The organism is Cytobacillus sp. OWB-43, from assembly GCF_034651445.1.
Lineage (GTDB): Bacteria > Bacillota > Bacilli > Bacillales > Cytobacillaceae > Cytobacillus > Cytobacillus kochii.
Window position 1 is genome coordinate 1 of record NZ_JAYEFF010000001.1, and the last position, 57,671, is coordinate 57,671.

49 protein-coding genes, 17 tRNA genes, 2 rRNA genes and 2 riboswitches are annotated in these 57,671 nt (G+C 36.3%); of the genes, 54 read left to right on the forward strand and 14 right to left on the reverse strand.

What is annotated here, in order from left to right; translation table 11 throughout:
- The 23 genes from U9M49_RS00005 to U9M49_RS00115 form a co-directional block, all read left to right on the forward strand.
- A 23S ribosomal RNA gene (locus tag U9M49_RS00005) occupies window positions 1-154 on the forward strand; the annotation flags it as partial.
- Window positions 155-383: 229 nt separating this feature from the next.
- Window positions 384-501 (forward strand): 5S ribosomal RNA (gene rrf, locus U9M49_RS00010).
- A 19-nt stretch (window positions 502-520) separates the two neighbouring features.
- Window positions 521-595, forward strand: a tRNA-Asn gene (locus tag U9M49_RS00015).
- A 2-nt stretch (window positions 596-597) separates the two neighbouring features.
- Window positions 598-691 (forward strand) — tRNA-Ser (locus U9M49_RS00020).
- A gap of 15 nt (window positions 692-706) precedes the next feature.
- Window positions 707-781 (forward strand) — tRNA-Glu (locus tag U9M49_RS00025).
- A 4-nt stretch (window positions 782-785) separates the two neighbouring features.
- Window positions 786-861: transfer RNA gene (locus tag U9M49_RS00030), tRNA-Val, on the forward strand.
- A 10-nt stretch (window positions 862-871) separates the two neighbouring features.
- A tRNA-Met gene (locus U9M49_RS00035) sits at window positions 872-945 on the forward strand.
- A gap of 3 nt (window positions 946-948) precedes the next feature.
- A tRNA-Asp gene (locus tag U9M49_RS00040) sits at window positions 949-1,025 on the forward strand.
- Between the two features lie 66 nt (window positions 1,026-1,091).
- Window positions 1,092-1,167 (forward strand) — tRNA-Phe (locus U9M49_RS00045).
- A gap of 3 nt (window positions 1,168-1,170) precedes the next feature.
- Window positions 1,171-1,243: transfer RNA gene (locus U9M49_RS00050), tRNA-Thr, on the forward strand.
- Window positions 1,244-1,254: 11 nt separating this feature from the next.
- A tRNA-Tyr gene (locus U9M49_RS00055) sits at window positions 1,255-1,338 on the forward strand.
- A 3-nt stretch (window positions 1,339-1,341) separates the two neighbouring features.
- Window positions 1,342-1,415 (forward strand) — tRNA-Trp (locus tag U9M49_RS00060).
- Window positions 1,416-1,421: 6 nt separating this feature from the next.
- Window positions 1,422-1,497, forward strand: a tRNA-His gene (locus U9M49_RS00065).
- A 46-nt stretch (window positions 1,498-1,543) separates the two neighbouring features.
- A tRNA-Gln gene (locus tag U9M49_RS00070) sits at window positions 1,544-1,618 on the forward strand.
- A gap of 5 nt (window positions 1,619-1,623) precedes the next feature.
- Window positions 1,624-1,698: transfer RNA gene (locus U9M49_RS00075), tRNA-Gly, on the forward strand.
- Between the two features lie 19 nt (window positions 1,699-1,717).
- Window positions 1,718-1,791: transfer RNA gene (locus U9M49_RS00080), tRNA-Cys, on the forward strand.
- A 31-nt stretch (window positions 1,792-1,822) separates the two neighbouring features.
- Window positions 1,823-1,911, forward strand: a tRNA-Leu gene (locus tag U9M49_RS00085).
- A gap of 21 nt (window positions 1,912-1,932) precedes the next feature.
- Window positions 1,933-2,015: transfer RNA gene (locus U9M49_RS00090), tRNA-Leu, on the forward strand.
- A gap of 3 nt (window positions 2,016-2,018) precedes the next feature.
- Window positions 2,019-2,089, forward strand: a tRNA-Gly gene (locus tag U9M49_RS00095).
- 337 nt (window positions 2,090-2,426) lie between these two features.
- Window positions 2,427-3,242, forward strand: coding sequence for an ABC transporter ATP-binding protein (locus tag U9M49_RS00100; protein WP_095369988.1), 816 nt, complete (start codon window positions 2,427-2,429; stop codon window positions 3,240-3,242).
- Between the two features lie 63 nt (window positions 3,243-3,305).
- On the forward strand, window positions 3,306-4,226 hold the full coding sequence (locus U9M49_RS00105) for an iron-hydroxamate ABC transporter substrate-binding protein (RefSeq protein ID WP_307318270.1): 921 nt from the start codon (window positions 3,306-3,308) through the stop codon (window positions 4,224-4,226).
- Window positions 4,227-4,230: 4 nt separating this feature from the next.
- Window positions 4,231-5,271: an iron ABC transporter permease gene (locus U9M49_RS00110; RefSeq protein WP_322909115.1), complete on the forward strand. Its 1,041-nt coding sequence runs from the start codon at window positions 4,231-4,233 to the stop codon at window positions 5,269-5,271.
- The gene (locus U9M49_RS00115; RefSeq protein WP_095369985.1) at window positions 5,268-6,275 is read left to right on the forward strand and encodes a FecCD family ABC transporter permease; all 1,008 of its coding nucleotides are present in this window, start codon (window positions 5,268-5,270) and stop codon (window positions 6,273-6,275) included. Before U9M49_RS00110 ends, U9M49_RS00115 begins: the two co-directional genes overlap by 4 nt.
- A 124-nt stretch (window positions 6,276-6,399) precedes the next feature.
- On the opposite strand, the gene U9M49_RS00120 is transcribed toward U9M49_RS00115, so the two are convergent.
- Entirely contained in the window at window positions 6,400-7,065 is a 666-nt protein-coding gene (locus U9M49_RS00120) for a B3/4 domain-containing protein (RefSeq protein WP_095369984.1), read from the reverse strand.
- 87 nt (window positions 7,066-7,152) lie between these two features.
- On the opposite strand from U9M49_RS00120, the gene queG reads away from it, so the two are divergent.
- From queG to U9M49_RS00195, 15 genes are all read left to right on the forward strand, one after another.
- Window positions 7,153-8,292, forward strand: coding sequence for a tRNA epoxyqueuosine(34) reductase QueG (gene queG, locus U9M49_RS00125; protein WP_095369983.1), 1,140 nt, complete (start codon window positions 7,153-7,155; stop codon window positions 8,290-8,292).
- A gap of 89 nt (window positions 8,293-8,381) precedes the next feature.
- Complete coding sequence (locus U9M49_RS00130) at window positions 8,382-9,248, forward strand: amidase domain-containing protein (protein ID WP_095369982.1); 867 nt, start codon at window positions 8,382-8,384, stop codon at window positions 9,246-9,248.
- 71 nt (window positions 9,249-9,319) lie between these two features.
- Complete coding sequence (gene trmL / locus U9M49_RS00135) at window positions 9,320-9,793, forward strand: tRNA (uridine(34)/cytosine(34)/5-carboxymethylaminomethyluridine(34)-2'-O)-methyltransferase TrmL (protein ID WP_095369981.1); 474 nt, start codon at window positions 9,320-9,322, stop codon at window positions 9,791-9,793.
- Between the two features lie 82 nt (window positions 9,794-9,875).
- Window positions 9,876-10,625: an oxygen-insensitive NADPH nitroreductase gene (gene nfsA, locus U9M49_RS00140; protein ID WP_095373493.1), complete on the forward strand. Its 750-nt coding sequence runs from the start codon at window positions 9,876-9,878 to the stop codon at window positions 10,623-10,625.
- Window positions 10,626-11,085: 460 nt separating this feature from the next.
- Window positions 11,086-12,981 (forward strand): PrkA family serine protein kinase, encoded by a 1,896-nt coding sequence (locus U9M49_RS00145; protein WP_307318272.1) that lies wholly within the window; start codon window positions 11,086-11,088, stop codon window positions 12,979-12,981.
- Between the two features lie 63 nt (window positions 12,982-13,044).
- Window positions 13,045-13,209 (forward strand): hypothetical protein, encoded by a 165-nt coding sequence (locus U9M49_RS00150; RefSeq protein WP_180316988.1) that lies wholly within the window; start codon window positions 13,045-13,047, stop codon window positions 13,207-13,209.
- Between the two features lie 307 nt (window positions 13,210-13,516).
- Window positions 13,517-14,689: a sporulation protein YhbH gene (gene yhbH, locus U9M49_RS00155; RefSeq protein ID WP_095369979.1), complete on the forward strand. Its 1,173-nt coding sequence runs from the start codon at window positions 13,517-13,519 to the stop codon at window positions 14,687-14,689.
- Window positions 14,690-14,955: 266 nt separating this feature from the next.
- On the forward strand, window positions 14,956-15,906 hold the full coding sequence (locus tag U9M49_RS00160) for an MBL fold metallo-hydrolase (protein WP_322909116.1): 951 nt from the start codon (window positions 14,956-14,958) through the stop codon (window positions 15,904-15,906).
- A gap of 33 nt (window positions 15,907-15,939) precedes the next feature.
- Window positions 15,940-16,566 (forward strand): NUDIX hydrolase, encoded by a 627-nt coding sequence (locus U9M49_RS00165; protein ID WP_095369977.1) that lies wholly within the window; start codon window positions 15,940-15,942, stop codon window positions 16,564-16,566.
- Window positions 16,567-16,632: 66 nt separating this feature from the next.
- Window positions 16,633-16,733, forward strand: a riboswitch (SAM riboswitch).
- Between the two features lie 181 nt (window positions 16,734-16,914).
- A riboswitch (SAM riboswitch) is annotated at window positions 16,915-17,025 on the forward strand.
- Between the two features lie 76 nt (window positions 17,026-17,101).
- Window positions 17,102-18,901 (forward strand): PLP-dependent aspartate aminotransferase family protein, encoded by a 1,800-nt coding sequence (locus U9M49_RS00170; protein WP_095369976.1) that lies wholly within the window; start codon window positions 17,102-17,104, stop codon window positions 18,899-18,901.
- Between the two features lie 24 nt (window positions 18,902-18,925).
- Window positions 18,926-19,918 carry an aliphatic sulfonate ABC transporter substrate-binding protein gene (locus U9M49_RS00175; protein ID WP_322909117.1) on the forward strand — a complete coding sequence of 331 codons (993 nt, stop codon included), beginning with the start codon at window positions 18,926-18,928 and terminating at the stop codon, window positions 19,916-19,918.
- A gap of 21 nt (window positions 19,919-19,939) precedes the next feature.
- Entirely contained in the window at window positions 19,940-20,767 is an 828-nt protein-coding gene (locus U9M49_RS00180) for an ABC transporter permease (RefSeq protein WP_233435275.1), read from the forward strand.
- 12 nt (window positions 20,768-20,779) lie between these two features.
- Window positions 20,780-21,508, forward strand: a complete 729-nt coding sequence (locus U9M49_RS00185; RefSeq protein ID WP_095369973.1) for an ABC transporter ATP-binding protein — start codon at window positions 20,780-20,782, stop codon at window positions 21,506-21,508.
- A gap of 21 nt (window positions 21,509-21,529) precedes the next feature.
- Window positions 21,530-23,254, forward strand: coding sequence for an acetate--CoA ligase (gene acsA, locus U9M49_RS00190; protein WP_322909118.1), 1,725 nt, complete (start codon window positions 21,530-21,532; stop codon window positions 23,252-23,254).
- 26 nt (window positions 23,255-23,280) lie between these two features.
- Entirely contained in the window at window positions 23,281-24,477 is a 1,197-nt protein-coding gene (locus U9M49_RS00195; RefSeq protein WP_307318285.1) for a homoserine dehydrogenase, read from the forward strand.
- Window positions 24,478-24,994: 517 nt separating this feature from the next.
- Here the strand turns inward: U9M49_RS00195 and U9M49_RS00200 are convergent.
- The gene (locus U9M49_RS00200; RefSeq protein ID WP_095369970.1) at window positions 24,995-25,219 is read right to left on the reverse strand and encodes a hypothetical protein; all 225 of its coding nucleotides are present in this window, start codon (window positions 25,217-25,219) and stop codon (window positions 24,995-24,997) included.
- A gap of 157 nt (window positions 25,220-25,376) precedes the next feature.
- Window positions 25,377-26,222: a TetR/AcrR family transcriptional regulator gene (locus U9M49_RS00205; RefSeq protein ID WP_095369969.1), complete on the reverse strand. Its 846-nt coding sequence runs from the start codon at window positions 26,220-26,222 to the stop codon at window positions 25,377-25,379.
- 308 nt (window positions 26,223-26,530) lie between these two features.
- On the opposite strand from U9M49_RS00205, the gene U9M49_RS00210 reads away from it, so the two are divergent.
- From U9M49_RS00210 to U9M49_RS00220, 3 genes are all read left to right on the forward strand, one after another.
- Window positions 26,531-29,620, forward strand: a complete 3,090-nt coding sequence (locus tag U9M49_RS00210) for an efflux RND transporter permease subunit (protein WP_307318288.1) — start codon at window positions 26,531-26,533, stop codon at window positions 29,618-29,620.
- 196 nt (window positions 29,621-29,816) lie between these two features.
- Window positions 29,817-30,617 carry a pyrroline-5-carboxylate reductase gene (proC, locus tag U9M49_RS00215; protein ID WP_307318289.1) on the forward strand — a complete coding sequence of 267 codons (801 nt, stop codon included), beginning with the start codon at window positions 29,817-29,819 and terminating at the stop codon, window positions 30,615-30,617.
- 264 nt (window positions 30,618-30,881) lie between these two features.
- Window positions 30,882-32,273, forward strand: coding sequence for an L-cystine transporter (locus U9M49_RS00220; protein WP_322909119.1), 1,392 nt, complete (start codon window positions 30,882-30,884; stop codon window positions 32,271-32,273).
- 128 nt (window positions 32,274-32,401) lie between these two features.
- Here U9M49_RS00220 and U9M49_RS00225 read toward each other — a convergent pair whose 3' ends face one another.
- The 3 genes from U9M49_RS00225 to U9M49_RS00235 all read right to left on the reverse strand — a co-directional run bounded on the left by U9M49_RS00225 (window position 32,402) and on the right by U9M49_RS00235 (window position 35,513).
- A complete protein-coding gene (locus U9M49_RS00225; protein ID WP_095369965.1) occupies window positions 32,402-33,697 on the reverse strand; it encodes an NCS2 family permease in 1,296 nt (431 codons plus the stop codon).
- Between the two features lie 186 nt (window positions 33,698-33,883).
- Entirely contained in the window at window positions 33,884-34,882 is a 999-nt protein-coding gene (locus tag U9M49_RS00230; RefSeq protein WP_095369964.1) for an inorganic phosphate transporter, read from the reverse strand.
- A 13-nt stretch (window positions 34,883-34,895) separates the two neighbouring features.
- Window positions 34,896-35,513 (reverse strand): DUF47 domain-containing protein, encoded by a 618-nt coding sequence (locus U9M49_RS00235; protein ID WP_095369963.1) that lies wholly within the window; start codon window positions 35,511-35,513, stop codon window positions 34,896-34,898.
- 452 nt (window positions 35,514-35,965) lie between these two features.
- On the opposite strand from U9M49_RS00235, the gene U9M49_RS00240 reads away from it, so the two are divergent.
- The 3 genes from U9M49_RS00240 to U9M49_RS00250 all read left to right on the forward strand — a co-directional run bounded on the left by U9M49_RS00240 (window position 35,966) and on the right by U9M49_RS00250 (window position 39,426).
- On the forward strand, window positions 35,966-38,242 hold the full coding sequence (locus tag U9M49_RS00240) for a HelD family protein (protein ID WP_322909120.1): 2,277 nt from the start codon (window positions 35,966-35,968) through the stop codon (window positions 38,240-38,242).
- On the forward strand, window positions 38,236-39,054 hold the full coding sequence (locus tag U9M49_RS00245; RefSeq protein ID WP_095369961.1) for an aldo/keto reductase: 819 nt from the start codon (window positions 38,236-38,238) through the stop codon (window positions 39,052-39,054). The genes U9M49_RS00240 and U9M49_RS00245 overlap by 7 nt, the downstream gene beginning before the upstream one ends.
- A gap of 111 nt (window positions 39,055-39,165) precedes the next feature.
- Entirely contained in the window at window positions 39,166-39,426 is a 261-nt protein-coding gene (locus U9M49_RS00250) for a GlsB/YeaQ/YmgE family stress response membrane protein (RefSeq protein WP_095369960.1), read from the forward strand.
- A gap of 189 nt (window positions 39,427-39,615) precedes the next feature.
- Here U9M49_RS00250 and U9M49_RS00255 read toward each other — a convergent pair whose 3' ends face one another.
- Window positions 39,616-40,527: an RluA family pseudouridine synthase gene (locus tag U9M49_RS00255; RefSeq protein WP_322909121.1), complete on the reverse strand. Its 912-nt coding sequence runs from the start codon at window positions 40,525-40,527 to the stop codon at window positions 39,616-39,618.
- A gap of 212 nt (window positions 40,528-40,739) precedes the next feature.
- On the opposite strand from U9M49_RS00255, the gene U9M49_RS00260 reads away from it, so the two are divergent.
- A complete protein-coding gene (locus tag U9M49_RS00260; protein WP_095369958.1) occupies window positions 40,740-41,111 on the forward strand; it encodes a DUF5365 family protein in 372 nt (123 codons plus the stop codon).
- Between the two features lie 79 nt (window positions 41,112-41,190).
- On the opposite strand, the gene U9M49_RS00265 is transcribed toward U9M49_RS00260, so the two are convergent.
- Together U9M49_RS00265 and U9M49_RS00270 are read right to left on the reverse strand one after the other, a co-directional pair.
- Window positions 41,191-41,664, reverse strand: a complete 474-nt coding sequence (locus U9M49_RS00265) for a thioredoxin family protein (RefSeq protein WP_095369957.1) — start codon at window positions 41,662-41,664, stop codon at window positions 41,191-41,193.
- The gene (locus U9M49_RS00270; RefSeq protein ID WP_095369956.1) at window positions 41,661-42,107 is read right to left on the reverse strand and encodes a disulfide oxidoreductase; all 447 of its coding nucleotides are present in this window, start codon (window positions 42,105-42,107) and stop codon (window positions 41,661-41,663) included. The genes U9M49_RS00265 and U9M49_RS00270 overlap by 4 nt, the downstream gene beginning before the upstream one ends.
- 263 nt (window positions 42,108-42,370) lie before the next feature.
- Here U9M49_RS00270 and U9M49_RS00275 point away from each other — a divergent pair, with 263 nt between their 5' ends.
- The 4 genes from U9M49_RS00275 (at window position 42,371) to U9M49_RS00290 (ending at window position 48,000) form a co-directional block, all read left to right on the forward strand.
- Window positions 42,371-43,915: a bifunctional GNAT family N-acetyltransferase/carbon-nitrogen hydrolase family protein gene (locus tag U9M49_RS00275; protein WP_095369955.1), complete on the forward strand. Its 1,545-nt coding sequence runs from the start codon at window positions 42,371-42,373 to the stop codon at window positions 43,913-43,915.
- 231 nt (window positions 43,916-44,146) lie between these two features.
- Window positions 44,147-45,889 carry a phospho-sugar mutase gene (locus U9M49_RS00280; protein ID WP_322909122.1) on the forward strand — a complete coding sequence of 581 codons (1,743 nt, stop codon included), beginning with the start codon at window positions 44,147-44,149 and terminating at the stop codon, window positions 45,887-45,889.
- 343 nt (window positions 45,890-46,232) lie between these two features.
- Window positions 46,233-47,351 carry a GAF domain-containing sensor histidine kinase gene (locus tag U9M49_RS00285; RefSeq protein ID WP_322909123.1) on the forward strand — a complete coding sequence of 373 codons (1,119 nt, stop codon included), beginning with the start codon at window positions 46,233-46,235 and terminating at the stop codon, window positions 47,349-47,351.
- A gap of 16 nt (window positions 47,352-47,367) precedes the next feature.
- Window positions 47,368-48,000, forward strand: coding sequence for a response regulator (locus U9M49_RS00290; protein WP_095369952.1), 633 nt, complete (start codon window positions 47,368-47,370; stop codon window positions 47,998-48,000).
- 49 nt (window positions 48,001-48,049) lie between these two features.
- Here U9M49_RS00290 and U9M49_RS00295 read toward each other — a convergent pair whose 3' ends face one another.
- On the reverse strand, window positions 48,050-48,301 hold the full coding sequence (locus tag U9M49_RS00295; RefSeq protein WP_095369951.1) for a YhdB family protein: 252 nt from the start codon (window positions 48,299-48,301) through the stop codon (window positions 48,050-48,052).
- A gap of 199 nt (window positions 48,302-48,500) precedes the next feature.
- Between U9M49_RS00295 and U9M49_RS00300 the strand changes: the two genes are divergently transcribed.
- Complete coding sequence (locus tag U9M49_RS00300; protein WP_095369950.1) at window positions 48,501-48,845, forward strand: DUF3889 domain-containing protein; 345 nt, start codon at window positions 48,501-48,503, stop codon at window positions 48,843-48,845.
- A gap of 202 nt (window positions 48,846-49,047) precedes the next feature.
- The gene (locus U9M49_RS00305) at window positions 49,048-50,454 is read left to right on the forward strand and encodes a SpoVR family protein (protein ID WP_095369949.1); all 1,407 of its coding nucleotides are present in this window, start codon (window positions 49,048-49,050) and stop codon (window positions 50,452-50,454) included.
- 117 nt (window positions 50,455-50,571) lie between these two features.
- Here the strand turns inward: U9M49_RS00305 and U9M49_RS00310 are convergent, their stop codons facing one another.
- Window positions 50,572-51,435 (reverse strand): YitT family protein, encoded by an 864-nt coding sequence (locus U9M49_RS00310; RefSeq protein WP_095369948.1) that lies wholly within the window; start codon window positions 51,433-51,435, stop codon window positions 50,572-50,574.
- Window positions 51,436-51,637: 202 nt separating this feature from the next.
- Here U9M49_RS00310 and U9M49_RS00315 point away from each other — a divergent pair, with 202 nt between their 5' ends.
- Window positions 51,638-52,549 carry a cation diffusion facilitator family transporter gene (locus U9M49_RS00315; protein ID WP_095369947.1) on the forward strand — a complete coding sequence of 304 codons (912 nt, stop codon included), beginning with the start codon at window positions 51,638-51,640 and terminating at the stop codon, window positions 52,547-52,549.
- Here the strand turns inward: U9M49_RS00315 and U9M49_RS00320 are convergent.
- A complete protein-coding gene (locus U9M49_RS00320) occupies window positions 52,546-52,857 on the reverse strand; it encodes an ArsR/SmtB family transcription factor (protein ID WP_095369946.1) in 312 nt (103 codons plus the stop codon). The genes U9M49_RS00315 and U9M49_RS00320 overlap by 4 nt on opposite strands.
- A 217-nt stretch (window positions 52,858-53,074) precedes the next feature.
- On the opposite strand from U9M49_RS00320, the gene U9M49_RS00325 reads away from it, so the two are divergent.
- Both U9M49_RS00325 and U9M49_RS00330 read left to right on the forward strand, forming a co-directional pair.
- Window positions 53,075-53,773, forward strand: a complete 699-nt coding sequence (locus U9M49_RS00325; protein WP_095369945.1) for a response regulator transcription factor — start codon at window positions 53,075-53,077, stop codon at window positions 53,771-53,773.
- A gap of 58 nt (window positions 53,774-53,831) precedes the next feature.
- Complete coding sequence (locus U9M49_RS00330) at window positions 53,832-55,169, forward strand: HAMP domain-containing sensor histidine kinase (protein WP_322909124.1); 1,338 nt, start codon at window positions 53,832-53,834, stop codon at window positions 55,167-55,169.
- Between the two features lie 47 nt (window positions 55,170-55,216).
- Here the strand turns inward: U9M49_RS00330 and U9M49_RS00335 are convergent, their stop codons facing one another.
- Both U9M49_RS00335 and U9M49_RS00340 read right to left on the reverse strand, forming a co-directional pair.
- A complete protein-coding gene (locus U9M49_RS00335) occupies window positions 55,217-56,575 on the reverse strand; it encodes a hemolysin family protein (protein ID WP_307318311.1) in 1,359 nt (452 codons plus the stop codon).
- A 501-nt stretch (window positions 56,576-57,076) separates the two neighbouring features.
- Window positions 57,077-57,625 (reverse strand): GNAT family N-acetyltransferase, encoded by a 549-nt coding sequence (locus U9M49_RS00340; protein ID WP_095369942.1) that lies wholly within the window; start codon window positions 57,623-57,625, stop codon window positions 57,077-57,079.
- Window positions 57,626-57,671 lie beyond the last annotated feature (46 nt).

A 57,671-nucleotide genomic window follows, 5' to 3' on the forward strand; every position in this document is an offset into this window, starting at 1 on the left:
TGAAAGCATCTAAGCATGAAGCCCCCCTCGAGATGAGATTTCCCATAGCGCAAGCTAGTAAGATCCCTGAAAGATGATCAGGTTGATAGGTTAGAGGTGGAAGTGTGGCGACACATGCAGCTGACTAATACTAATCGATCGAGGACTTAACCAAAAACGAAAAGCGAAAGCGCCTACCTAGGCGCTGTAGCTGGACAATACGAAATGCGGGCGGCTTCAAGCCGCCGCAGCTAGACAGCACTACGTAAGTAGTCGCGTCAGCACGCATTCAGGCGATTACTCAAAACAATCTTCTTCAACATTACCTAGTTTTCAGAGAATGATTTAAAATTTCTCTTGAAAATTTTATTAAAGACGTTATAATAATATATGTCTTTAAAAAGTCCGGTGGCGATAGCGAGAAGGTCACACCCGTTCCCATACCGAACACGGAAGTTAAGCTTCTAAAGCGCCGATGGTAGTTAGGGGCTGTCCCCTTGTGAGAGTAGGAAGTTGCCGGGCATACATACTATTAAATTATTCCGCAGTAGCTCAGTGGTAGAGCATTCGGCTGTTAACCGAACGGTCGTAGGTTCGAATCCTACCTGCGGAGCCAATGGAGAGCTGTCCGAGCTGGCCGAAGGAGCACGATTGGAAATCGTGTAGGCGGTTTATAGCCGTCTCAAGGGTTCAAATCCCTTGCTCTCCGCCATTAAACATATAAATTGGCCCCTTGGTCAAGCGGTTAAGACACCGCCCTTTCACGGCGGTAACACGGGTTCGAATCCCGTAGGGGTCACCATTTTGGAGGATTAGCTCAGCTGGGAGAGCATCTGCCTTACAAGCAGAGGGTCGGCGGTTCGATCCCGTCATCCTCCACCATTCATATTATCGCGGGGTGGAGCAGTCCGGTAGCTCGTCGGGCTCATAACCCGAAGGTCGCAGGTTCAAATCCTGCCCCCGCAATTTGGTCCGGTAGTTCAGTTGGTTAGAATGCCTGCCTGTCACGCAGGAGGTCGCGGGTTCGAGTCCCGTCCGGACCGCCACTACATAAATTCACACAAATTAATTTAAAACATATTGTAAAACGTATTGCAAAACGTATAAGTTTTGGCTCAGTAGCTCAGTCGGTAGAGCAAAGGACTGAAAATCCTTGTGTCGGCGGTTCGATTCCGTCCTGAGCCACCATTTGCCGGCCTAGCTCAATTGGTAGAGCAACTGACTTGTAATCAGTAGGTTGGGGGTTCAAGTCCTCTGGCCGGCATTGTTTTTTATGGAGGGGTAGCGAAGTGGCTAAACGCGGCGGACTGTAAATCCGCTCCTTCGGGTTCGGCAGTTCGAATCTGCCCCCCTCCACCATCTAGGGGTATAGTTTAATGGTAAAACGAAGGTCTCCAAAACCTTTGATGTGGGTTCGATTCCTACTACCCCTGCCAATTATGGCGGTTGTGGCGAAGTGGTTAACGCATCGGATTGTGGTTCCGACATTCGTGGGTTCGATTCCCATCAGCCGCCCCATTATTTTAAATTCACATTTTTTGCTTTCATGCATAGAATATACAAATGGGCTATAGCCAAGTGGTAAGGCAACGGATTTTGATTCCGTCATTCGCAGGTTCGAACCCTGCTAGCCCAGCCAGATCTGCGGAAGTAGTTCAGTGGTAGAACATCACCTTGCCAAGGTGAGGGTCGCGGGTTCGAATCCCGTCTTCCGCTCCAAGTAGTTATTTATATTGATGGCGGCATAGCCAAGTGGTAAGGCAGAGGTCTGCAAAACCTTCACCACCGGTTCAAATCCGGTTGCCGCCTCCAATACATATTCACTCATTTTTATACACCTCATGCCGGGGTGGCGGAACTGGCAGACGCACAGGACTTAAAATCCTGCGGTAGGTGACTACCGTACCGGTTCGATTCCGGTCCTCGGCACCATAATTAAATAAAAGAATATTTGCCGGTGTGGCGGAATTGGCAGACGCGCACGACTCAAAATCGTGTTCCATCACGGAGTGTCGGTTCGACCCCGACCACCGGTATTTGCGGGTGTAGTTTAGTGGTAAAACCTCAGCCTTCCAAGCTGATGATGAGGGTTCGATTCCCTTCACCCGCTTATATGGAAGTAAAGGACTGTAGACAATCTCTATTTATTAGCAGATTGTCTACAGTTTTTTTAGTTGAAGTGATTAGTTTTGTTGTTTTTTACTAACCTTAACGAAGTGCATAATGAGTGAAGAGAATGGATGAAAGGCTTCAGTAACGAGAAATGCATTCTCCTTAAAAAATATATGCAGAATACAGGTTGGTTAACAAGAAATATGGTGGAAATGAAAACTTTTCGTATTGATGGTTGACAGGATAGCTTTTATTAGATAAAATTTTCTTTGAAGTTGATAATCATTATCAATGACATGATGATGATCTAAAATGTTCGGATGGAGTGAATGACCTTGTCTAGATTATTTACTGAAGACTTAAGAATTGCATACGGTGATAGAGAGATTGTGAAGAACTTAAACATGATGATACCAGACGGTGAGATTACGGCTATTATTGGGCCGAATGGTTGTGGTAAATCGACTGTCTTAAAGACGATTGCAAGAATTATCCAAGCCAAAGCTGGGTCTGTATATCTTGATGGTAAGCAAATCAGTAAGGAATCGACAAAAGCGATTGCACAAAAAATGGCCATTCTTCCTCAATCTCCTGATGCTCCTGAAGGCTTAACGGTTTCAGAGCTAGTATCTTATGGAAGATTTCCATATCAAAAGGGTATGGGGAGATTAACAGCAAAAGATCGCCAGGTGATAGATTGGGCACTCCAAGTAACAGGAATTGCAGAATTTAAAGATAGAGAAGTAGATGCATTGTCTGGTGGACAGCGGCAAAGAGTATGGATCGCGATGGCTTTGGCTCAAGAGACTGATATAATCTTATTAGATGAGCCGACTACATATTTAGATATGTGTCATCAATTGGAAGTATTAGAACTGTTAAAAGAGCTTAATCAATTAGAAAATAGAACAATTGTTATGGTTATTCATGATTTAAACCATGCAGCAAGGTTTGCTGATTATTTAATTGCTATGAGAGCAGGCAAAATTATTAAAAATGGTGCTGCGAAGGAAGTTATGAATAAGCAGATTTTAAGAGAAGTATTTAATATTGATGCAGAAATTGGTATTGATCCACGTACACAAAAACCAATCTGCTTAACTTATGATTTAATTGATAGTAGGATGGTAGTTCAAGAGCAAGTCGTTTAATGATTTGCTTCTTTTTTTGACTATAATTGAGAATGATTATTATTTTAAAGGTGGATGGAGAACTTGAAAAAGCAATTGGTATTTTTATTTTTTATTCTATTATTAGTTTTAACAGCTTGCGGAAATGGTGGGAATGAATCGTCAGGTGAAGGCAGTAAGGAAACGGAAAAAGAAACATTTACATATAAATCAGAAAATGGAGAAATGGAGTTACCAGCTAATCCTGAAAGAGTAGCATCTATGGCTTACACTGGTAATGTTCTATCATTAGGGATTACGCCAGTAGCAATAGATGAGTGGTCTAAAGCGAACAAATTTTATGGTGATAAACTGAAAGATTCTGAAGTCATTACAGCAGATAATGTAGAGAAATTATTAGAATTAGAACCAGATTTAATTATTGCATATTCAACTGACGAAAATTTAGATAAATACAAAGAAATCGCGCCAACCGTCACATTAACTTATGAAAAATATGGCTATTTAGATCAACACCTTGAAATAGGTAAGGTGTTAGGAAAAGAGCAGGAAGCACAAGCATGGGTGGAAGAGTGGAAAGAAAAGACAGCTGCTGAAGGTGAGAAAGTAAAAGAGGCAATTGGTGATGATGCGACTATTATGGTATTTGAGACATTTGGTAAAGACATGTATGTGTATGGTGAGAACTGGGGACGCGGAACAGAAATCATTTATCAAGCACTTGGTTTAAAAGCACCTAAAGCGGTAGAAGAAGAAGTATTTGGACCAGGGTACTTAGCTATATCTTCAGAAGTCATACCAAAATATGCTGGAGATTATATTTTCCTAGGAGATGGACAAGGAGCCGATAATTCCTTTACTGAAACAGATGTTTGGAAAGGCATCCCAGCAGTGGAAAATGACCGCGTGTTTACATTTGACTCTTCTTCTTTCTATTTCAATGATCCCATTTCATTGGAAGAAGAATTAGCATTTATCGTTGAAAATTTACTTGGGGCTAAGTAATATAATGAAAAATAATACTTTTAATGAAGCAAAGGAAAAGAAAATATATGCACGTCCTGCAATTGCTTCTATTATTCTAGTACTAAGCTGCCTACTTTTAGTAGGTAGCTTAGTTTTGGCTATTTCGGTTGGAGCAGCGAGTATTTCATTTGCAGATGTTTGGCAAGCTGTATTTGCTTATGAACAAGGAAACGAAGACCACCAAATTATAAGAAGTATACGATTACCTCGTGAGCTAGGAGCTGCTGTTGTCGGCGCGGCTTTTGCTGTTAGTGGTGCCATTATGCAAGGAATGACAAAAAACCCTTTAGCAGATCCGGGTTTACTAGGTTTAAATGCAGGTGCAAGTTTAGGACTAGCGATTGCCTTCTCGTATGTAGGCAATACAAATTATATGATTATTATGTTATTCTCATTTATTGGAGCAGGGATTGCTGCTTGCTTAGTATTTGGATTTAGCGCAATGAAAAGAGGTGGGATGAGTCCACTAAAAATAACGTTAGCTGGTGCGGCAGTTACTGCATTTCTTTCATCGATTGGAGAAGGGATAGCACTTATAAATAAATTATCACAAAGTATTGCCTTTTGGACTGCTGGTGGCGTTTCAGGAACAACATGGGCACAGTTGCAAATTGTTACACCTACAGTACTTTTCGGTATTATAATTGCCATCATGCTCTCAAGAAGTTTGACTGTATTAAGCTTTGGAGAAGATGTGGCTAAAGGCTTAGGGCAAAGAACTTTTATTGTTAAGGCTGTGCTCATGACGGTTGTTCTTATATTAGCAGGTGCCGCGGTTTCTCTTGTTGGGGCGATTGCTTTTGTTGGTTTATTAATTCCTCATATCGTGAGATTTTTAGTCGGTACGGATTATAGATGGATTATTCCGTGTTCAGCCGTAATAGGTAGTGTGTTTTTAGTTTTAGCCGATACGGCAGCAAGAATGGTTAATCCTCCTTTTGAAACACCAATGGGAGCAATTGTAGCAATACTTGGCCTACCTTTCTTCTTGTACCTTGCAAGAAAGGGGAGATCATTAATATGATTAGTGCCCGCCACTTTAAACGTTCAATTATTATCATTATCTCGACGTTTGTGTTACTATTGCTTATCTTTACAATTAGTGTAGCAACAGGATTTGCCTCTTTAAGTCCCGATCGTCTTTTGCCAACATTACTTGGTAATGGAACGGCGAAGGAAAACCTGATTTTATTTACCTTTAGATTGCCGAGGATACTGATTGCGGTGCTCGCAGGCATGGGTTTAGCTTTGTCGGGGGCAATATTACAGAGTATTACGAGGAACCCGTTAGCAGATCCGGGAATACTAGGAATTAATTCAGGTGCCGGTTTGTTTGTCGTTTTCTTTGTTTTGTTATTTGGAAATAGTACAGGCAATCATTTATATTTGTTGCCACTATTCGCTTTAATTGGAGGATTAATTACCGCTATATTCATTTACCTTCTCTCTTACAAGAGAGGGGAGGGCATTCAACCTGGTAGAATGCTTTTAGTTGGTGTAGGATTAGCTGCTGCTATAAATGGTGCATTGTTAACTCTTGCTTCTAAAATGGCTAGAGAAGAGTATGATTTCTTCGCCAACTGGGCTGCAGGGAGAATATGGGGAGATGATTGGTTATTTGTCTTTGCTCTCCTTCCTTGGCTTGCAATATTAATCCCGTTCATTTACTTTAAATCAAATACGCTAAATACGATGGCTTTAAATGAAGAGCTTTCTGTAGGTCTTGGAGTTAAAACGAATAAGGAAAGGTATATACTGTTATTGGCTTCCGTGGCCTTGGCAGCTGCGTCAGTATCCGTTAGTGGTGGTATAGCATTTATCGGTTTGTTAGCACCCCATATTGCAAGAAGCTTAGTCGGTCCTAGACATCAGTTGTTTTTGCCTGTTGCGGCAATGTTTGGGGGCTTACTTTTACTTTCAGCAGATACGGTTGGCAGAGTTTTACTTGATACGATTGGCATACCAGCGGGAGTAATTGTATCATTTATTGGGGCGCCGTATTTTCTATATTTAATGGCTAAGAAATAATAGACTTAAAAATCGAACAAAATAAGAGTGAAATGCACCCCACTTGCTAGACACAATCTAACAAGTGGGGTGCATTTTTTCTATAGCCAAATTTAATGCTGTAGAAAAATAGGATATTATTTTTTTAAACTATTACCTCAACTTGACCATTACCTCCATGAACTTGGATAAACATATCTTTTAGTGAGTTGAGCAGTGCTTGTGCCTCAACTGTTTCAATTGAATGTCTTAAAAAGACGACTTGTAATGCATTGGTTGTCTGTTCATTAACATTTGTTCTAGTAGAATCTACAAATGGACTACCAAATGGCCCAAGTGAATCACTTAAAATAATTAAGTTTTTTAGTGAATTATCACGTCCGTTTAATCCTCCGTAAACTTCTCCATCAGCTCCGATTCTCACATCAATATTTCCGTTGATACAATCTAAATCGTATATGCCAATCGGGACTTCGTATTTTAATGAGAAAAAATTATTAATATCAGCGGCACTGTTGATGCTCTGTAGGTAGTTCTGTTTTTTAATTCTTCGATACATTGCTTCAGCAGAATGACGATATTTGTTGGGGTCTTTACCTGTTTGTTTGAAAATACTTCGCCATTCTTTTATCCCTGCAAATTCAGTTATATTCTTTTCTTCAAGATCAAAAAATAATGACTCTTGAAAGAGTTGTAAGCGGCCCTTTACCATTTGGGGAGAACCTGATATAGTGATATGATTGTATGTAATGATGCCTATTTTGAATTGAGGGAATAAGGTCTTTAAATCTTTTGAAATGTTGATTACCAATGTTTACACCTCCTGATTTTATAATAACTAGTTTATCATGAGAGGGAAGATGAATCACATGGAAAACCAAGGAGGAGTGAATAATCCTTGAATATAGCTGAACTAAAAGAAGAAATCATTCGATATAGTAAGACGATTGGAATAGATAAGATTGGATTTACCACTGCATCAACTTTTGATGGTTTGCGGAATAGATTAATGAAACAACAAGAGCTCGGATACCAATCAGGTTTTGAAGAGCCTGATATAGAAAAGAGAGTCAACCCTGCGTTATTGATGGATCAACCGATGTCGATTATTAGTATTGCCCTAGCTTATCCAACAAAGATGAGAGAGCGCGTAGTGAGTAAACCGGGTGAGAGAAGAGGTATTTTTTGCCGTGCTTCTTGGGGAGATGACTATCATTTAGTGTTGAAGGATCGTCTAAGTAAGTTAGAAGCCTACTTGGAAGAGCTTGTTCCTGATGTCCGATTTACATCAATGGTCGATACAGGTGCTTTATCTGACCGTGCTGTAGCTGAGCGAGCGGGTATAGGGTGGAGTGGAAAGAATTGTTCTATCTTTACACCTGAATTCGGCTCTTACGTCTATTTAGGTGAAACCATCACAAATATTCCTTTTGAACCGGACGAGCCACTAGAGTCAAAGTGTGGGACTTGTACGAAATGTATTGATGCTTGTCCTACAGGTGCACTCGTTCAAGGCGGGCAACTAAATGCGCAACGTTGTATTTCCTTTATTACGCAAACAAAAGGATTTATGCCCGATGAGTTTCGCGAAGAATTAGGGAATCGAATTTATGGCTGTGATACTTGTCAAACGATTTGTCCAGAAAATAAAGGCAAGGATTTTCATTTTCATGAAGAAATGGAGCCAGATTCAGAAATTGTCAAACCTTTGTTAAAACCGATACTTCATATGAGCAATAGAGAGTTTAAGGAGAAGTTTGGTCGTCTTTCTGGTTCGTGGAGAGGGAGGAAACCTATTCAGAGAAATAGTATTATCGCTCTAGCTCATTTTAAGGATGAATCAGCTGTGGGAGATTTAATCATGTTAATGAAAAAAGACCCACGACCAGTAATTAGAGGAACAGCAGCATGGGCATTAGGGAAAATTGGAGGCGAAGAGGCAGAAAAAGCTTTACAAGCAATGCAAGCTACAGAAGAGGATCCTGAAGTCCAACAAGAAATCGAAAAAGGTTTAAAGATGTTTAATCCTATTATGTAGTATGTGAGAAAGTAATGCGATTACTTTCTCTTTTTTTATCGTTAAACCCCTCTTATGAACATATGCATGTTAATGGAGGGAGTGATACGATGAAAGAACAATTGCAAGAACTATTAGAAAAAAGAGTCAGGCAATGTGTCAGCAATGAGAGAGAATCTATTCATACTTGTATGAAGATAAAAAATAAAAAAAGAAGTTTAGAAAAAAGGGGAGCAAGTATCGTAAAGGCAAAGGCAATTGGAAAAATCAAAGGAGAGCCGCACATTCAAGAAGATAGTAAATATATTTCGTATAAGGCGCATTTTCAATATTTAATTAAGCAAGGAAAGACTTTTTATATTGAAGAAGAGGTGGAAGAACGAGTGGCTGAGTTTTATAAAGAAACGCTCGTTGAGGATAAAGAAAAGTTGGTTCTTTATGATCAAGACACGGTTGATATCTTAGAGGAAGATTCGCGTTCATCTTATCCATTTCATTTTGACCGCAGAAAAGCGGTACAATACGCAGAAAAATGGTGGAATAGCCATAATCCACAGTTTCATGCATTTGATGTCGATTGTACGAATTATATCTCTCAATGTCTACATGCAGGAGGAGCCCCGATGCGCGGATTTCCTGCTAGGGGAACGGGGTGGTGGATGCGCAGTAAGAATTGGAGCTATAGTTGGAGTGTAGCTCATTCTATGCGTATTCATTTAGCTAACTCGACAATTGGATTACGAGCGAAAGAAGTGGAGCGTCCTGAGGAATTATTGCTAGGAGATGTCATTTGTTATGATTTTCAAGGAGATGGTCGTTTTGACCATACGACGATTGTGACGGCTAAAGATGAACAGAATATGCCGCTTGTAAATGCCCATACGACTAATAGTCGCAAACGCTATTGGGATTATGAAGACTCTACCGCTTATACTGAAAATATTAAATATAAATTCTTTACGATTTATGATGCCTAGCACTTACCTTTCGTAATGAGCTGAAGAAGTGTATAATAAGAGCGAGATATTATAATAGAGGTGAACAGTTAGTGTCAGTGAATGTTGTTTTATATCAACCAGAAATTCCAAGCAATACAGGTAATATCGCTCGTACTTGTGCAGCTACTTATACAACGCTTCATTTAATTCGACCATTAGGGTTTTCAACGGATGATAAGATGTTAAAAAGAGCGGGTTTAGATTATTGGACGTATGTAGATATTGTTTATTATGATTCGTTAGAAGAATTTTTAGAGAAAAATAAAGACGGCGAATTTTTCTTGTTAACAAAACATGGGAAACAACCGCATACTACTTTTGATTATAGTGATCAATCAAAAAATTACTTCTTTATCTTTGGAAGAGAAACAACTGGCTTACCAAAGGAATTTATTCAAGCGAATCTTGATCGCGCTTTAAGAATACCTATGAATGAGCATATGCGCTCACTAAATTTATCAAACACAGCAGCTATTTTGATTTATGAAGCCCTGCGTCAGCAAGGATATCCACGAATGAGCTAGCGTGAATAAGAAGGTCTGCTCTTACATTTGGCAAGATCTTCTTTTTATATACTAATTTTTTTTACATAGGGGAGATGAGATGATGAATGAAATGATTCAATTGATGAAAGACCATCGTTCAGTACGCCATTTTGAGGATAAACGTTTAACGAAAGAGCAAATTAAGGAGATTGTGACAGCCGCTCAGTCTGCTTCTACTTCAAGTTTTGTACAAGCGTATTCTATTATAGGTGTTTCCGACCAACAGAAGAAGGAAAAGTTGGCCGAATTGGCAGGAAACCAAGGGTTTGTTGCAGACAGTGGGCATTTCTTTGTGTTTTGCGCAGATCTTCATCGTCATGAAGTCATTGCAGAACTAGAAGGGATAGATTTAACTGAGTCCATTGAAAGTACGGAAAAATTTATGGTGGCTTTAATCGATGCAGCTTTAGCAGCCGAAAACGCAAGCTTAGCAGCTGAATCCATGGGTCTTGGCATTTGTTATGTTGGTGGCTTACGGAATCAACTTCAAGAAGTAAGCGAAGTATTAAAAACACCTGATCATGTGATACCATTATTCGGACTAGCAGTTGGGTACCCAGCGAAAAGGAATGCGCAAAAGCCGCGTCTACCAATGAACCATATTTATCATGAAAATGAATATGAACAGGACAAGGACATATATATTCAAGAATTACAAGCATACAATGAGGTGATTTCTGCTTACTATAAAGAGCGAACAGCAGGTAAGCGTGATGATACTTGGACAAGTCAGATTGCTGGTATGTTTGAGCGTAAAAAGAGAATGTACATGAAGCAATTTGTTCAAGAAAAAGGTTTAGATAAACGATAAAAAAACTGCGGGAGTTAGACTCTCGCAGTTTTTTTTTGTGTTAGCGCATATTATTTAATGTGCTTACCAGGCTTATCATCATAGCCCGCTGTGAAAATTGAAACTAAAAATGCCACCATCACACCTAAAATTAGGACTGTACCCATTATGTATGGCCTCCTTTTTCCTAAAAATAGAAACACAACATATAACTTTATTATATCCTAATAAATTTAAATAGTGAATGCAAATCATGGATATTATTGGACAGTTCTGCATAGGAATGTGTATTAGATATTAGCGTTATTCAAGACCCACTTTTTACAGATCTTGGGGGATGGATAATCTAATGTTGTTTTTATTTGTAAAAGCCCTTTAACCGACTAAATTTTTTGTCATTTGTTTTCGGTAAGCATGTTTGTTTTTCTTCAAGCATAGATTGTAATAATCGTCTCTGATAATGTGACAGGGGGAGGTCCATATGGATATTCTAAAAAAAGTGGAGTTGTATAGACGAGAAGAGGAAAAGTTGAAATGGGAAGGGACTTTTGGAGAGTACTTAGAAATCATAAAAGAAAAGCCATGGGTTGCCCAGTCCGCACATTCACGGGTTTATAATATGATCAAAGACGCTGGTGTTAATGATGTGAAAGGGCAGAAAACATATGAATTCTTTAGCAATCAATTATTTGGCCTAGAAGAGTCATTAGAACGACTTGTCGAAGAATATTTTCATCCGTCGGCGAAAAGATTAGATGTGAGAAAGCGGATATTATTATTAATGGGGCCCGTAAGCGGCGGGAAATCAACCCTTGTGACGATGTTAAAGAGAGGGTTAGAAGCCTATTCATTAACAGATAAAGGAGCGGTATATGCCATTAAAGGCTGTCCAATGCATGAGGACCCACTTCATCTTATCCCACATCATTTGCGCAAAGACTTTTTAGATGAATATGGAATTAGAATTGAAGGAAACTTATCACCACTCAATATGATGAGGCTTGAACAAGAATATAATGGAAAAATTGAAGATGTAATAGTCGAAAGAGTGATGTTTTCAGAAGATAAGCGGGTAGGGATTGGTACATTTAGCCCCTCTGACCCTAAATCTCAAGACATTGCTGATTTAACAGGAAGTATAGACTTCTCCACAATTGCCGAATATGGTTCCGAGTCTGATCCAAGAGCTTATCGATTTGATGGGGAACTGAATAAGGCCAATCGGGGTATGATGGAATTCCAAGAAATGCTTAAATGCGATGAAAAATTTCTATGGCATCTCCTATCATTAACGCAAGAAGGAAACTTCAAAGCAGGCCGGTTTGCCTTAATATCAGCGGATGAATTGATTGTTGCTCATACAAATGAAACGGAATATCGTTCGTTTATAAGTAATAAGAAAAATGAGGCACTGCATTCACGGATTATTGTGATGCCAATTCCATATAATTTGAAGGTAACCGAGGAAGAGAAAATTTATGAGAAAATGATTTTTGAAAGTGATGTGTCAGATGTTCATATTGCTCCCCATACATTAAAAGTTGCTGCTATGTTTACAATATTAACAAGAATGAAGGATCCGAAAAAAGGCGATATTGACTTAGTTAAGAAGATGCGTTTATACGATGGTGAAAGTGTAGAAGGTTTTAATCGTGCAGACGTAGAAGAAATGAAAAAAGAACATGCAGATGAGGGAATGAGTGGCATCGACCCCCGTTACGTAATCAATCGCATTTCCTCTACCATCATTCGTAAAGAGATGACGTCGATTAATGCCTTAGATGTATTAAGGTCATTAAAAGAGGGATTAGATCAACATCCATCCATTACTGCTGAACTGAAAGAACGATATTTGAACTTTATTTCACTTGCTCGAAAAGAATACGATGAAATTGCGAAGAAAGAAGTGCAAAAGGCATTTGTTTACTCTTATGAAGAATCAGCGAAAACATTAATGGAGAATTACCTTGATAATGTTGAGGCTTATTGCAATAAGGCTAAACTAAGAGACCCACTTACTGGAGAAGAAATCAATCCAGATGAAAAACTAATGCGCTCGATTGAGGAGCAAATCGGGATTTCAGAAAATGCTAAAAAAGCATTTCGTGAAGAAATTCTCATTCGTATTAGTGCTTATGCTAGAAAAGGTAAACGATTTGATTATAATTCGCATGATCGCCTGCGTGAAGCTATTCAAAAGAAATTATTTGCTGACTTAAAGGATGTCGTCAAAATTACAACTTCTTCAAAAACACCGGATGAACAACAATTGAAGAAGATTAATGAAGTAGTCGCACGTCTTATTGATGAACATGGCTATAATTCCACATCTGCAAATGATTTACTTCGTTATGTGGGTAGTCTATTAAATAGGTAAACCGTCCAGTCTATTGTTTAAAAAAGACAGAAATAGGGTATTTAAACAATAGAGGTGACGAATATGTCAAAAGAAGAAAAAGTACCGGAAAATAGCTCAATGGCAAGCAATGAAGAAGAAATAGAAACTCTTGGAAAAGAAATGGAACAAATGAAATCGAAAGAAGAATTGAAAGAAATGCAAAAAACACCTGATCCTAAACAGGAAGTCGGTAAGCGCAAATCATAAAAGCTACAAACAATGAAAAAAGCAATGGACCCCATTGCTTTTTTCATTATATTCAATTTTGTATTAGTTGAACGATGGATGATAGATAGTAATCGCCCAACTTTAATAATTGTCTAAATAATATGTAAATAATTCTGTTTTAAAGCATAGGATAGAGTAATCAACATTTTTTGAACCTAGCTATAAGTAAATATTTTCAGGTTAGCAATGGACACTCGTCATAGTGTATGTTTTTGGGTGAGATATGTGAATGAATTCCGTAAAATCCTTAAAGTTTTTTATAAACAAAAAAGGAGGGCAAATGAGAATGACCGAAAAAAATCAAAACCATCAGTTTGTCGTGTCACAGGAAGATTGGTCCCTCCATCGTAAAGGGCATGATGATCAACAACGCCATCAAGAAAAAGTACAGGATGCCATCAGAAACAATTTACCTGACCTGATTACAGAAGAAAACATTGTCATGTCCAATGGTCGTGATGTCGTTAAAATACCGATTCGTTCCTTAGATGAATATAAAATTCGCTACAATTATGATAAGAATAAGCATGTCGGTCAAGGTGATGGCGATAGTCAAGTTGGTGATGTAGTAGCGAGAGATGGGTCAGGTCAGAAAGGGCAAGGTAAAGGGCAAGGTGCAGGGGATCAAGCGGGTGAGGATTACTTTGAAGCAGAAGTCTCTTTAATGGAAATTGAGGAAGCGTTATTTAAACAATTGGAGCTACCGAACTTAAAGAAAAAGGAACAAGATCAAATTGTCGTCGAGAATATTGAATTTAATGATATTCGCAAAACTGGTCTTATGGGGAATATAGATAAAAAGAGAACAATGATGTCAGCTTTTAAGCGAAATGCGATGCACGGGAAATCAGCTTTTCACCCCATTTATCAAGAAGACTTAAAGTTCAAGACTTGGAATGAAGTCGTGAAGCCTGAATCGAAAGCAGTTGTGCTAGCAATGATGGATACAAGTGGTTCGATGGGTATCTGGGAGAAATATATGGCGAGAAGTTTCTTCTTTTGGATGACTCGGTTTTTACGAACGAAATATGAAACGGTAGAAATTGAATTTATTGCGCATCATACAGAAGCAAAGGTAGTATCAGAAGAAGATTTCTTTTCTAAAGGAGAAAGTGGCGGCACAATCTGTTCGTCTGCTTATCGTAAAGCATTGGAGTTAATTGATCAAAAGTATAACCCAGTCAGATATAATATATATCCATTCCATTTCTCAGATGGGGATAATTTAACTTCAGATAATGCAAGATGTGTAAAACTTGTTGAAGAGTTAATGAAAGTATCAAGTATGTTTGGCTACGGGGAAGTGAATCAATATAACCGCCATTCCACTTTAATGTCAGCATACAAAAATATAAAAAATGATTTGTTCCGTTATTATATTTTAAAGCAGAAGGCTGATGTATTCCATGCGATGAAAGGCTTTTTTAAAGAACAAGAACAGAAGGAAAAGTTAGCTTAATGAGAGCCTGTTTTGAAAGGTTCGCAACTAAGTTCTGAAGTGTAATAGCTTACTTACGAGCGTTTCGGAGGCAGGTTTTGAAAAATGATGAGAACAAAGCAATCGAGCTTTTTAGTTATATCACAGCGATTGATGCTGTGTTTTTTTTTGCTCAACTGACTTAGCACTATGTAGATTTGAGCACTTTTATCTGTAATTCTTTTAAGTAGCTCTCTTCATCTACTTATGTCATAATTTTCATAAAGAGTAATATGGAGGGGTTTCCTTTGCACAAAATTCAAGATTTAGGTAATGATATTAAACTGATTGATTTAATGGATTTACAAACACCTGAGCGTACGGGGGCGTATATATTAGGTGCTGAAGAATTAACAGTGATTGAAACAAGTGCTAGTCCTTCGATTCCCCATCTTATAGAAGGAATGCAGGAATTGAACATTAACCTTGAAGACATCAAGCATATTATTGTCACTCATGTACATTTAGACCATGCTGGGGGAACTGGTTTGTTCTTAGAACAATGTCCAGAAGCAAAAGTATATGTTCATCCAAGAGGTAAACGGCATTTAGCTGACCCTAGTAAATTAATTGCTGGTGCTAGAATGGTATATGGCGATGATTTTGATCAACTATTTAATCCGATTGTGCCAATTGATGAGAAGAGATTAGTCGCGATGGAAGAGGGACAATCATTGGATATCGGTGGGCGTTTGTTAACTTTCTATGATACCCCTGGCCATGCAAAGCACCACTTTTCAATCCATGATTCGAAAAGTAATGGCTTCTTTACTGGCGATACAATTGGCGTATTTTATCCTAACATAGCAAGAAAAGGTTATCCATTAGTTCTGCCATCGACTTCTCCTAATCAATTTAATCCAGAGGCGATGTTATCTTCTGTTGAAAAAATCGAATCACTTCAACCACAACATATCTTTTTTGGGCATTATGGTGAGGGCCCTGAACCAAAGGATGTTTTTACTCAAATTCGTTATTGGTTACCTATATTTACTTCAGTTGCAGATGACGTTTTTCTCCAAGGAAATGACATAATAAAAATGCAAGAAGCCATACAATCGGAATTGTTGGAACAAGTAAAACATTATTTATTAACAGCGCACGATGTTGAACTTAGTGCAGAGGATAAGAAGCTAATAGGCTTAGATTTAAATGTCTGCACAATGGGGATGATTGATAGATTGCAGAAAGTGAAATAAAGATTTAAGTCGTGTGGTTTGGAGGTAATTAACATGGATTTGGAAGAAATAAGATCAGAGATACAGCATCGTCAATCAGATATATTGGGTAGCTCCAGATTGGTTAAATTCGCTGTTCTTCTTCCCCTAATAGAAAAAGATGGAGAAATACATATTTTGTTTGAAGTACGGTCTTTATCTATGAGAAGACAGCCAGGGGAAATTTGCTTTCCTGGGGGGAAAATGGATCAAGACGATGTGGATTTAATAGAGACGGCAAAAAGGGAGACCAGTGAAGAGTTAGGTATCCCAATTGGAGAAGTCTCTGTTTTTTCAGAACTTGATTATGTAGTGACACCTTATGATACAGTGATTTATCCGTTTGTAGGCACAATAGAGAGCATCAGTGATCTTAAGCTAAATCCAGAGGAAGTGGATCAAATTTTCACAGTACCACTTGCTTATTTTTTGAAAGAGGGACCATCTATTCATTATATTGAGATGAAGCCAGAGCCTAATAGTAGCTTTCCCTATCATCTCATTCCTAATGGGGAAAAATATAAATGGCAAACGCGGAGGATGCAAGAAATTTTTTATACTTATAAAGGTCATGTGATATGGGGGTTAACAGCTAAGATACTGTATCATTTTTTGACGCTTATCCAGGATGAAAATAAATAAATTTTCAAAATGTTATTGACGATTCCCTATAAAAGGGTATATGATGTTAAACAAATAAATATGAACTTCTTATCCAGAGAGGCGGAGGGACTGACCCAGAGAAGCCTCGGCAACCAGCAATCTTTTGTATGGTGCTAATTTCAGAGGATATTATCCAAAGATAAGGAGAAGGTGAGCTCGTTAATTCAAAGCCCTTCTGCCTCTTCTAGGTAGAAGGGCTTTTTATGTGATAGAGCTAATATTTTATTGGAATATAAAATATATTCAGATTTCATATTGACGACAAATCATTTTTTGGATATAATTCTATTTGTAATTAAAGTATTAACGCTTTAAAAAATAAAATATTTCTTATCGAGAGTGACGGAGGGATCAGGCCCTATGAAGTCCGGCAACCTTCAAGCAATTGCTTGAAAAGGTGCTAAATCCTGCAGGCAGTAAATGTCTGGAAGATAAGATGAGGCAACCCCCTCTTCTTATGAAGAGGGGGTTATTTATTTTAATCATCCGACTAAAAAGTAGAGGAGAGTATATAATGACGAATCAATTTAACACTTATGATGATGAGACGATTTTATTACATGGAGGTCAATCACCAGACCCGACAACGGGATCTCGTGCAGTTCCTATTTATCAAACAAGTTCATATGTTTTTCATAATACAGACCATGCGCAAAGCCTATTTTCATTAGATGAGACGGGAAATATCTATTCACGAATCGGTAATCCAACGGTAGATGTATTAGAAAAACGTATTGCTTTATTAGAAGATGGGGTAGCGGCAGTAGCGACTTCATCTGGAATGGCAGCTATAGCTCTTTCAATTATGAATATTGCCCAAGCGGGTGATGAGATTGTTGCAGCGTCGAACCTTTATGGTGGAACATATAATCTTTTTGCCATAACACTTCCGAAATATGGGATTAAAGTTCATTTTGTTGATGGATCTGACCCTGAGAATTACCGTAAAGCGATTACGCCAAAAACTAAGGCTTTATATGGAGAGATTATTGGGAACCCAAGTCTTCATGTCCTAGATGTAGAGGCAGTTGCAAATATTGCTCATGATAATGATATTCCCCTTATTATTGATAATACTTTCGCTTCACCTTATCTTTGCAAACCAATCCAATGGGGAGCAGATATTGTCATTCATTCGGCAACAAAATGGATTGGTGGTCATGGAACAACAATTGGCGGACTTGTAGTTGATGGCGGACGATTTAATTGGAATCATGATAAGTTTCCTGGTTTTACTCAGCCAGATCCAAGTTATAACGGTATTGTTTATGCGAATGAGTTTGGTACACTCGCTTTTAGTACAAAACTTCGTGTTCAGTTGCTGCGCGATTTTGGGTCATCTTTAAGCCCACATAGTGCATTTCTTTTACTCCAAGGATTGGAAACACTCCATTTACGTATAGAGAAACATACGGAAAATGCAGCGAAGATAGCCCATTTCTTAAACGCTCATCCAGCTGTCGATTGGGTCGCATATCCAGGTTTAGCAGAGCATCCAGCGCATGAACTCGCGAAGAAATATTTAAACACTGGCTTCGGTTCCATTGTGAACTTCGGTATTAAAGGTGGCCGAGATGCGGGTAAAAAAGTGATAGATACAATTGCATTGTGGTCTCATGTAGCCAATGTAGGTGATGCGAAGTCACTCATTATTCATCCGGCTTCAACCACACATCAACAGTTAAGTGCAGAAGATTTAATTAAAAGCGGTGTAAGTGAGGAACTCATACGTTTATCAGTTGGGATTGAATCGGTTAGAGATTTAACCAATGACTTAGATCAAGCCTTCTATGAAGCGACTGGTATTTCTTCGAAGGGAGAACAAAAAGGAGAAACAGCAGTAAATGATGAAGGTGTTATTCGATGGGCATTACAATCATCCTCATTAAAAGAAGATGTGGATGGCAAAGAACTGCAAAGAGCAAAAAGGATAGCTGTTGTTGGATTAAGTGGAAATCCTGCTAGACCAAGTTACCGTTTAGCAAGAAAAATGCAAAGATTAGGTTATCAAATCGTGCCAGTTAATCCAAGAGAAACAGAAGTATTAGGTGAACAGGCATATCCAAATTTAAAATCCATTCCTTTTACCATTGATATTGTGCAAGTATTTAGAAGCCCTGAAGCTGCGATAGAAGTGGCGAAAGAGGCAGTAGAAATCCAACCGAAAGTTTTCTGGCTACAAGAAGGTGTCATTTCACCAAAAGCAGTTGAAATAGCAAAAGAAGCCGGACTTGAAGTGGTACAAAATCGCTGCACATATAAAGAGGCACAGAGATTAAGAGGTTCTATTGTAACCTTTGCTTGTGAAATTTAAAACCGAGATTGAGGAGAGTCATCGATGAAAAAATGGTTCGTATTTTTAATTGTCGTTTTATCAATTGGATTCATTAGTGCTTGCGGGGATAGTGAGGCAAGCACTGATGATAGTAATGGCGAAGGAAAACCAGAAAAAATTGTTTTAGACTATGCCTATTATTCTCCAACAAGTGTAGTTTTAAAGAAATTCGGCTGGGCAGAAGAAGCGTTTGCCGAAGATGATATTGATGTTGAGTTTGTCCTCAGTCAAGGAAGTAATAAGGCACTTGAGTTTCTTAATAGTAGCAGTGTTGATTTTGGCTCAACTGCAGGTGCAGCGGCATTAATTGCAAAAGCAAATGGTGCTCCAATTGAATCAGTCTATATATACTCAAAACCAGAATGGACGGCATTAGTTGCACCGAAAGAATCAGCTATCAAATCAGTTGAAGACTTGAAGGGAAAGAAAGTAGCAGCAACGATTGGAACAGATCCATATATCTTTTTACTGCGCTCATTAAATGAAGCCGGATTAACATCAGCGGATGTTGAAATCGTTAACTTGCAACATGCTGACGGTGGAACGGCATTAACAACAGGGCAAGTAGACGCTTGGGCTGGTTTAGATCCCCATATGGCTAAATTAGAACTTGAAGCAGACACAGAATTTATTTATCGAAATATCGATTTTAACACTTATGGCACATTAAATGTGAGAAGCGAATTTGCTGAGAAGTATCCTGAACAAGTGAAAAAAGTAATTGAGCTTTATGAAAAAGCTCGTACATGGGTATTAGAAAATCCTGAAGAAGCGGCAGAGATACTGGCAGAAGAAGCACAAATCACCCTAGAGGTAGCGAAAAAAGAATTAGAGAGAAATGACTTTAATGAACCAATACCTGGTGAAGTGCAAATAGAAGCATTAAATGCTGCTGGTGAGGTTTTAAAAGAAGAAGGCATTATTAAGAGTGATGACGTAGGTAAAGTGGTTGATGAATTAATAAACCCAGATTTCTCAACAGAGGTCATTCAATAGGGTTGGTAAAGGAGAATGAATATGAAGGAAGTCATAGCGATCCCCAAAGTAAATGAGGGTAAGGAGAAGCATAGAAAAATTAACCCTAGTATTCAAAGGGTATTACTTGGAAGTATCGTGCCAATCTTACTTATTCTTGCATGGGAGTACTTGAGTCGGATCGGTGTGTTCCCTCCTCATTTACTCCCGGCTCCATCAATCATTTTGCAATCACTTATGACAATGACGACAGATGGAAGTTTATGGACACATACGAGCATTACATTATATCGCCTTGTGCTTGGTTTCTTATTTGGCACTGCTGCAGCTTTAATTATCGGCGCCGCTGTTGGCTACTTTTCAACAGTTGAAAGTTTATTAGATCCGCTGATCCAAGCTTTTCGTTCCATACCTTCATTGGCATGGGTGCCATTATTTATTCTTTGGATGGGAATTGGGGAACCTTCCAAGGTGGTTTTAATCGCTGTCGGTGTTTTCTTCCCAGTTTATCTAAATATTGTTTCAGGCATTCAAGGAATTGACCGTAAACTAATTGAAGTGGGGAAAATCTATCATTTTAGCTCATGGCAATTAATTTGTAAGATTATCTTACCAGCAGCTTTGCCATCTTTTTTAGTAGGGCTGAGAAGCGGATTGGGACTTGGTTGGATGTTTGTTGTTGCAGCTGAATTAATGGGAGCTTCTACAGGTATTGGCTACTTGCTTGTTTATGGCCAAAACACTTATGCACCGGAATTAATTATTTCTAGTATCGTCTTATTTGCCATATTAGGAAAAATAACAGATGCCATTTTAAAAGGGTTAGAGACAAAAACATTGCATTGGCAAGATACGATCGTCAAGAAGTAGGAGGTGGCAAGATTGTTATCTATTGAGCGAGTGTCTAGAACTTTTTCAAATGGAACAACGGGATTCGAAAATATTGACTTAAAGGTAGAAAAAGGTGAAGTCATTGGAATCTTAGGAACAAGTGGTTGCGGTAAAAGTACGCTCTTACGTGTATTATCCGGCTTGGATAAACAATATGATGGCCAGGTTGTAATAGATGGCGAAACTGTCCATGATGTTCATAAGAAAATCGGGATGATTTTCCAAGAACCTAGATTGATGCCTTGGTTAAAAGTTTATGACAATATCGGTTTCGGTCTACAAAAAAAAGTTCAAAGTAAAATAGCGCAATATATTAAAGCCGTTGGGCTAGAAGGATTTGAAAACCATTACCCGAAAGATTTATCTGGAGGGATGGCGCAAAGGGTGGCCATTGCCAGAGCCCTCGTTACCTCACCAGAAATATTACTTTTAGATGAACCGTTTAGTGCATTAGATGCTTTTACAAAAATGCAATTACAAGATTTATTACTGAATCTCTGGCAAACCTATCAATCAACTATCCTCTTAGTAACGCACGATATTGATGAAGCATTATATTTAGCCGATCGCATTATTATTCTTAGGGGACAGCCGGGAGAATTATATCAAGAAATAAAAATTGAAAAATCAAAACCAAGATCAAGAGGAGATAAAGATCTTGCTGCACTAAAAGATGAGATTTTGCAATTATTAGATTTATCTCATTCGAAAGCAATCTAAAGATAAAGGAGCTAATGAATTATGACAGTGATAGAGCGGCAACAGCTTGCCCCCATTGAAGGAGATTACAACTTAACAAACTATGAAGAGGCATGTCAAAATATTTCATGGGATGAGGTTAAACAACAGTTTAGCTGGAGCCAATCAGGTCTAGTCAATATGGCTCATGAATGTATTGATAAACATGTGGTTGACGGTTATGGAAACAAAATAGGGTTGCATTATGTGAATGGTTCATATGAAGAGACATACACATTCGCAGAGATTAAAGAAAAAACGGATCATATCGCCACCGTTTTAAGAAACCAAGGGGTGAAAAAAGGTGATTTCGTTTTTATTTTTCTACCTAAACATCCCGATTGTTATTTTACAATGATTGCCACCATTAAACTCGGCGCAATTGCGGGTCCTCTTTTTGAAGCATTTATGGAGGAAGCAGTAAAAGATAGAATCTCTGATTGTGATGGGAGATTTCTGATTACGGATACTGACTTACTTAACAGGGTACCAAAGAACGAACTGCCTTGTTTAGAGAAGATATTTCTTACTGATGCTGATGACGTACAATTATTAGGTGAAAAAGAAATTTCACTCATCAAAGAATTAGAGAAAACAGTAAAAGAAGAAGATATCACGACGTGGGTTGATCTCGAGCATGGTTTAAACATCCACTATACGAGCGGTTCAACAGGAAAGCCAAAAGGAATTATTCATGCTCATAGAGCGATGGTTCATCAATATCAAACAGGGAAATGGGTACTCGATTTAAAAGATGATGATGTGTATTGGTGTACCGCACATCCAGGTTGGGTTACGGGAACTGTGTATGGCATTTTCACACCTTGGTTAAATAGAGCGACAATTGTTGTTAATGGTGGCCGCTTTGATGCAAAGGGTTGGTATCATACATTAGAAACAACTGGAGTATCTGTATGGTATAGTGCACCGACCGCATACAGAATGTTAATGGCAGAAGGAAATGACCTACCAAATGATTATGATTTATCCAACTTAAGACATTTATTAAGTGTTGGTGAGCCGTTAAATCCTGAGGTCATTTATTGGGGACAAGAAACGTTAGGGAAAAGAATTCATGATACATGGTGGATGACTGAAACAGGGGCACAATTAATTGTCAATTTACCTTCAGAAGTAATTAAACCCGGATCAATGGGTCGACCTTTTCCTGGTATAAGCATCGCTATCCTCGATGATGATGGTGTCGAACAATCAAGAGGGTCGATTGGTCACTTAGCAATTAAAGCACCATGGCCAGGAATCATGAAAGAAGTATGGAAGAATGAGGAGAAATACCAGTCATATTTTCCTTTTGAAGGTTGGTATGTATCAGGAGATCTAGCTGTTCAAGATGAAGATGGATATATATTCTTCCAAGGTAGGAGTGATGATATGATCAATTCTTCCGGGGAGAGAATCGGACCTTTTGAGGTTGAAAGTAAGCTCATTGAACATCCTGCTGTAGCAGAAGCTGGAGTCATTGGAAAACCAGATGCATTAAGAGGAGAAATCGTCAAAGCCTTTATTGTCCTAAGAAAAGGATTTACAGGCAGTGATGTACTACTTGAAGAGATTAGAAGGTTTGTAAAAACAAGATTAGCTGCTCATTCTGCCCCACGAGAAATGGAAATTGTCACAGAACTACCTAAAACAAAAATCAGTGGAAAAATATTGCGCAGAGAATTAAAGGCAAGAGAGCTTGCCAAACTTAGTCAAAAATTACAGTAATATGATGTAATGGGAGGTAAAGGGTTTTGACGATAAATATCGCTTTACTTGGCTATGGTACTGTTGGTAAAGGCGTTTACCGTACAATTCAACAGCATCAAGGGCGTTTACAAAAGTTATTAAGTGAAGAAGTAAAGGTTGTTGCTATTCTAGTGAGGGACATTAAGAAGCATACTGCCCCCGATCAGTCAGTTATGTTGACAAACCAATATGAAAAAATCCAACAATTGGAGAATATTGATGTAGTAATTGATGCAATTGTTGGTATTGAACCGGCTGCAACTTATTTACAAAGTGCGATTGAAAAAGGTCGCCACGTAATTACGGCAAATAAAGAGATGTTTGCAGAAAAAAGTAATATCTTAAGAGAATTAGCAAAAAAATATCATGTCTCAGTCGGCTACGAGGCTACTGTAGCAGGCGGTATTCCTATTATTCAAACTTTAAAAAAACTACTAAATGCTAATAAAGTAACGAAGGTTGAAGGCATATTGAATGGTACATCTAATTTTATATTAACTAAAATGAGAGAAGAGCAATTATCATTTGATAATGCTCTGGCGCTAGCGCAAAAATTAGGTTATGCGGAAGCGGATCCGACGAATGATGTTGAAGGCTTTGATGCGTATTATAAAGCTGCTATCTTAAGTGAGTTGATTTATGGAGAGAAACCAAAAAGCGAGCAGATTGAAAGAAACGGGATTGCGAGTATTGCTAAATCAGATATTACTTTCTTTAATGAATTAGGTCTTAGATACAAGCACGTGGCAACTATTGAATACGCTCATTCTCAAGTAAAATGTGCTGTTCGGCCAGTGTTAGTTGAAAGTAACCATCCTTTATATCAGGTGGAAGGTGTGCAAAATGCTATCCATATCGAGGCGGATATTGTCGGGAGTATTAGTTTGCAGGGGCCAGGTGCAGGTATGTATCCAACAGCAAGTGCAATTATAGAAGATTTGATTCATTTATCAGAAAAGGATCAGGAGTATACTTTTAATGAAGAGTCCACCCTTGATCAACAGCGTAGTGCGAAAACGAGTTGGATTGCATATGGACGCTCTGCCTTACAGCAATTACCTGAAGGAGCAGAAATTATGAAGATGATTGCTAATGATACATGGGTAGTAGAAATAGAGGGGGATTTACTTATAGAAGATGCATCCTTAATTCAAATATTAGGTGATGCTACAAGATTAAAAGAAATGAAAAAAATCCATTAAAGTAGTGGATGATAAATCCTTATAATTCTATTGATAAAACTAGACAATTTCAAGTATCAGTATCATGGTCAAATTTACTTACCTTGTTCAACTTGAGGAATCGTTCGTTGAACAAGGTAAGTATTTTTATGGCTCTGTTAACATTAGTCAATAACAATAACTAAGCAGTGAAAGAAATCATATTTGCGAAGGATATGAATATTTGTAGGGTTCTTTTTGAAGTCCTGCTTACCTAAAATGAAGAAAAGCAGTATCTCAGTATTCATCAAAGTAAATAAAATAATAGAATGAATATTCTTATGTGGAAAGGCCATACCGTTAAAAAATGAAAATAACTAGTGTTAATAAGCAAAGGGTGAAGGAAAAATTTTTCTGTAAACCTTTAAATCATCAACAACGAACTGTTTTATTTCATAAATGTATCGTTGATTATCTAAATAAAAAAGGATAACTAGCCCTTATTTATAGACTAACTATCCTAGGAAATATAATCTTTAATAAGATTTCTCACCAGTTTTTAGACGGATTGCGATGGTGTTTTTACTGATTGGTTTGGAAGTAACGTTTGATTGATTTCTGAATATAAATCCTTTATATTGACAGTGACAATTTTGGCTCCGATCTGTACGTGAACCATATTATCAAAGACTGCTGTAACGAGACCATTTAAAGACACGCTTGTTCCGATACTTACATCTTTCTTTTCATTCTTTCTGATATTCGTAACTTTGTTATTTGCCATATTCTCCACCATCCATTCTTATAAATTATAAGTACAGAAGTCTTCTACTTCATTTACACTATATCTCTTTATATTACCTGTTTATAGTAAAATAAACGTTAAAAGTGAAAATGTCCAGTAAAAAGGTTGGTCTTTTTATCGACAAATTTCTCTCATTCTATATTTGTAATAAATCATTCAATTGCTTCTTTAAATCAGGATATTGATTAAAGTTTGTAATCATTCCTTTAATGACTGGAAGTCTGGGATATTCCCTTTGGGTTTCTTCTTCTATCATATCGAGGGAGACCTCTAATGTTTCCTTATCGTCGCATGCTTGTATTTGTTTTCTAATATCTGCGATGGTAGTCGATGGACTAGTATTTGGTAAACATATATTAAAATTATGCAGGAAACGGTTCATCTTAGCTTCAGTGATCAAAGGTTCTTCTTTTTTTAGACCTTCTGCTAAAGAGTCCATTCTATTTAATAAATAATCAGTCACATGCTCAGGCTTAAATATTTCTTTGTCAATGATTAATATTTTTACGTATGAATGAAAAAGACCATCAAGGAGTTGAGATAAATCCCATAAATAAGGAGTCATTTCTTCTCCATATATAGAAGATAAACTTTTGCGGTAAAATTCATTCATTTCAATTTGCTTTGTGAATAATAATTCTTTAATTGATTCATTAATAGGTATGGTTTGTTCTCTTGTTTGAGTAATAATAAAATCCTTATGTTGGATTAACATATCAATGGTTGTATTGATTTGTGCCTTGAATTTTTCTCTGGCTGTGAGGTTCTTATTGTCCCACTGCATGATTTCTTCAGTTAATTGATCAAAATAATATATTAATAAGGACTCTAACAATTTTTCTTTTGATTTAAAATATAAATAAAACGCACCTTTGGAAATGCCGCTATCAGTGGCGATATCTTGTACAGATGTGGCAGTATATCCTTTTTTAGCGAACAATTTAATCGCAGCTTCAATAATTATTTTTTCTTTTTCTTTCATCTGTAACAACTCCTTAACCGAAGAAGAATCTCCGTGTTAACAAAAACTTCACAATAATATAATTGACACTTGACTGACCGGTCAGTTATATTTATTGGTGATGTGACCCACTAGTCATATTCTATAGGATACCCGAGATTGGCGTCAAGAAAACAAACAAAATAGATTCTATAGAACCAGTAACGATTTTTTTTGGGTATGATAGTGAGTATTCCTATATGTAAGACTTCATTTACGCTGATTTCTACTATATACATAATGGTTATCGGGTAAAGGAAAATCGAATTAATAAAAAAAGAGGTGTCAATGTGAAGGGCATAGTCAATTTCGTTTTAAAGAATAAGCTCGCTGTGTGGTTATTAACCATAATTATTACAGTTTCAGGTGTTTACTCAACTACACAGATGAAAACTGAAACAATCCCGGATATCTCTATTCCATTTTTAATGGTAAATGGTGTTTATCCTGGTGCCACACCTGAGCAAGTGATGGAAGAGGTTTCAGTGCCAATTGAACAGGCAGTTGAAGGGCTAGATGATGTCAATGCTGTTTATTCTAATTCAAGTGCGAATGTAGGAAGTATTCAAGTAGAATATAAATATGGCGTTGATATGGATGATAAAAAGGTTGAACTAGAAAGAGCGATTGCTAATCTAAATCTTCCTGAAGATGTGGAAGAGCCGACTGTGACATCTATCAGCATGAATATGATGCCAGTAGTTGCACTTTCAATTAGTAGTACAGAAGAAGATATAGTTGGACTGACTGAATTAGTTGAAGATGTGATCTTGCCTGATATTGAAAAGATTGAAGGAGTAGCATCTGCAACAATGACTGGTCAACATATTGAACAAGTTGAATTTACTTGGGATGAAGAAGAGCTAGCCAAGTTTGAATTGAATCAAGATGATGTAAAAGAACTGATTCAAGCAAGTGATATGGCATTATCTTTAGGGCTATTTGATTTTGAAGAAGCTGAAGAAGCTGTTTCGGTAGATGGGAAAGTAACAACTGTTGATGAGTTGAAAGAAATGATGATCCCAGTAACGCCAACTGCCGACCACCCACAACCGTTTGTTGAGCTAAGTGAACTTGCTCAAATTGAACAAGTAGGTAAAGTAGAGTCTGTTTCTCGTACAAATGGAGAAAATGCGATTGCGATCCAAATTGTAAAAGGACAACAGGATAACACAGTAGATGTAGTTAATCGTGTAAAAGACTATGTTGAAGAAGAAACAGAAAAGTATGATGGCCTTGCCATTGATATTTCTTTAGACCAGGGTGAACCGATTGAAAAGTCTGTTAGCACAATGGTCGAAAAAGCACTTTTTGGTGGTTTAATTGCTGTATTAATTATTCTACTCTTTTTAAGAGACTTTAAGTCAACGATTATATCCATTGTTTCCATTCCGGTGTCGATTTTTATGGCATTTTTAGTCCTTAATTGGTTGGATATTACGTTAAATATTATGACTCTTGGAGCGGTTACAGTAGCAATTGGTCGTGTAATCGATGACTCGATTGTTGTTGTTGAAAATATTTATCGTCGCTTACATTTGAAAGAGGAAAAATTAAATGGTCGTGCTTTAGTAAGGGAAGCGACTATTGAAATGTTTAAGCCGATTCTTTCATCTACATTAGTAACTGTGGCCGTTTTTGCGCCGTTAATTTTCGTAGGTGGAATGGTTGGTGAGCTATTTGTTCCGTTTGCTTTAACGATGACATTTGCATTGGGTGCTTCATTAATTGTTGCGATTACAATTGTCCCAGCCCTATCTCATTTCTTATTCAAGAAAAAACTTTACGGTAAGAAAGAGGAGAGCAATCATAAAGAAGTAGGTAAACTTGCTTTATGGTATAAAGGCATTCTAAGTAAAGCGTTAAACCATAAAATTATTACGTCAGCTATCGCTATTCTTTTATTAGCTGGATCATTAGCATTGACTCCATTAATCGGTTTTAGCTTCCTTGGAAGTGAAGAAGAGAAGGTAATGTATTTAACATATACACCTGAAACCGGCGAAAAGATGGATATAACAGAAGAGAATATTTCTGAAGTAGAAGAAGAGTTATTAAAACGCGATGATATTGATATACTACAATTGTCCATTAATGACCCAGACAATGTAGATCCTGCTGCTATGATGATGGGTGGGGGCGCTAGTGGGGCTCTTATGTATCTAATTTTTGATCCAGATATGAAGAACTTCCCAGAGGTAAGAGAAGAAATTGAAGAATATGTATTTAATATAGAACAATCTGGTGAGTGGAAATCTCAGGACTTTTCTTCAATGGGTGCGAATACTAGTGAAGTAAGCTATACATTGTATAGTGAGAATTTAGATAAACTAAATGATGCCGTGACACAAGTGGAAGATGTCATGCATGATACTGATAACTTAGATGATATTTCATCTACGGCAGAAGACGCTTATGTAGAACATATCTTAAAAGTTGAGCAAGCAGATGTCATGCAGTATGGCTTAACGACAGGTCAAATCGTTATGGCGTTAAACGATAAAGGTAATAGTGAAGTGCTGACAACTGTTCAAAGTGATGGTAATGAAATAGATGTCATTATTCAAACTGAAGCTGCTGAGCCTGCGAAATCAATTGATGAGTTATTAGATACAGAGGTTCCGACTGCGACAGGCCAAGAAATGCCATTATCTGAGCTTGTTAATGTAGAAGAAGGAACAACATTAAATACATTGTCTCGTAGTAAAGGTGAGTACTATGCAACAGTTTCTGCAACAGTAACTTCAGATAATTTATCCAAAGTTACGAGTGAGCTGGATAAAGGTATCGATGATTTAGACTTGGCACAAGGGGTAACTCTTGATGTTGCTGGTGTAACTGCAGATATGAATGAAACGTTTACGCAATTAGGTTTAGCAATGCTTGCCGCTATTGCGATTGTATATTTCATCTTAGTTGTTACATTTGGTGAGGGTGTTGCACCGTTTGCCATTCTGTTCTCACTACCGTTTGCAGTAATTGGCTCATTTGTCGGATTATACATTGCAGGGGAAACAATCTCTGTTACGGTTATGATGGGTCTACTCATGTTAATCGGTATCGTTGTTACGAACGCTATTGTATTGGTTGACCGGATTATTCATATGGAAAGAAACGGTATGACGATGAGAGACGCTATTCTAGAAGCGGGTGCCACTCGTCTTCGTCCGATACTAATGACAGCTATTGCTACAATGGGTGCGCTGGTTCCATTATTATTTGGTTCAGGCGGTGGAGGCTTAATCTCTAAAGGATTAGGTATCACAGTTATCGGGGGTCTTGCAAGTTCGACCTTATTAACTCTAGTTGTTGTTCCTATTGTGTATGAAGTATTATCAAAAATGTTTAAAAAGAATCGAAAAGATGTTCAAGATAATTAATTAAAAAATAACCCAAAGCATTGATGCTTTGGGTTATTTTTTTTGATGAAGTTCATCTAATGAATAAGGTAAGCTTGTAGCAAATATAGTATCATTTGTTCTACGTTTGTCTTAAAGAAGTAGATTAAACACTTTTTTGAATACAGCTGTGTTCATGTTAAAATGAACCAGAGCATGGAAAAGGTGAGTGATAATAATGGAAAAAAAGATAGGGTTTATCGGTTGTGGAAAAATGGCACAAGCGATTATTGGAGGTATATTAAAAAACGGTTTAGTCAGTCATCATGAAATTATTTCAAGTGCAAGAACGAAAGAAACACTACATAAGGTAGAAGCAAAGTATGCGATTCATACAACCCACTCCAATAAAGAAGTGGCAAGAAACGCCGAAGTGATCTTTTTAGCGGTTCCTCCTAAGGATCATAAGGAAGTAATTGATGAAATAAAAGAAGTAGTAAATGAACATAGCATTATCGTAACAATTGCTGCTGGCATTACTCTAAATGATATCGAAGAGTACTTTGAGCGAAATGTAATGGCAGTACGTACAATGCCAAATACACCTTCACTGGTTGGTGAGGGAATGAGTGTGCTAAGTAGCAACCAGTATATTAATGAAGAGAAATTAAATAAAGTAATACGCATCTTTTCTGCTATCGGGAAAGTGGAAGTAGTTGACGAGTCATTAATGGACGGCATTCCAGCAATTAGCGGTTCTTCTCCTGCATATGTGTTTTTATTTATAGAAGCACTGGCCGATGGAGCAGTAAAGGACGGTATACCAAGAGACACTGCTTATAAGCTAGGTGCTCAGGCAGTATTAGGTGCAGCAAAGATGGTGCTTGAATCTGGTAAACATCCTGGAGTGTTAAAAGATGAGGTTTGTACCCCTGGAGGTGCGACTATTGATGCGGTCAGCAAGTTAGAAGAAACAGGATTTCGTTCATCTGTTCTCACTGCTATGAAAGCTTGCAGCGAGAAGGTAAGAAGCTTATAAGTAATAAGAGTTTTGATTTTAGCTGTAGCATCGTTAGCTTATTTTAAGCGATGCTGCAGCTTTTTGCCTTTCAAAGGGGAATAAAAAAATATGTAAACAGTTGAAAATGTTAAATAAGAGAAGGCCAATAGATAGATTGGTATATATTCATGAAAAAAGCATATACCATAAAGGATAATTAAATCTGAATTCATACTTGACGTATAGGAATAATCGTATTATCATATGAAATTGTGCAAAAGTAAGATATTAGGAGGGGTAATGATGGATAATGTATGGTTTATTATTAACTTAGCATTAATGATTGGTTTTATTAGTTTATTATTTATTATGCAACGTAAACATAGTTCATTTTCTAAAAGAGTCTTTACGGCATTGGGAATAGGTATATTGTTTGGTTTAGCATTGCAACTGATTTATGGACCAACTTCAGAAGTATTGGCAAGGTCAACAGATTGGTTTCAACTAGTTGGTGGGGGTTATGTTAAATTCTTACAAATGATTGTTATGCCACTTGTGTTTATTTCCATTTTAGGAGCGTTTACAAGATTGAGCCTCTCAAGTAATATTGGTAAAATTAGTGTATTAATTATCGGAATACTACTTGGGACTACAGCTTTGGCTGCTATTGTAGGTATTGGTTCGGCGACTGTCTTTAATTTAGAAGCCATCCAAATTGAAGAGGGAGATGCAGAAATCAGTAGAGGGACACAAATGGAAGAAACATCTCAATCACTAGCAGCTCAAACATTGCCTCAACAAATTTTAGAGTTACTTCCTGCAAACCCTTTTCTTGACTTAACAGGAGCGAGAGCGACTTCAACGATATCGGTCGTTATATTTGCAGCAATCTTAGGTATTGCCTACTTGGGCGTAAGAAGAAAAACACCTGAGCAAGCAGAGGTATTTGCAAAAATTGTCGATGCCTTTTATAGCATTATTATGCGTGTGGTTACACTAATCCTTAGATTAACTCCTTATGGCGTGCTAGCTATTATGACAAAGACAGTTGCATTAAGTGATTTCTCTGCAATCTATAATTTAGGAAAATTTGTCATTGCTTCATATGTAGCGTTAGCGGTTATGATGCTAATTCATTTGTTATTATTACTATTTGTCGGATTAAGTCCACTACAATACTTAAGAAAAGCTTTTCCAGTGCTTGCGTTTGCCTTTACGTCAAGAACAAGTGCTGGGGCATTACCTTTAAATATTAAGACGCAAAAATCATTAGGGGTGTCAGATGGAATAGCCAATTTCGCTGGCTCATTTGGTCTCTCGATTGGACAAAATGGTTGTGCGGGTATTTATCCGGCTATGTTAGCTGTTATGATTGCACCTACGGTCGGGATTAATCCATTACAACCAAGTTTTCTACTTTCTGTTATCGTTATAGTTGTTATCAGCTCATTTGGCGTTGCGGGAGTAGGTGGAGGAGCTACTTTTGCAGCCATTCTCGTCCTTTCAGCTTTAGATTTACCTATCGCGCTTGCGGGTTTATTGATTTCAATTGAACCGTTAATTGATATGGGAAGAACAGCGGTAAATGTAAGTGGTTCTATGACTTCGGGTATATTAACGAGTAAAATTACGAAAGATATCGACCAAGAAGTTTATAATAACCCACATAATAAAATTGAAGAGGTAGAAGTCTAACTCATTCAATCCTATATTGGTAAAAAAGAAAATCCGAACACTCATCAATCAGATGCTTAAATTGCTTTAGCATTTGGTGAGGTGTTCGGATTTTTTATTTAGCTAATATATGTTTTAATCATTCAACTTTAATGTGGTAAAAAGAGCAATTGAATGAGAAATAATACAGCGAAAATATAAACGAGTGGATGAACTTGTTTACCTTTGCCTTTAAATATTTTTAAGATTGGATGTGTTATAAACCCGAGTGCAATACCTGTAGCAATACTAGAAGTGAGCGGCATCGTCAAAATAATTAAAAAGGCTGGGAAAGCTTCATCAAACTCACCCCATTTAACTTTAACTAAGCTTCCCATCATTAAGCTACCAACAATTATGAGTGCAGGCGAAGTAATGGCAGCAATGCCTGAAACCGCACTGACAAGTGGACTAAAGAATGCAGCAACGATAAAAAGGATACCTACTGTCAAAGAAGTTAGTCCGGTTCGTCCACCGGCGGCAACTCCACTAGAAGATTCAATGAAAGCAGTTGTAGGGCTTGTTCCGAACATAGAACCGACAGATGTGGCTAATGAATCAGATAATAAAGCCTGTCTTGCACGTGGCAATTTATTCCCCTTCATTAAACCAGCTTGTTGGGCAACACCAATCATTGTTCCGGTTGTATCAAATATTGTTACTAATAAAAACGAGAAAACAACCGCATAAAGGCCATGAGTGATGACGTCCCCAATAGCTGAAATGGGGTTGAATACTAAAATGCCTTCTGGAAGCGAAGGTAAAGATGTAAGCCCGTCACTAAACTGTAGTTGCCCAGTAAAGAACGCGATTAAGCCTGTTATAATCATGCCGAAAAACAGTGCTCCAGATACATTTAGTGCGATTAAAATGAGTGTGATGACTAAACCAACTAGCGTTAATATTGCCGAAGTTGCTGTTAAATCCCCTAGAGCAACAAGATTGCTAGGATCACTTGTAATAATGCCGGACATTCGCAGTCCAACAAATGCAATAAATAAACCAATACCAGCTGAAATTCCAGCTTTTAAGTTTTCGGGAATGGCTTCAATTAATTTTTCACGAAAAGCAGTTAAAGATAAAATCACAAAGATTAGTCCGGCTACGAAGACGGCAGCAAAAGCTGTTACATAATCTAAGCCCCCACCAACAACAGAATAGGCGAAATAAGCATTTAATCCCATACCGGGAGCAATAGCAATTGGATAATTAGCAAAAAGGGCCATCCAAAGTGTACCAACAACTGCTGCAATAATCGTTGCAGTAAAGACTTGATCAAATGGGACACCAGCGTCAGAAAGAATGACTGGGTTAACAACAACAATGTATGCCATTGTTAAAAAAGTTGTAAAACCGGCGAGTATTTCTGTTTTTGCTGTAGAATTGTTTTCTTTTAACTTAAACATTAGAATCCTCCAAGCTGTAAATACATGGTCGTGTGTAATAATACGAACGAAAAAAGGTCACATGGACTATAGTATTCGTTTTTATGAAGATTTTCAAGTTCTTTATAGTATTTGTTATATATGTGTTCTTATTAGAAGAAGACAAAAAATCCTTAAAGGATATAAACCCTTAAGGATTTGTTTGCATTATAAGAAAGAACTCAAAATCAAATAAGTTAATCCAGCTATTGTTGCTGAAATCGGCAAAGTAATAACCCAAGTAATTAACATACGTTGTGCTGTTCCCCATTTGACTCCTTTTACTCGATGGGCTGAGCCTACACCGAGGATAGATGAAGAAATAACATGAGTTGTACTAACTGGCATATGTAGTGCGGTTGCACCAAAGATGACCATTGCCCCCGTAATGTCTGCTGCTACTCCGTTAACAGGGCGAATCTTCATGATTTTACCGCCAACTGTTTTAATAATTTTCCAACCACCAACAGATGTACCCAGTCCCATCGCGATTGCACAAGATAATTGGACCCAAAAAGGAATGTCCGTTGAAGTTACATAGTTATTGGAGATTAACGCTAGTGTGATAATCCCCATCGCTTTTTGTGCATCATTTGTACCATGGGTATATGATTGCAATGCAGCGGTGAAAATTTGTATCGTTCTAAAATTTCTATTTGTCTTTGTTAAATTATTATTTCTAAAAACAATTTTAAAAATGCTATAAATAATAAATCCGGCTGCAAAAGCAATCAGTGGTGAAAAAATGAGTGCCTGTATAATACCGATAAATCCACTATAGTTTAATGCAGAAAAGCCAGCTGACGCAATGGCAGCACCTGCGATTGAACCAATTAAAGCATGAGAGGATGAACTTGGTATGCCGAAATACCAAGTCAAAAGGTTCCAGAAAATCGCTGCTATAAGGGCAGATAGAATGACAATTGAGCCGTTTTGTAAGGTGAAAGGATCGACAATATCCTTCGTAATCGTTTTCGCAACACCTGTAAAAGTCATTGCACCTACAAAGTTCATTGTTGCAGCTAGTATAATAGCATGTCTAGGTTTCAAAGCTTTCGTTGACACTGAAGTTGCAATAGCATTCGCTGTATCGTGAAATCCGTTAATAAAGTCAAAGACTAAAGCAAAAATGACGATTAATACTGTGATAATTAAAATTGCATCCATTAGTTATTGCTCCTCACGCGTTTTTCATTATAATTGTTTCGAATGCGTTGGCAACTGTTTGGCAGCTGTCAGCAATTTCCTCTAGGTTTTCGTAAATTTCTTTCTTCTGAATGATGCGAATTGGATCTTTTTCAACAGAAAAAAGATGTTTAATAGATTGGCGTAATACGCCGTCGCATTTTGATTCTAGGTCTTTGATTTTAATTGCATGATCTCGTATTTTTAGCAACTTTTTAGAGGATAATAGCTCAACTGATTTTTCAATTTCTACTGCACTTTGTTGAATAGCTTCTACAAACTTTAACATATATTCATCAGCATTAATGATGGAGTACATTTCAAATAAATCTGCTGTTTGTTCAAAACCATCTAATACGTCATCCATTGCCATTGCAAGATGAAGAATATCTTCTCTTTCAATTGGTGTAATGAAGGCATTGTTTAATTCTTTAATTGTTTCATGAACAAGTGTGTCGCCTTTTGTTTCGTATTCTTTCATTTTTTCTGAGAAAATTTTTAAGTCACTAATGTTATTTAGCTTATAATCGGCGAAATACATAGCTCCTTCTTTTAAGTTGATTGCAATATCACTTAACAATTTATTGAATTTATCTTGTTTTTTAAAAACCATCATTAATACCCCCAGTAATTTTCGGAAAATAAACCCTTCAAACGTTATTATTTTAAACGAAAAATTTTATTGTATAAAGCGTAATTTTCGGGTCTAGAAGAAAAATGTCGAATTATGTTCAAATGTAATCTAATTGTAATGTTTCTTATTATTTAATTAAATACCTTTATATCCCTTGTTATTACTAACTTTCTAAGAGTATGAGTGAGTGGAATCCATACTATTTTTCATGAATTGGTTGTATTCGCCTTTACAAAAAATTAATAAAGTTTTTCTTTACTTTTACATTATTCCTTAACTTAATTAATATCTATTCATATTGGAATGTCTTAAAAGTACTGCGCATTTATTTGATTGTTATGCATTTTTCTGATAATATATATTTCTTCTCACTTACACAACGTCAGATTACTCTCCATCAGCGGCTAATTATTAAAATGGAGGTAAATGATATGACAACGGTACATCAACACCCCGATTACAATGAAGAAAACCAGCGCTTAGAATATACAAAAAGATATATGGAAGCTGTTATTAAAACAGCAGAGACATCGAAGGATAATTTTCAAGACAATATGAAAGCAGCCTTTAAAGACGTCGATTCCAGCTTAGGTTATTCGTCCTTATTAACGAATGCTCGCTTTTTTGATATGTCAAAAGAAGAGCTATCAAGTTTGAAAAAGTCCCGTCTCAAACCTTATTTTGCAAGAATTGATTTTTCCAGAGATGATCAACCGGCGGAAGAAGTTATCTATATTGGGAAAACGTCTTTATACTCAAGAGAAAATCAGGATCAATTAATTGTCGATTGGCGTTCACCAATAGCAAATCTTTATTATGAAGGCAGACTAGGGGATGTTTCGTATGTCTCTAATGGAGAGAATTTTAACGGTGAGCTTTTATTAAAAAGACAATTTATGATGGAGCGAGGCCTCCTAACTGAGATTCGTGATATTGATTTGACAACAAATGATCAATTGTTACAAGAAACCCTAGCTGGAAGTGCAAGTAATCGCCTCACAGAAATCGTATCTACTATACAAGAGGAACAAAATAAAGTTATCAGAGCTGATTTGAATAAACCTATCATCGTTCAAGGCGGTGCGGGAAGTGGTAAAACGACGATTGCTCTACACCGAATTAGTTATTTTATCTTCCAATACAAAGAAAACTTTCAACCTGAGCAATTGATGATTATTGCTCCAAGTAATCTATTCCTTGATTATATTTCCGAAGCGCTACCTGAGCTTGGTGTTGAGAATATTAAGCAAAAAACGTACGAGGATTATGTAATAGGAGCGTTACAAAAGGAAAATATAAAATTGAAAAAAGATGATAAGTTAATTCACTTATTAGAGAAAAATCATCAAAAGGAAACAGTTCATGCGCTTCAAATATCAAAATTGAAGGGGTCTAAAGTTTTTCAAACAATACTGAATGAATATATGAAAGAAATATTTCTAACTTTTCATCCGCCTACTGATTTTTATGTTGATAAGTATCGATTATATAAAAGTGCAAGATTTGTGCAATTATTGGAAGAAGATTTTTATTATTTACCTTTGTATAAGAGAATAAATAAGTTACGTTCGATATTACAAAATGAAATAAAACATAAAAAAAAGAAAATGCTTGAGAAAATTGAAATGTTTTATGATGACAAAATTGAAAGAGCATTATATCAAGCGAAAGATCCCGTGAAGAGAAAAAAATATGTATCACAAGCCCTTGATAAGAAAGAAGCAAGGTTGAATGAAATGAAAACGGCAATAAAGAGATCGGTAGCTACATATATGAAGCAATTTCCTAAAAAGAATATTTGGTCCTATTATAAAGATTTATTTCAAAATCCACAGCAATTAGTAAAACGCTCACATAATCAGTTAACACAAGTAGAAGCAGAAAATATTATACGGTATCAACAAGACTTGTTTAAGAGGCGAATGTATGAAAGAGAAGATTTAGCTTTATTATTGTATTTGCAGGTTCATTTGTTTGGAATTGAAAAAGAGTGGAAAGTAAAAAACATAGTCATCGATGAGGCGCAAGATTATACGTTCATGGAACTTCTTTCTCTTAAGAAAGCAGCTGATACCGATATGTTTACATTAGTGGGAGACTTAGCACAAGGTATTCACTCTTATAGAGGGCTTACATCTTGGGAAGACGTAAAGGCTGAGATTTTCCCTCGAGCCACTTATACAGAATTACAGAAGAGTTACCGGACTACTGTAGAAATTATGGAAGCAGCTAATCATATATTAAAAAAACTGCCGTATACCTTTCCTGAAGTAAAGCCTGTTGTTAGACATGGAGAGCATCCGCAGTTTATCCCATCCCCCGAAGGCAAGCACTATATAAATGTCTTAGAGGCTAAATTACTTAAAGTAAAAGAAGAAGGGTTTAAAACTTTTGCATTAATTGGGAAAACGATGAACGATTGTATGAAGCTTTATCAACAATTTGAAAAAACTGGCGATATGGTGGTTTATTTACTAGGAGAACATGGACAAATTCCTAAAGAATCAGTCGTCATTGTTCCGGCTTATTTAGCAAAAGGTTTAGAGTTTGACGTAGTATTTATCTTTTCGATTGATGAAGTATTTACCTCAAAAGCTCCTTTAGAAATACAGTTGTTATATGTGGCAATGACTCGACCGCTTCATCGTTTATATTTTTATGGAAATAAAAAAACAGACTTTTTACTTGAGGAGGATGAGGGATGGTAAAAATACCTAATGTAAAATTAGCAAATGGGGTCTTGATGCCCCAATTTGGTTTAGGAGTATATAAAGTAGAAGAAGGTAAGGAAGTGGAAAATGTCGTAAGGAATGCGATTCAACTAGGTTATCGCTTAATCGATACTGCCAGCTTCTATGATAATGAAGAAGGTGTAGGCAGAGCAATAGAACAAAGTGGCATACATAGAGAAGAGCTGTTTATTACGACAAAGGTTTGGAATGATGATCATGGATATGAGCAGACGATTGCAGCCTTTAAGAAAAGTTTGAAAAAATTACATTTATCTTATATTGATTTATATTTAATTCATTGGCCCATGCCAAAAAAGTATAAAGATACGTGGCGAGCACTTGAGTATTTGTATGAAGAAGGGTTAGTAAAGGCAATAGGCGTTAGTAATTTTCACGAACATCACTTAGAAGAAATAAAAAAAGACGCAAATATAATGCCAATGGTAAATCAGGTTGAATTGCACCCGCAATTATCACAACAACCACTTCGTGAGTATTGCTGGAGTAATAACATTCAAGTGGAGGCGTGGGCGCCAATTGCAAGAGGTGAACTGTCTAAGGAGCCACAATTTGTTACCTTAAGTGAAAAATATAATAAAACAGTCTCGCAAATTATTCTGCGTTGGCATATACAAAATCAAGTAATTGTTATACCTAAAACAACGAAATTAAAGAGGCTAGAGGAAAATCAAGCTATATTTGATTTTGCTCTGTCTGACGAGGATATGAGTGTTATTGACGAATATAATAAAAATAAACGGATGGGTAAAAATCCTGACGATTTGTAATTGATATTTCCATATTAGGAAAAAAGTGAATGAATGATTTATTAAATGCTTTCACAACCTAAGTGTACATCTAATGAAGATGAAATAGATGTAATGAAGGAGTGAAGAGCATTGTTTAGCTTTTTATGGTCATTAATTATAGGTGGACTTATCGGTTGGGTAGCGAGTTTAATCGCAGGTAGAGATATCCCAGGAGGAGTTATAGGCAATATTATTGCTGGCTTCATCGGAGCTTGGTTAGGGACTCTTATTTTAGGAGACTGGGGACCAGTAATCGCAGATTTTGCTATAATTCCAGCGATCATTGGTGCGATTGTGCTTGCCTTTGTCGTAAGTTTCATCATGAGGTCCATGAGGAAATCGACAGATTGAATAAGTAAAACGAACAATTTGAACTGTACTCCAATTGTTAGAAATGAGCTAACAATTGGAGGTGCAGTTTTTTTATGGCTAAATTTAAGGAGCACTTCACTTCGAATTTGCTCGTTGTTTTGTGTTTTTATTATCGATTGTAAATAGATAAATAAAAGAGCTGATAGTAGACTTTGTACTTTGTTTCCTTTATGGACATAATGAGCGGAAGTCTGCTGGTGCCGGACAAGTGATTTCCTGTTTTTCTTTTGTGAAGGGGTGCTGCCACTCGAGTTTATAAGCATGCAATGCTTGTCTTGTTAGCAGGTTCTTTCCTCCATATAAATGATCACCAACGAGTGGATGTCCGATATGACTTAAATGGACACGAATTTGATGGGTTCTGCCTGTATCAAGTTGACAAGTAATGAGTGAAATATTTCTTTTGCTGTCATAAGCATGGACGTCATAGGTCGTTTTGGCATATTGCCCTGTAGTTGAGACTCTCCGCTTATTGGAATGATGGCGATCCTTTCCGATGGGGAGTTCAATACTATCATGTTTATTTTTAAGTTGGCCATGGACGAGAGCCATATACGTGCGCTTGATAGTTCTTTGTGCAAGTTCTGTATCAAGGATAGCACCTGCTAAAGAATGTTTGGCAAATAGTATCACACCAGATGTCTCCTTATCTAATCGGTGAATATGTCGGATGTAAGTAGATTCACCCTGGAGTTGCATATAATATTTGGCTGCATCTAAAAGAGTATTTTTTTGGACTAAGGTGTGTGGGTGTGTTTCCATCCCAGCAGGTTTGTTAAAAATGATTAAATGATCATCCTCGTACCTAACATCTACATCTGTATAGAAACCATCATTCTCAAGATTTTCTACCTGATGATCCGTTAAAAGTTTGAATTGTAACCGATCTCCATGGATTAGTGGCTTTTCCCATATAATAGGGTTGTTATTCTTTTTTACGCATTGTTCCATGCGCATTTGATGAGTCAGCTTTTTAGGGGCGCCCCAAATCTCTCTAAACAATTGCGTTGCAGATTGTCCAGCCCATTTTTTTGGAATGGTTAATTCAAACCATTCTCCTTTTTTACTTACTGTTACCATTATTTACTTCCTTCCTTTTAAGCATTTCATATAGTGTTTATTCATATAGATGAAAGTGTATTTAACAAGGATTATTTAAGTTCTCTTTTAGAAAACGATATTTGCATCAATAGTATATAAAATCATGGTGATAATTACCACCGAGAGGCAAAAGTAGTTTATGCTATTCTATTGGTAATCATGAAGTATTAGTGAACAAAGGTGGGTTACTTGTGAAAGTAGTTTTTGCGGCAACAACAGAACAAGAGGAGCAAATTGAAGCATTGGTCGATAAAATGTTTCATCATGTTTTACCTCATTATTTTTCAGAAAAAGAATTACAGGCATTTGGTGACATGAATATTTTAAAGCCGACAGAGAAGTGTATGGAAACTTTAGGAGATGCTTACTCGGTATTGGCTAGTTTACAAACTTTAATGCACCTTCTTGAAGATGCAGGGTTGAAGAAAGAACATTGTGAGTTATTTAAAAGAAATACTGAGATTTTAAATCGTTTTGATATCTCTTTTCCATTTTCCTTTCATCATTTCCTTCCTGAACAAACGAAAGAGCCAATAAATATAGACCAAGCATACTTACAGTAAGAATCATTAAAGGGAAATACAAAAAAACGACCAAATGTTCAAACATAAATTTGGTCGTTTTTTTAATTTTAATCCGTTTTTATTCTGTTACGTTTTCCTCAAACCAATCTTGAAATACAGCTTCCTCTTGGTATCCTGTAATACGAGCTACTTCTTTTCCATCTTCATAATGCACGATAGTTGGTGTTTCTGAAATACCAAAGTCATTCCAACCTTGATCGAATTCTAGTAAGTTGTATTGTAATAAGTCAACGCCTAAGTCATCAGATAAAGGAGCAACAATTGGAGTTGTTCTTTGGCAGTGAGGGCATGTCGGACTAAAAAAGTATACTGTAGCTTCGCCGCTTTCACTTAATTGACTTTCTAAATCCTCCGGTAACACAATATTGCTATAATTAGGATCATCTAACTGATCAATCGTTTCTTGCTCTAAATCAGTTGTTCCGTAAGGGTTGTCCCCTGAAACTTTTTGATCGTTCTGCATTTTTGTTAACAGTGCAACTCCACCAAAAAGAATAATAATGACTGCTAAGAATATGATAATTTTTTTCATTCGGTCTTCTCCCCCTTTGTTTTTTTCCATATCATGACACTACAAATAAAAATAATAATAAATGCAACCAATGCTAGAAATGGAATAGTGATAAAGCCCAACCAGTTAATATACTGTCCCGTACAAGGAACTCTGCCACATGCTGGCGCGCTTTCAGTTAAAAAAGAAAACTTTTGAATACCGTAATGGTAAATAGAGATGAGTCCTCCAATTCCAGATAAAATCATCGTATAAAAGCTGATTCGAAAGTCTTTTTTAACTACTGCTATGCCTAAAATGACAATTAGAGGATACATAAGAATTCTTTGGTACCAGCATAATTCACATGGCTCATACTGTCTAATTTCCGAAAAATATAAACTGCCGAAAACAGCAATGACTGAGGCAGCCCATGCTGTAAACAGTATACTTTCCCTAGCATCCTTCTTTTCTGTTGGTTTCATAACGTTCTCCCTTTTTTCATATTTATAGGCGAAATGAAAAATATGTATACTAACGTATTTTAACAAATTATACGTCTCTTTAACGTAAAAATAAACGATGCTTGAGAAAATTCTATAAAAAGTCATAAAATCAACACAAATCAAGCATAGTTATGTGTTGACAAATGAATCTATAGGGAGACCATTTGCCTAAGATTAGAAAAGGGAAAATAGGGGTATAAGAGTAACAAACGTTTGTTTCAATGAAAATAAGGGGAGTATTTATGAGAAAATTAGATTTAAGCAAATTTGAGAAAAAAATGATTATTAGAAATATGAAAGAAGAAGATATCGACAAAATTATTGCGCTACAAGAGGTATGTTTTCCAGGAATGGATCCATGGAAAAGAGATCACCTTGAAAGCCATTTAAATATATTTTCGGAAGGACAATTTGTAGCAGAGTATGATGGTGAAATCATTGGTTCTTGTTCCAGTTTAATTATTAATTTTGATGAATATGATGATCGCCATACATGGGCTGATGTCACTGATGACGGTTATATAACTAACCATAACGATGATGGCTACAATCTGTATGGTATTGAAGTAATGGTTCATCCTGAGTATCGTAGAATGAAGATTGGTCACCGTCTTTACGAGCAAAGAAAGGAGCTAGCTCGGGAGTTAAATCTAAAGAGTATTATTATTGGAGGGCGAATCCCTAATTATCATAAGCATGCAAAAGAGATGAGTCCGAGAGAATATGTTAATGAAGTATCACTTCATAAAATATATGACCCTGTATTATCCTTTCAATTATTAAATGGTTTTACACTGATGAGGATAAACCCTAATTACTTGCCAGATGATAGGCAATCCAATAAATACGCAACATTAATGGAATGGAATAATGTTGATTATAAATCGACAACGAAAAGATTTTATAAAACAAGTTATCCAGTTAGAATTTGTGTCGTACAATATATGATGCGCCAAATTCAATCGTTTGAAGACTTCGCTAGTCAAGTCGAGTATTTCACAGATGTTGCGTCAGATGCAGAAGCGGACTTCGCAGTTTTTCCAGAGATATTTACGACGCAATTAATGTCATTTCTGGACGAGAAAGTACCGAGTCTTGCCATAAGGAAGCTTACTGAGTATACGGAAGAGTATATTCAATTATTCACTGATTTAGCTGTTAGGTATAACATAAATATTATAGGTGGATCTCATTTTGTAAAAGAGGATGAGGATAAAATTTATAATATAGCCTATTTATTTAGACGTGATGGTACGATTGAAAAGCAATATAAACTCCATATTACTCCTAATGAAAGAAAATGGTGGGGGATATCCCCAGGTGACGCTGTCCGCGTTTTTGATACTGATTGTGGAAAAATTGCGATTCAAATTTGTTATGATATTGAATTCCCTGAATTAGCTCGAATTGCGACTGATTTGGGAGCAAAAATTATATTCGTTCCTTTTTGTACCGAGGACAGAGAAGGTTATTTACGTGTTCGATACTGTGCACAAGCTCGGGCAATTGAAAATCAAATTTATACAGCAATATCAGGTACAGTAGGGAATTTACCACAAACAGAAAATATGGATATACAATATGCACAATCAGCGATTTTTTCACCTTCAGATTTCGAGTTTGCTAAGGATGGAATTGTCGGGGAGACGAATGCAAATATTGAAATGGTGCAAATTGGTGATGTAGACTTAGAGGTATTAAGAAGGAAAAGACAGGACGGTACAGTAAGACATTTGAAAGATAGAAGGCATGATATTTATCAAATTCAATATCGTAATCATAAATAAATTCTATAGATAGCTATCCTTGCACGAACAAATTTATTTGTTCGTGTTCTTTTTGGAAAATGATGAATGTGGACTCTTAGGGATATATCCTTTAAAGAAATTGAAACAGAAACTGCAGTAATTTATTGAAAATTTTATAAAAATCCACTATTTTTAATAAGAGAGAATAGCTTAAAAAATGGATTATTTTAGTCGATAATGGAAAGAGGCATTTAACTAGGGGGGAAAACGATGGATTGGAAAAGCAATGTAGATAGATGGAATACATATTCGCAATTGACTTCTGAAATGAAAGAAGAATTAATTCAATTAAATGACAATGAAAACCATTTGGAAGATGCATTTTATAAAGACCTCGAGTTCGGAACAGGTGGGATGAGAGGAGAGATCGGTGTAGGCACAAATAGAATGAATATTTATACCGTTAGAAAAGCATCTTACGGTTTAGCCAAATACATAATTGAAAAAGGGCAGGAAGCAAAAGCAAGAGGTGTGGTGATTGCCTATGATTCAAGACATATGTCACCAGAATTTGCTTTAGAAGCGGCAAAAACGCTTGCTTCAAATGATATTCAAACATATATCTTCGATGAGTTAAAACCCACACCTGAGCTTTCGTTTGCTGTAAGGTATTTGCATGCATATGCTGGTATTGTCATTACGGCTAGTCATAATCCAAAAGAATACAATGGTTTCAAAGTATACGGGCCGGATGGAGCACAATTGATACCAGAAGATGCCGATACAGTTATAGCAAAAGTAAATCAAATTGAAAACGAGTTACTTATTGAAGTAGAAGAAGAAGCACTGTTAAGAGAGAGAGAACTGATTGTTACAATCGGCGCATCTATTGATCGTGCTTATGTTCAAAAGTTACAGACAATTTCAGAAGACCGTTCTATAGGAGAAAAAACGGATCTTTCTATCGTATTTTCTCCATTACATGGTACTGGCAATAAACCGGTTAGAGAAGGGCTTGCAAGCTTGAATTATAAGCATGTTCATATTGTAGAGGAACAAGATAAACCTGATGGTGATTTTCCTACAGTAGATAGCCCTAATCCTGAAGAAAGGTCTGCATTTACGTTGGCTATAAAAAAAGGGAAAGAGGTAAATGCTGATTTACTTATTGCTACTGACCCCGATGCGGACAGATTAGGAATAGCAGTTAAAAATGATAAAAATGAGTATGAGCTTCTGACAGGCAATCAGACAGGTGCTCTAATTCTTTACTACATGCTAGCACAAAAGAAGGATAAAGATAGCATTCCGTCAAATGGAATTGTATTGAAAACAATTGTAACTTCAGAGCTAGGAAGAGAAATTGCAGCTTCGTTTGGTTTAACTACAAAAGATGTACTTACAGGCTTTAAATTTATTGCTGAGAAAATAAAAGAATATGAAACAACAGGTGAGTATAAATTCCTTTTTGGTTATGAAGAAAGCTATGGTTATTTGATTGGTGATTTTGCAAGAGATAAGGATGCTGTTCAAGCAGCACTATTAATTGCTGAAGCAGCTGCTTTTTATAAAGAAAAGGGCCAAACCCTTTATGATGTATTAATGATGATTTATGAAAAGTATGGTTATTTCCGTGAAGGATTAAAGTCGATAACTTTAAAAGGCAAAGCAGGTACAGAAACAATTGCAAACATACTCTCTACGTTTAGAAATGCATCTTCAATTGATATAGAAGGTCTTAGTCATATCGCGACAGAAGATTATTTAACAAGTATTCGTACAGAAAGTGATCATCGTTCGGATATTCATCTTCCGAAATCTAATGTATTAAAGTACTTCTTCGCTGATGGTACATGGATTTGTTTACGCCCATCAGGAACGGAACCAAAGATTAAGTTTTACTTCGGTGTTAAAAGCGAATCATTAAGCTTGAGTCAAGAAAAGCTTGACCATGTTCAAGTGGAACTAATGAAGAAAGTGGATCAATTGATACAAGAGGAATTGAAAAACTAAAAAAATTCGAACATCATTCAAATCTTAAAGGATGAGAATATGTTCGATTTTTTTATTCAAGTAATGGCCTTGTTAATCCCTCATGAACCCTAGGGTAAATAAAAGTAAAGTTCATTAAAGAGATCATTGTAGTAAAGGTTTGTTTTAGCAGTAGCTTATTTAAAGCCAAACAAAGTGGATTCGCGTTTTGAGGATAATTGCTGAGGATTCACCAATTTTAGTTAAAAGTAGTAGCAAATAAGCTTCATATATACGACCTTAGGCTGAGATATTTTCATCGATGCGAATGAAGATCATTACATAAATACTCGTTATAATAGTCATAAAGAGAGGGTTAAAGAGAATGGCGGATCAACAAATTCGTGAAGCAGTCATACTTAAGGAAATAGCGGAATTACTTAATGAAGGAAGCGAAATGAAAGAAACATTGTCTGCTGTATTAGAAAGATTGCTACAAGTCACTCAATTACAAACAGGCTGGCTTTTTTTAATCAAGAACCATGAACCAACACTAATCGCACATCATCAATTGCCCCAAGCATTAACAACAAATCAGTTAGCTCCGATGTGTTCGAAAGAATGCTGGTGTGTAAATCGTTACAATAACGGTGAATTAAACCGTGCGAGTAATATTATCAATTGTAAAAGAATTGAAGAGGCAAAAAAGAATGGATATGCTGACATTGAAGGTTTAACCCATCATGCAACAGTTCCCCTTCGCTTTGGTGAAGAAATGTTCGGCATTTTAAATGTAGGAGCTCCGAATAAAATTCATTTCACAGAAAAGGAACTTTTTTTATTAGAATCTGTTGCTTTTCAAATAGGATCGACATTAAAAAGAATGGCATTAACTGAGAGGGAACGAGAAATGGCACTTATTGAGGAAAGAAATCGCCTTGCACAGGAATTGCATGACTCTGTCAATCAATTGTTATTTTCGGTTAGTTTAACGGCTCGAGGAGGAAGAGAGATAACAAAATCTAAAACTGTTCAAGAAACATTTACTTATATACAAGAGCTTTCCCAACAAGCACTTCATGAAATGCGTGATCTGATCTGGCAGTTACAACCAAAAAGTCTAGAAAACGGGTTGCTTACATCATTAAAAGAATACAGTGAAATGCTTGGGCTTCAGTTACATTGTCATGTTAATACATTAACAAATATTTCTCCACAAACAGAAGAAACTTTATGGAGGATAGCTCAAGAGGCAATGATGAATTGTAAGAAGCATTCTGGTCAGGATAAGATTGATATTGCAATTGATTTCAACCAGGATAAACAGATAATACAGATGAGTATAACTGATCAGGGTGTAGGATTTAATTACAGTCCATCTGTATTCTTACCTTCCCATGGATTGCGAAATATGCGTCAACGAACTGAACGGCGGAATGGTACAATGGAAATAACTACTAGTGAAGGGGAGGGGACGAAGATCATTATACGCCTGTTCAATTGAGAGGAGGGTCTAACGGGTGAATGTATTAATTATTGACGATCATCATGTTGTAAGAAAAGGGCTTATCTTTTTTTTGAAAACACAAAAGGATATCCATATTGTTGGTGAAGGAAGTACTGGAGAGGAAGCAATAAAATTAACAGAACAATGTATGCCTGATCTTATTTTAATGGATCTTGATATGCCTGACATGAATGGAATCGAAGCAACTAAAGCAATTAGAAAGAAATTTCCTCAAGTAAAAATACTCATACTGACAAGTTATTCAGATCAAAGCCATTGTATCCCTGCAATAGCAGCCGGCGCATCAGGTTATCAACTTAAGGATGTTGAACCAGATGAGCTCGTAAAAACGATGAATGAAATAATGGACGGGGAAAATTATATCCACCCTAAAGCGACCACTCATTTAATGTCAAAATTCTCACATGAAAATGAGGACATACATTTATGGCATGAACTTACAAAAAGAGAAAAAGAAGTATTATCCGAAATGGGTAAAGGTAAATCCAATAAAGAAATAGCGACCGATTTATTTATAACAGAGAAAACGGTAAAAACACATGTGTCTCATATATTATCAAAGTTAGACGTCGATGACCGCACGCAAGCGGCCATTTTTGCAGTGAAAAATAACTTTGTCAAATAAAAGAAGAGCACTACAAATAGATAGTGCTCTTACATTATTTGGTGGAATTCTACATAAAATAGGGTGAAGCTGTTTTCATTTCTTCTTCCGATAATTGATTGGCGTGATCAATATAACGTAGAAGTGTATATAGATGCTGTTCGATAATCGTGTAATCTTTTTCAAAATTGTACGCATGTAGAAAATGCTCGATTTTTTTCGCTAAAAATTGATCACTTGTTCTAACCATAAGAATGAGTAAATTATCCCATTCGGATCGGTGAGTATAATATAACGCACGGTCATAATCCACTTTATTCATTTTCATTCTCCTCCCTTGGGAGTTAAGATTAGTTTGAGCCATAATGAATTATTTTTTCAACCAAAAATTTGGTCAACCTGTTATTGCACGTTTATCAAGTTTTACCTGTATAAAAATAAATTTCTTACATTGATACATAATCGAGTTACAATTTGAAAAAGATAGAAGTAGTAATTTTAGATAAACGGGGGTTTATTGTATGAAAAAGCTACTTTTATTGTTACTTACTGTAGTATGTTTAAACTACATTCAGGCACCAGTATTTGCCGACGTACATACACATGGAGAACATAAAGAAAAAGTCGATTATAAAAAATACGGCAGAATTGCAACAGTGGTTGTGAAGGAAGATTACCCAGAGGAAGAAGTTGTTGATTATCAGTATGCTGGAAGACGGATGATTTCAGAAAATGAAGTCATTGATACTTTTATATTTCAAGTAAAAGAGGATGGAAAAGATTTGACTGTGCTTGTTAAAGTAACTCATCGACTAGACGATAGTAAATTTTTAAATTTAACTGTTGAAGAGCAGGAGCGAAAGTGAAAAGAATGTAGTAAACGCCTAGCGTCTCCTTTAGAAAAAAATAATTATTTCACAAAGGATGCTCATTTTAAGGGCATCCTTTGTTTGTCTAAATGAGGATTAAATGGATCACTAAAAGTCTTGTTTGAAAGACTGAAGTATACTCATCATTCTCTTTTTTCTATCATAGATTATGTTAAAGGTGAAGATAGGGAGTGAGAGAATGCTTGGTAGTGAACATAAATCGTTAGAGTATGCAATAGACGAAATCACAGAAATCGCCACAGGTTTTGGGCTGGATTTTTATCCGATGAGATATGAGGTATGTCCAGCAGAAATAATTTATACTTTTGGTGCTTATGGGATGCCAACAAGGTTTTCCCACTGGAGTTTTGGAAAGCAATTTTTTAAGATGAAACTACATTATGATCTCGGTTTGTCGAAAATATATGAATTGGTGATTAACTCTGATCCCTGTTATGCTTTTTTATTAAATTCCAACTCTTTAATTCAAAACAAATTAATTGTCGCACATGTCCTTGCTCACTGTGACTTTTTTAAAAATAATGTTCGATTCCAAAATACAAAGAGAGATATGGTTGAAAGCATGTCTGCTACGGCAGAGCGTATTAGAAAATATGAAATTGACTATGGAAAAAAAGAAGTAGAGACATTTTTAGATGCCATTTTAGCTATTGAAGAGCATATAGATCCTTCTCTTATGCGCCCGAAATTTATTTGGGATCATGAAGAAGAAGAAGAGAGCTCGTCTTTCCATGTTGAAACGCCTTATGACGATTTATGGGGACTTGATCAAAAAGAAGTAAAACAGAAAAAGAAAAAAATGAAGAAGTTCCCACCTAAGCCAGAAAAAGATATACTTTTATTCATTGAACAATACAGCCGTGAATTGACTGATTGGCAGAGAGATATCTTAACAATGATGCGAGAAGAGATGCTCTACTTTTGGCCACAACTTGAGACGAAAATTATGAACGAAGGCTGGGCCTCCTTTTGGCATCAACGAATTTTAAGGGAGATGGATCTTACTTCTGGAGAAGCTTTGGAATTTGCGAAATTAAATGCTGGTGTTGTGCAACCATCAAAAACAAGTATTAACCCTTATTACCTTGGCTTGAAGATTTTTGAGGATATTGAAGAACGATATAATCACCCTACGGAAGAAATGATTAGGAGAGGAGTAGAGGTTGGCTCTGGTAGGGAAAAAATGTTTGAAGTACGAGAAATTGAATCTGATATCTCGTTTATCCGGAATTACTTGACAAAAGATTTAGTGATGAGAGAGGATATGTATTTATTTCAAAAGCAAGGAAAAGATTATAAAGTTGTCGATAAAGGATGGGAAAATGTGCGCGATCAGCTAGTTAGTATGAGAGTAAATGGGGGATTTCCTTATCTGACGGTAAATGATGGAGATTATATGAAGAATGGTGAGTTGTATTTAAAGCATTGGTTTGAAGGGATTGAGCTTGATTTGAAATACTTAGAGAAAGTTCTGCCTTATGTATATCAGTTATGGGGAAGAGCGGTTCATATGGAAACAATTGTAGAAGAGAAGGAAATGGTTTTTACTTATGATGGAAAGGCGCTTCATAGAAAATATCTATAAAGGTGACCACTGAAAATTCAATGATCATGAAAAATACGAACAGTTGAGGATTCGCTTCTGTTCGTATTTTTATGGGTGGTGGTTAAACAGCAATAGATGAATGGCAGTATTTTAAAACTAATGAAGAGCAGATTTGAATTTACTACCTCGTGCTTCTTGTGTGTCCATTATGGTTGTAAAAGCAAGAGGATCAATCTCAGCAATGATAGTTTTAAGTTTAGATATTTCTAATCGAGTCACAACAACATAAATAATTTCTTTATCAGTATTAATATATCCACCTTTGCCGTTCAACTTCGTCACACTTCTTCCTAGCTTTGTAATAATACAATCAGCCATCTCCTTATAATGGTCAGAAACGATGAGCACAGCTTTCGTATCTCCTTCAAAACCTTGTACAACCATATCAATCGTTTTAGAAGCAATATAGTAAGTGATGATTGAATACATGGCTTGTTCCCACCCCAAGACGAATCCTGCCCAGACAAAAACGAAAATATTAAAGAACATGATAAATTCCCCTATAGAAAAGGGGATTTTTTTTGTTAAAAGAATTGCCATAATATCAGTTCCATCTAACGCACCACCATGTCGAATGACTAGCCCCACTCCTGCTCCTAGGATGACACCTCCGAATACTGTTGCCAGTAACGGGGTAGATGTAAAAGGAGAGGTATGATGAAATAGTGATTCGACTCCTGCTAAAGAGATAATGCCTATTAGGGAAGCAAGAAAAAAACTTTTTCCTAATAGCTTATAACCAGCAATTAAAAAAGGAATATTAAAACAAATAAATAATACACCGAAATGGATGGTTGTTAAATGGTTAACGATTAAGGAAATACCAATAATGCCACCATCTATAATCAGATTTGGTATAAGAAATAATTCAATTGATAAAGCAGCAAGTGTAGCACCAGCAATGATCATTAAGAACTTATAAATAAAATATGCTTTACGGTTGATGAGTGCTTTTATCATGAAAAATCCTACTTTCTGTTGAAGAAGCTTTGTTCGTATGGTTTTGTTATTATGTGTAAAATATTATTTTTGTAAACAATACCATATTTTGGACTATAAACAAACTTTTCATTCGATTTCATACAAAACAGTTGAACAATTTCGTTTAGTTCTTCATAATGTAATATATGAACATATATTCATATATAAGAGGTGAATTATAATGAGTCATGATCATTCCCATTCTCATCATCATCATTCGTCTAACAATCAAAATGTATTATTACTTACCTTCTGTTTAATTTTTGGATTCATGATTATTGAGTTTATTGGTGGTCTGTGGACGAATAGTTTAGCACTTTTATCAGATGCAGGCCATATGTTAAGTGATGCAGGAGCGTTAGGGTTAAGCTATATTGCCATCAAGATAGCTCAAAGGGAATCAACCAACAAAAAAACATTCGGATTTAAAAGGTTTGAAATTTTAGCGGCGGCGATAAATGGGGTAACATTAATAGTCATCGCTATTCTTATCATGATTGAAAGTGTGAAAAGGTTTATCTCACCGCCAGAAGTAGCAAGCTTAGGTATGTTAACAATTGCTACAATTGGTTTTCTTATCAATATAGTAGCAGCTGTTATCTTAATGAAAGGTGACAAAGATGAAAACCTTAATGTGAAAAGTGCGTTTCTTCATGTAATTGGAGATTTACTAGGCTCTGTAGGAGCGATTATAGCAGGTTTACTGATCTACTTTTTTGACTGGGGTATTGCTGACCCAATAGCAAGTTTAATTGTTGCTATTTTGATTATAAATAGCGGCTATAGAGTGACAAAAGAAGCCTTTCATGTATTGATGGAAGGGGTACCTGACGGGATGCAAATTGAGGAAATTAAAGCCTCCATCAAAACACTTCAAAATGTAGAGGATGTACATGATATACATCTCTGGACGATTACTTCAGGATTCCCTGCTTTTAGTTGCCATATTGTCTTAAATGATGATGGGCACCATGATACTGTCCTCAAAGAAACAAAAGAATTACTTTCTCATCAATTTGGCATCAATCATAGTACAATCCAAGTTGAAGGCAGAAGCAGTGGTTGTCCAAACCATAAGGACGTGTGTAATTAAGAATGGCGAGTATGTTCTATTGTTTGTTTTAATAAATGCATAACATGTTCATCATCGTGACTATAATATAAAGTAGTTCCTTCACGTCGGAATTTAACTAGCCTCAAGTTTTTTAGGAATCTTAATTGATGGGAGACAGTTGATTGCAACAGAGAGAGCTTATCGGCAATCTCATTTACCGAGTGTTCTTCGTGAAAAAGTAAATGTAGGATTCTAAGCCTTGTCGGATCAGATAAGGCTTTAAAAGTTTGTGTGACTAAAAAAAGAGTTTCTTCGTCTAATTCGTTATAAGATGGATTGTCGTTCATTATTTTATTCACCTTCCTATTTATCATAAGTATACCTTTGTTAAAATCGAAAATAAATATCGAAGTCATCTTTCGATTGCATTTAGTGATGACGAAATGTGACTTTCATATTTTTAACACCGTTTTGACACATAAATGAGATATAATTCTTTTATTAAAATGAAAATATACCTATACAATAAACTTAGATTACCTGTTTAAAGGATGGTGGTTATACATGAATTTATTAGTAGTTGAAGATAATGAAAGTGTTTGTACAATGCTTGAAATGTTTTTCATGAAAGAAGGATATAAAGGAACCTTTGTCCACGATGGACAATCAGGATTTGAGGCGTTTAATAAAGGAGAATGGGATTTAATTATACTCGATTGGATGCTCCCAGCTATGGACGGTGTAACATTATGTAGAAAGATCCGTGATATTAGCAGTGTGCCCATTATTATGTTAACAGCGAAAGACAGTGAATCTGATCAAGTACTTGGACTTGAGATGGGTGCGGATGATTATGTGACGAAACCATTTAGCCCGTTAACTTTAATGGCGAGGATTAAAGCCGTATCTAGAAGATTTCAATCAGATACAACAGAGAAGGATCATCACTTTACGACAAGCCATTTTTTCAAAATTAGTAAAGAAGCTAGAGAAGTCTACTTTAAAGATGAACTGCTTTCAAATTTAACACCTAAAGAGTTCGATTTATTGTATTACTTTATTACCCATCCAAAACAAGTATTTTCGAGAGAGCAATTACTCGATAAAGTATGGGGATACCAATTTTATGGAGATGAAAGGACAGTCGATGTTCATATTAAACGTTTAAGGAAAAAGATAGGCAGTGCAGATCAACCATTTATCCATACTGTGTGGGGTGTAGGTTACAAATTTGATGAGTCGACGGATACCTATGAGAAATAAATATTTTCTTAAACTGCTATCCAGTCATGTTCTTATTCTAATACTGGCGTTTCTATTAATGGGTTTGATTTTTTCACAATTTGTAAGAAGTTATATATTCGAAAACAAAGTGGAAGAATTAAATGAATATGGCCAGCAGATTTTAGAAGATGTATCCATTCATGAAGAAAGTCCACAAACTTTTTTGAATAAATATAGTAAGCTACTTGAAGCAAGAAATATTCAATATATTTTATTCGATAGTAATGCAGATATTATCTACCCCAATGTTTCTATGGACCCTAGTATACGCCTTTCCCAAAAAGAGTGGGAAAAGTTGTCAAAAGGTGAGTCTGTAACAATCCTTCATGATATTAAACGGTTTGAACAGGAAGTATCATTAGTAGCTTTACCGTCAATGGAAGGTGAAAACATAACCGGTGGAATTTTATTACTTTCGCCGATAAGTACGTCTTTAAAAATGATTGGACAGCTTAATCAATATTTATTGTATACGATTGCTATAGCTGCAACGGCAGCAATCTTTTTAAGTTTAATCTTCTCCCGTAACTTATCAACTAGAGTGAGAGCGTTTAGAAAAGCAACTTCAATGATTTCATCAGGCGATTATAATGTAAATGTGCCAGATGATTCCAAGGATGATTTAGGTTATTTAGCAAGGGATTTTAATGAGATGGTTGTGCAATTAAAAAAATCTCAAGAGGAAATTGAAAGGCTAGAAAATCGCAGACAAAAATTTCTTGCCGATGTCTCACATGAATTAAGGACACCATTAACGACTATTAGTGGATTAGCAGAAGGAATTAAAAATCAATTGATTCCTGAAGAGGAAGTTGATAAAGGGATGAATTTAATTGACCGTGAAGCTAAAAGGTTGATTAGATTAGTAAATGAAAACTTAGACTATGAAAAGATTCGTTCAAACCAATTAGAATTACATATGATTGATATTCAAGCTATTGAGGTATTTGAAGTCGTAAGTGAACAGCTTCTAATGCAAGCAGATGAAAAAAATAACCAAATTTATATTGAGGCAGCAGATGATATCTATATTCATGCTGACTATGACCGCTTGATTCAAATTCTTATTAATATTGTTAAAAATAGTATTCAATTCACAGAAAACGGATGGATATCCATGCGCGCCTTTGAGAATGAGCATGATATTTGTATTGAAATTGAAGATAATGGAATTGGTATAGATCCAAAAGAAGTTGATTGGATTTGGGAAAGATTCTACAAGGCGGACAGTTCAAGAACGAACAGTTATTTTGGTGAATTTGGGATTGGTTTGTCAATCGTAAAACAATTAGTTTCTTTACACCGTGGTAAAATAGATGTTCAAAGTGAAACAAATAATGGAACCATTTTCCGATTGTTTTTTCCTAAAAAATGAATGGCAAAATAAAAAAATCGCGCTGAATTTCAGCGCGGTTTTTTATTTCATATTTGGACTTGTGATTCTGTAGACAAAGGAATTTGGGAAGGAGCTATTTCTTCAATTACTGGTTTCTTGTATACCTCCACTAATTTGATATGGTGATCTTCCATTTCTACAATAGTAAACACAAAGTTCTCCTGTTCAATAAAGTCGCCTTCTTTGGCTTCATAATTCTCAGTTAACAACCAACCACCTATTGTGTCAACATCTTCATCATTGATGGAAATATCTAAAATATCGTTAATTTGGCTAACTAAAACTTTTCCATCTAAGATATAATGATTATCTTTCACTTTTTGAACACTTGGTACTTCGTCCACATCAAACTCATCTCTAATATCACCGACAATTTCTTCGATAATATCTTCAACGGTCACCAATCCTGAAGTTCCACCATATTCATCCATCAATATAGCCATATGGATACGTTCTTTTTGCATTTTTAACAACAAATCATGAATCGGTGTAGAATCGATTACACGAATGATAGGACGAATATAAGTGGATATCGGTTTTATTGTTGACTGAGACTTAGAAGAAATTAGGTCCGTTAAGATTTCTTTCACATTGATCATACCGATGATATGGTCTTTATCACCGTCTATAATGGGATACCGTGTGAACTTTTCATTCTTGGCGGTAGGTAAAAATTCCTCTAGGGTATCATCTTTAGAAATAGAAATAATCTCTGTACGTGGGACCATAATTTCTTTCGCAATGCGGTCATCAAAATCAAATATTTTGTTCACATATTTAAATTCCGATTGGTTGATTTCCCCGCTTTCATAACTTTCTGAAAGAATAATCCTTAATTCTTCTTCAGAGTGAGCCATTTCGTGTTCAGAAGCAGGTTTTAGCCCAATCATTTTTGTTAACAATCTGGCAGATCCGTTTAGCACCCAGATAAATGGGAACATAATGCGATAGAACCAAATTAAAGGCTTGGCTACCATTAATGTGACCGTTTCGGCTTTCTGAATAGCAATTGTTTTCGGCGCAAGCTCTCCAACGACAACATGTAAAAATGTAACGATGGTAAAGGCGAATGCAATAATCAAAATATGAGATAATGAGGCAGGTATATGAAACAACTGGAATATCGGTAAAAGTAGATTTTCAAATGTTGTTTCACCAAGCCAACCGAGAGCTAATGCCGTAATCGTAATACCTAATTGACAGGCAGACAAATACTCATCTAAATGAGTAGTTACTTTTTTTACTGAGATGGCTCTCTTGCTACCTTCTTCGATTAATTGATCCACTTTTGAGCTTCGTACTTTCACAATAGCAAATTCTGAAACGACAAAGAATGCCGTTAAGCCAATTAAAATGGCAACAATAACCAAGTTTAATATATCCAAATAAATTCCCCTAAACCCAATAAAGGGTAGGGTGTCACCTCCTGAGAATTGAAAAATAGATGAGCTCCTATAACAAGCAATCGAAGCAATCAATGAGTTAAGTATCTATTTGATATATACTTAAATTTTCCTATTTCAAATTTAGAGGTAAAGATTTATCGTCTTTAATTTAAAAAAATATGGAATAGCTTCGATTACCATGTAAATCACTGTATTTCTTTTCCATAGTAAGTTCATCATCATAATTAGAAAAAACTTCATTTAAGACTATTTCATGCAATAACTTAATTTTCGCTAATCCACCGATGCGATAGAATATCCCATTTTACCACCTCAGTTTGAATATTTTAAAAATAATTATACGTTAAGAAAATATAATCAGTCAAAGGGTAACTTCTTATTTAAGACTATTTTATTCGAAAATTCTGTAAATATGAAGGTCGAAAGAACGAATTACTGTTCCATTTAGGCTCAATTAAGGGTATAATATTCATACATCTTTTACCAATTGTGATCTGTACTTAACAGAGAATAAAGAACAAGGTCATGAAAATGGTTATTAATGTATTCGTTGTCTCTGAGAATACCTTCTTGAGTAAAACCTAATCTTTCTGGTATTTTACGGCTTTTTTCATTTTGTACGGCACATTTGATTTCTAGGCGATGAAGATGTAAAAGAGAAAACGTATAGTTAATGAGGTGATTAGCTGATTTCGTAATAAGACCTTTTCCTTGATGTGTCTGGTCTAATAAATAACCAATGCTTGCTTGCTTATTTTGCCAGTCTATTGTATGAAGACTAATAGAACCGATTAATTTTTGATTTATAAATATACCTAAAAAAATCCCGTTCTGTGTATGATATTGTTGGAGCCATGAGGAAATCATTGCACTTGTTTTTTCAATACTATCTGTGAATTGCACCCATGGCAACCACTCAGCTAAATACGCACGATTTTTTTCGATTAATAAATAAAAATCTTCTGAATGATAAGGCTCTAATAAGTGAAGTTTAAGAGAGGAATCGATACTCATTTTCCACTTCGACAAAAATCTCACCCTTTCGACATTTAAAAGTAAAATAAAACCATTATTA

What these genes read in the sequence shown, in the direction of transcription:
- U9M49_RS00110 (WP_322909115.1), top strand. Translation starts at nt 4,231, where the DNA reads ATGAAAAATAATACTTTTAATGAAGCAAAGGAAAAGAAAATATATGCA.
- U9M49_RS00115 (WP_095369985.1), top strand. Translation starts at nt 5,268, where the DNA reads ATGATTAGTGCCCGCCACTTTAAACGTTCAATTATTATCATTATCTCG.
- U9M49_RS00130 (WP_095369982.1), top strand. Translation starts at nt 8,382, where the DNA reads ATGAAAGAACAATTGCAAGAACTATTAGAAAAAAGAGTCAGGCAATGT.
- nfsA (WP_095373493.1), top strand. Translation starts at nt 9,876, where the DNA reads ATGAATGAAATGATTCAATTGATGAAAGACCATCGTTCAGTACGCCAT.
- U9M49_RS00145 (WP_307318272.1), top strand. Translation starts at nt 11,086, where the DNA reads ATGGATATTCTAAAAAAAGTGGAGTTGTATAGACGAGAAGAGGAAAAG.
- U9M49_RS00150 (WP_180316988.1), top strand. Translation starts at nt 13,045, where the DNA reads ATGTCAAAAGAAGAAAAAGTACCGGAAAATAGCTCAATGGCAAGCAAT.
- yhbH (WP_095369979.1), top strand. Translation starts at nt 13,517, where the DNA reads ATGACCGAAAAAAATCAAAACCATCAGTTTGTCGTGTCACAGGAAGAT.
- U9M49_RS00165 (WP_095369977.1), top strand. Translation starts at nt 15,940, where the DNA reads ATGGATTTGGAAGAAATAAGATCAGAGATACAGCATCGTCAATCAGAT.
- U9M49_RS00170 (WP_095369976.1), top strand. Translation starts at nt 17,102, where the DNA reads ATGACGAATCAATTTAACACTTATGATGATGAGACGATTTTATTACAT.
- U9M49_RS00175 (WP_322909117.1), top strand. Translation starts at nt 18,926, where the DNA reads ATGAAAAAATGGTTCGTATTTTTAATTGTCGTTTTATCAATTGGATTC.
- U9M49_RS00180 (WP_233435275.1), top strand. Translation starts at nt 19,940, where the DNA reads ATGAAGGAAGTCATAGCGATCCCCAAAGTAAATGAGGGTAAGGAGAAG.
- acsA (WP_322909118.1), top strand. Translation starts at nt 21,530, where the DNA reads ATGACAGTGATAGAGCGGCAACAGCTTGCCCCCATTGAAGGAGATTAC.
- U9M49_RS00200 (WP_095369970.1), bottom strand. Translation starts at nt 25,219, where the DNA reads ATGGCAAATAACAAAGTTACGAATATCAGAAAGAATGAAAAGAAAGAT.
- U9M49_RS00205 (WP_095369969.1), bottom strand. Translation starts at nt 26,222, where the DNA reads ATGAAAGAAAAAGAAAAAATAATTATTGAAGCTGCGATTAAATTGTTC.
- proC (WP_307318289.1), top strand. Translation starts at nt 29,817, where the DNA reads ATGGAAAAAAAGATAGGGTTTATCGGTTGTGGAAAAATGGCACAAGCG.
- U9M49_RS00220 (WP_322909119.1), top strand. Translation starts at nt 30,882, where the DNA reads ATGGATAATGTATGGTTTATTATTAACTTAGCATTAATGATTGGTTTT.
- U9M49_RS00225 (WP_095369965.1), bottom strand. Translation starts at nt 33,697, where the DNA reads ATGTTTAAGTTAAAAGAAAACAATTCTACAGCAAAAACAGAAATACTC.
- U9M49_RS00230 (WP_095369964.1), bottom strand. Translation starts at nt 34,882, where the DNA reads ATGGATGCAATTTTAATTATCACAGTATTAATCGTCATTTTTGCTTTA.
- U9M49_RS00235 (WP_095369963.1), bottom strand. Translation starts at nt 35,513, where the DNA reads ATGGTTTTTAAAAAACAAGATAAATTCAATAAATTGTTAAGTGATATT.
- U9M49_RS00240 (WP_322909120.1), top strand. Translation starts at nt 35,966, where the DNA reads ATGACAACGGTACATCAACACCCCGATTACAATGAAGAAAACCAGCGC.
- U9M49_RS00245 (WP_095369961.1), top strand. Translation starts at nt 38,236, where the DNA reads ATGGTAAAAATACCTAATGTAAAATTAGCAAATGGGGTCTTGATGCCC.
- U9M49_RS00255 (WP_322909121.1), bottom strand. Translation starts at nt 40,527, where the DNA reads ATGGTAACAGTAAGTAAAAAAGGAGAATGGTTTGAATTAACCATTCCA.
- U9M49_RS00265 (WP_095369957.1), bottom strand. Translation starts at nt 41,664, where the DNA reads ATGAAAAAAATTATCATATTCTTAGCAGTCATTATTATTCTTTTTGGT.
- U9M49_RS00270 (WP_095369956.1), bottom strand. Translation starts at nt 42,107, where the DNA reads ATGAAACCAACAGAAAAGAAGGATGCTAGGGAAAGTATACTGTTTACA.
- U9M49_RS00275 (WP_095369955.1), top strand. Translation starts at nt 42,371, where the DNA reads ATGAGAAAATTAGATTTAAGCAAATTTGAGAAAAAAATGATTATTAGA.
- U9M49_RS00280 (WP_322909122.1), top strand. Translation starts at nt 44,147, where the DNA reads ATGGATTGGAAAAGCAATGTAGATAGATGGAATACATATTCGCAATTG.
- U9M49_RS00285 (WP_322909123.1), top strand. Translation starts at nt 46,233, where the DNA reads ATGGCGGATCAACAAATTCGTGAAGCAGTCATACTTAAGGAAATAGCG.
- U9M49_RS00295 (WP_095369951.1), bottom strand. Translation starts at nt 48,301, where the DNA reads ATGAATAAAGTGGATTATGACCGTGCGTTATATTATACTCACCGATCC.
- U9M49_RS00300 (WP_095369950.1), top strand. Translation starts at nt 48,501, where the DNA reads ATGAAAAAGCTACTTTTATTGTTACTTACTGTAGTATGTTTAAACTAC.
- U9M49_RS00305 (WP_095369949.1), top strand. Translation starts at nt 49,048, where the DNA reads ATGCTTGGTAGTGAACATAAATCGTTAGAGTATGCAATAGACGAAATC.
- U9M49_RS00310 (WP_095369948.1), bottom strand. Translation starts at nt 51,435, where the DNA reads ATGATAAAAGCACTCATCAACCGTAAAGCATATTTTATTTATAAGTTC.
- U9M49_RS00315 (WP_095369947.1), top strand. Translation starts at nt 51,638, where the DNA reads ATGAGTCATGATCATTCCCATTCTCATCATCATCATTCGTCTAACAAT.
- U9M49_RS00320 (WP_095369946.1), bottom strand. Translation starts at nt 52,857, where the DNA reads ATGAACGACAATCCATCTTATAACGAATTAGACGAAGAAACTCTTTTT.
- U9M49_RS00325 (WP_095369945.1), top strand. Translation starts at nt 53,075, where the DNA reads ATGAATTTATTAGTAGTTGAAGATAATGAAAGTGTTTGTACAATGCTT.
- U9M49_RS00330 (WP_322909124.1), top strand. Translation starts at nt 53,832, where the DNA reads ATGGGTTTGATTTTTTCACAATTTGTAAGAAGTTATATATTCGAAAAC.